Source organism: Terriglobia bacterium (genome assembly GCA_020073205.1).
Classification (GTDB): domain Bacteria; phylum Acidobacteriota; class Polarisedimenticolia; order Polarisedimenticolales; family JAIQFR01; genus JAIQFR01.
On the sequence record JAIQFR010000037.1, the window covers coordinates 1 to 52,210 of the forward strand.

A 52,210-nucleotide genomic window follows, 5' to 3' on the forward strand; every position below is an offset into this window, starting at 1 on the left:
GAGGCCCAGGCTGAAAAGCCTGGATGTGCCATCGAACCCTAAGGTCACTGTGATCGTCACGGGAGTCGGACTGAGGGCCACGGCGAAAGGCGTGGAGCACCCACCGGACCCTACCGCGATCCGCGAAGCCCCTGGCGGCAGGAACGGCTCGACCGGTACGCCTCGGCCTTTCCGAACGGGGCTTACCACGGCGAAGGGTGGCCCGCGGGATTCCTCCCCGAGGACCGGCGGGTGGACCTTTACCGGCGCACGAGGATCGGTCCCAACTTCCACAACTCGACCGGCCCCGTCAACTTCCGGACGTTCGCCCTACCCGCCAACGGCGTCCTCCTCCTCTGCGACAACAAGCGGCATCTGGGCCTCGTCTTCGACGTCGGGCGGGAAGCGATCGGCTTCGAGGAGGTCGGGGAGGCGATCGAGCTGACCCGGCACTACCTGGCGCACGACGACGACCGCCGCACGATCGCCGCGGCGGGATGGGAGCGCTGTCTTCGGGACTACGGCGAGGCGGCGGTCTTCCGCAGGTTGATCGCGAGCGTCGAGGAGGTTCGCGGCGCGGCCGCCGCCCCTCGGCGCGACCCCGTTCCCTTCCTGAGGCTTCACCGCCGGCGAACGGGGGTCGCTCGCCTCGTCCACCACCTGCGCGCGGCTCCGAGACGCGCGGCGAGAGTACTCCGGCGGCTCGCCGGATCCTCGCGCTAGCGAGGCCGCGCCAGCAGCTCGCGGTCGCGGTTCGTCGCCTCGGCCCGCTCGCGACGCCTGAGCGGCGCGAGCGCGGGCCGAAGCGCCCACGCGGCCCGGAACCCCCGGACGAACGCGGGATGGGCCGCGAGATCCCAGGCCAGCTTGAGGGGGAGGAACGCCAGGTGCCTTCGCATCAGCGCCGAATCGCCGAGGTTCTTCCAGGTGAAGATCAGGCGGTTCCGCTCGTAGATCCCGACGACGCTCCTCGGCTCGAACCGGGCACCGATGGTGCGGCCGTGATCGTGTTCCACGCGGGCGCCGTCCACGAGGACGATGCGGCGCCCCCGCTTCCTCGCGCGGTACGAGAGGTCCACGTCCTCCCAATAGAACGGGGCGAACAGGGGATCGAAGCCGCCCAGCGCCAGGAACTCGGCCCGGCGGAACGCCATGGCGCCGCCGCAGGCGTACGCCGGATCCACGGCGAGCCCTCCCCCGACCGAGGTGGAGACGACGCCCCACCTGAACCGGATCCGAGTGCGGGCCTCGTCCTCCCCGCTCTCGCGACGGACGATGGACGGGACCGCCGCGAAGGCCTCGGGCGCGGCTTCGAGGGCCTCCGCGAGGCGCTCGAACGTTCCCGGGGGGACCGCGACGTCGTTGTTGAGGAGAATCACGAGCCGGCCGCTCGCGGCGGCGACTCCGTCGTTCGCCGCCGGTCCGAAGCCCCCGTTCCGGTCGCGGCGCGCGGCCCGAACACGCGGGAACCGGCGGGCGATCGCTTCGATGGTTCCGTCGGTCGAGCCGTCGTCGGAGACGATCACCTCCGACCCGGAGATCCCCGCCGCGCCTTCGACGACCGAGGCGAGGTGCTCCTCGAGCAGAGCCTTCCCGTTCCAGCTCGGGATGACGAGGGAGATCTCGGGTCCGCTCACGCCCGTCCTCCCGCAGGATCGTCGAAGCACCCCTGGAAGTACCGGATGTCCCGGGCGACGTGGTACCCGAAGTGGACCGCGCGCTCGAGCCCCGCTCGCTCGCCCGCGGCGAGGAGCCGCAGGATCGCGCCGAACCCCGGGCGGGAGCCGAGGAGCCGCCGCAGGGGCCGCAGGAGGACGAGTCGGTTCACGAGCCTCAGACCGACGAGCCCGGCGGGACTCGTGCCGAGACCCAGCCGGTCGGGGCCGTCCAGCCGGAGGTACTCGCGGAACGGCCCATCCGGGTAACGGGCGGCCAGTTGGCGCGCGACGAGCCCCGCCTCGCGATGCCGCGCGAGGTAGCGCGTAAGATCGGTCATGTGCGCCCGGTGGACCGAGACGGCCTCGGGAAGGTACGCGATGCGGATCCCCGCCTCGTGCAGGCGGAAGCCGAGATCGATGTCCTCGAACCCGTAACGCCCGATGCTCGCGTCGAACCCTCCCGCCGCGACCAGGACCTCCCGCGCCGCGGAGAAATGGCCGGTGAGGCACATCGGGAACGGGACGTCGTCCCGTTGCCGGAGGAGGGCGGTTTCGCGGAACGCCTCCTCGCGCTCGAGAAACCGCCTGAAACAGGAATCCGCGGGCCCGGGCGCCAGCTCGATCCGGCCGATCGCCGCTCCCCGCGCGAGGCGCGCGTGGAAGGCTCGGTGTGCCTCGACCGCGCCGCTTTTCAAGGTCATGTCGTCGTCGAGCACCAGGATCACGGGGGCGCGCGCCGCGCCGATCGCTTCGTTGCAGGCGTCGGCGCGCCCTCGCCCGGGTTCTCGCCGTAGCACCAACGGCGGGCCCCAAGGCAGCTCCACACGGGCCGCGGCGTCCTTCGTCCCATCCGAAGATCCGTCGTCCACGACGACGACCTCGAGCCCGCAGGACACGTTCTGCCGCGCGATCGAGGCCAACGTTTCGGGAAGCCTGGCGACACCGTTGCGGCTCGGGATCACGACGGACAGGCCGGGCGCGCTCATCGGCGCCCATCGTAACCGCGTTCCTTCCCCTGAGGAACCGCCGGGCACGGTTGATTCGCGAGGGGGAATCAAACTAGCCTGATCACCGGCTCCGGCCGCGGGAGCCGAGGGGAGCGAACGGGTGGACGATCCGCGCGATGGACGGGGGACGGACATGCGCATCCTCGTCGATCTCCGTTGCCTAGAGACCCCGAGCGGGGGCCGCGGGGTCGGCAGGTACTCCCGTGAATTGGCGCGCGCGCTCCCGGACGCCGCGCCGCCGGGGTGGCAGTTCGCGGCCCTGTCCTGGAACGGCGTCGGAGCGGAACTCGGGCTTCGTGACGTCCGCTATCCCGGGCCCCGCCGCGGAATCGGCATCGCGGACCGGTACCTGATTCCGCCGCTGCTTCGGCGGGAGCGGATCGGGCTCTACCACGCTCCCGCGTACGCCCTTCCGTCCGCGGGCGCGGGGGACACCGCGCTCGTTCTCACCGTCCACGACCTCGTGGCGAGGCTCTTTCCGGAGGCGCTCTCGTGGCGTCACCGCCAGGCCTTCCGGAGGACGTTCCGCAGCGCGTTCGCCGCCCACCGGGTCATCGCCGTGTCGGAGACGACGCGCCGCGACCTCCTCGCCCACTACCCCCTCGAGGCCTCGCGCGTGGTCGCCGTGCCGAACGGCGTCGCGGAGCGCCTCGGCGCGTCCTCGACCCCGAGCGCCGCCGTGGCCGGACTTAGGAGGCCGTTCGTTCTCTACGCGGGGGGACTCGACCCGCTGAAGAACGTTCCGTTCCTCCTCCGGGTGTTGGCCCGGTGCCGGGACGGCGGGCAGGGATTGCATCTCGTCGTGCTCGGCGAGGAGGGGGCGCGTCGGGAGGAGTTCCTCCGCGGCGCGCGCTCGCTCGGGCTCAGAGGCTCGGTCTCGGCGTTGGGGCACGTGGACGACGCGACCCTTGGCGCCGCGTACCGGGAGGCGTTCGCCTTCCTGTTCCCGAGCCGCTACGAGGGCTTCGGCTTCCCGCCGCTGGAAGCGCTGGCCGCCGGCTGCCCCGTGGTCTCGTCCCCCGCGGGCGCGCTGGCCGAGGTGCTGGGCGACGCCGCGATCCTCGCGGGTCCCGACGATGTCGAAGCGTGGGCGGCGGCGCTCGGTCGCCTGGGGGGCGACCCCTCAGCCCGCGCCCTGCGAATCTCACGGGGGAGGGAGCGCGCGCGAGCCTACACCTGGGCGAGGACCGCGCGGGAAACCATCGAGGTCTATCGGCAGGCGCTTGAGGAGGCGGGACGGGGATGACGGACCCGGGCAGGCACCGCGACGATCCGGGCGAGGTCGCGGGGGAGCTTCGCACCAGGTACCTCGTCGCGTCGGAGAACGCGTGAGAGTCGGGGTCGACGCCAGCGTGCTCGCCGGGACGCCGACCGGCGTGGCGCGCTACCTCTCGGCGCTGATCGAGCACCTGCCGACTTCCCTGAAACGGAAAGACGCGCTGGAACTGTTTACCGACCGGCCGCTTCCGTCCGGCATCGCTACGACCGTGCTGCGCTGGCCGCTGCCAGGCGGCGACCCGGCATGGCGTCAGTTCCGGCTCGGGGCGCACCTCGTCCGTCGGCGTGTCGACGTGCTGTTCTGCCCCTTCTATACGATCCCCCTCGTGGCCCGCGTCCCGACGGTCGTCGTGATCCACGATGTCTCCTTCGCCGCCCATCCCGAGTGGTTCTCGGCGAAGTCGCGCGTCGCGTTCGCGCTCGCGGGGCCGTCCGCCAGGAAGGCGCGTCGCGTCGTCACGGTGAGCGAATTCTCGGCCGGCGAGATCGCTCGTCACCTCGGCGTGCGACGTGAGCGGATCGACGTGATCCCGCCGGGCCTCGACCCGAGCTGGCGGAGGCCGGTCGAGGCGACGGAGCGTCGCGCGGCGCGGGAGTGGCTCGGCTTCGCCGGGCCCTACGCGTTGCACCTCGGTGCCGTGACGGCGCGGCGCAACCTCGATCTGGTCGTCCGCGCCTTCTCCCGCGTCACGATCGAGGCGCGCCTGGTCGTCGTGGGCCCCTCGGTTCCGCCCGCCCCCGACGTCGACGACCTGGCCCGGGAGGGCGGGATCGCGGACCGGGTGATCCGCCGCGCGTGGGCACCCGAGCCGATCCTGCGCGGACTCCTCGGCGAGGCTGCCGCGCTCGTTTACCTTTCGGAGTATGAAGGCTTCGGCCTGCCGGTGCTCGAGGCGCTGGCGGTCGGCACGCCGGTCCTCGCGCTGCGTCGCGCGAGCCTTCCGGAGGTTCTCGGCGACGTTGCCGCGTGGGTCGAGACCGATGACCCCCGTGAAATCGGCGCGCAGCTCGAGGGGCTGATGCGTGGCGGGCGAATTGCCGTGAGGCTCGCACGCGACGGGCCGGGGCGCGCCGCGCGGTTCGACCCGGACGTGGCAGCGGAGCGGACGTGGCGCGTCGTGCTGGACGCAGCCCATTGACGCGCCGTGCAACGCGATCGAAGCATCGCGAGACGGGAGGAGTCGTGGCCGGACTCGCGGGTGGGGATTCGAGGCCCTGGCCCCACTCTCCTTCGCGGGTCAGCCGCTTCGACCGCCGCCTGCTCGGCCCCGGACGGAGCCCGCGAGAAGGTGTCGCTGCGCAGCCGGTGGACTTGACAGGTCGTTCCATACAGAATCGCGGCGTGAAGTGTTCTCACGTCCGGCGCGAGCGCGTCCCGTGGGCGCGATGAAGAGCGCACTGCGAAGGTGGCTCCCGGCCCCGATCCAGTCGCTCGCGAGACGGATCTACTACCGGCCGTCCGTTCGGAAGATCGTCTTCCTCCCGGCGGATCTCGTCGATTGGCTCAGGGGAAAGCGGAGGGATGGCCTTCCCCCCAGGAGCGTCGCGTTCGTGGGGGATGGCGATTTCGAGGCGATCGGCGAGGAGTTCTTCCGTTACTTCGTGAATCTCTGCGGCCTCGAGCCGAACCAGCGGGTCCTCGACGTGGGATGTGGCGCCGGCCGGATGGCGCTGCCCCTCACCCGGTACCTTCGGGACGGCGGATCCTACGAAGGGTTCGACCTCCTCGAGGAACACATAAGATGGTGCTGCGACCACATCGCGGCGAGGCACCCGCGGTTCCGCTTCGTCCACGCCGACGTGAGGAGCCCGATGTACAACCCGAAGGGGAGATTCGCCCCGTCGGGGTACCGATTCCCTTTCGAGAGCGAATCATTCGACTTCGCGTTCCTGACGTCGGTCGTGACGCACATGCTCCCCGCCGGGACCGACCGCTACCTTTCCGAGGTCGCCCGGGTCCTGCGCCCGGGCGCGCGGTGCCTGATCACCTGGTTCCTGCTGGACGCCGAGGCCGAGCGGAGGATTCGGTTGGGGACGAGCCCGACTCGGTTCGCGCACGAACTCGGGGGGTGCCGGGTCGTGGACGCGGGGGTTCCCGAGTCCGCGGTGGCGTACCTCGAGAACGACGTCCGCGAACTGTACGACAGAAACCGCCTCGAGATCGTGGAACCCATCCGCTGGGGCGGCTGGTCGGGCCGCGCCGAGCACCTCTCCTCCCAGGACATCGTCATCGCGGTCCGGCGGTAGAGCGATGAGCGCGATGAGCGAGGACGCGGGGGCCATAGGAGCCGCGGACCGGTCCCCGGTCGCGGTGGTGATCGTGACGTGGAATGCCGCGGCGTGGATCGCCGACTGCCTGAGGAGTCTCCTCCGGCTGACGAGGCCCCCCGCCGAGATCGTCGTGGTGGACAACGGCTCCACGGACGGAACCGTCTCGATGGTTCGCGACGGCTACCCTGGCCTGGCGCTGATCGAGTGTGGGACCAATCTCGGGTTCTGCCGCGCGAACAACCTCGGATTCGCCCGGACCGTGAGCCCGTTCGTGCTGGTGCTGAACCCCGACGCGCGGCTGGGCCCCGGGTTCCTCGAGGCTCTCCTGCCGGCGTTCGAGGACGAGGCGGTGGGGATCGCGGCGGGAAAGCTCCTCCGTCCCGACGGACGGACGATCGACTCGGCGGGGCAGATGCTCGCGCGCTCCCGGCAGCCTGTGGACCGCGGGTACGGCGAGCCGGACGAGGGGCAGTTCGACCGCGACGGCGAGGTGTTCGGGGCCTGCGGCGCGGCGGCGCTCTACCGCCGCGCCATGCTCGAGGAGGTCGCCGACCCGGACGGCGAGGTGTTCGACTCGCGGTTCTTCGCTTTCTACGAGGACCTGGACCTGGCCTGGAGGGCCCATCGCCTCGGGTGGACGGCGGCATACCGCCACGAGGCGATCGGAGTCCACGCGCGCGGCGCCACGGCCTCCGGCGCGTCGGTCCGGCGGAGGGGTTGGGCCCTCCTGCACCGGAGCCCGGAGGTTCGTTTCCACGTCGCCAAGAACCGGTACCTGACGATCCTCCGCAACGACACGCTCCGCGCGTACCTCCGGGATCTCCCGTTCATCCTCGGCCGCGACGTCGGTCTCGCCGCGCTGCTGCTCGTGGCGTCTCCCGGCGTGCTCCTGAGGCTCTGGCGGGAGAGGGAGGTCTTCCGCGGCGCCGTCGAACGGCGGCGGCTGGACTCGGCCCGGCCGAAGCGCCAAACTCTCCACGGAGGGTCGCCCGCTTGATCCGCGCCCTGGTCCACGCCTCGACGTTCCTCCTCGCGCTGGGGCTCTCGGCCTGGCTCACTCCGGTCATGCGGGAGGCTGCGCTCAGGTTCGGGATCGTGGACCGTCCCGACGGCCGCCTCAAGGGCCATCGGGAACCCGTGCCCTATCTCGGTGGGCTCGCGATCTTCCTCTCCTTCCTCCTGGCGATCGCCTTCACGCTGCGATTCCGCGACGAGGTCCTGGGGATGCTCCTGGCCGGGTCCATCGTGGTGATCCTGGGCCTCGTGGACGATCTCGGTCAGATCGGCCCGTGGACGAAGCTGCTCGGTGAGGCCGTGGCGGTGATGGTCCTGGTCAAGTCCGGGATCTACATCAAGCTGACCTTCCTCCCGACGTGGGCGGCGCTGCCGCTGTCCGTCCTCTGGCTCCTCGCGGCCACGAACGCGTTCAACCTGATCGACATCATGGACGGCCTGTCCGCGGGTACGGCGGCGGTCGCCGCGGCGGCGCTCTTCGCCGTGGCGGTCGTCAACGGGCGCCACGAGTCCGCGACCCTCCTCGCGGGCCTCTGCGGAGCCTGTCTCGGGTTCCTCCGGCTCAACCTCGAGCCGGCCCGGATCTACATGGGGGACACCGGGAGCCTGCTGCTCGGCCTCCTGCTCGGCGCCCTGGCGATGAACAACGGGTACACCGAGAACAGCCGGATCGCCGCGGTGGCGCCGGGGCTGATCCTCGGGGTCCCGCTGTTCGACATGTTGTTCGTGATGTACGTGCGGTGGCGGCGCGGACTGCCGGTGATGCTCGGGAGCCCCGACCACGTCGCGCTGAGGCTTCGAAAGTGGCGGCTCACGACCCGGCAGACCGTGATGGCGTCGTACGCGGCCACGGCGGTCCTCGGCGGCGCGGCGATCGGCATGAAGTTCGTCGGGGCCGCCGGGGCCACGGCGATCCTCGCCGGGACGGTCCTCGCGGCGCTTGCTCTCGGATGGCTGCTCCGGCGCGTCGACATGAGCCTGTGAGGCCATCATGATCCTGATCCTCGGGGGGGGGCTCGCGGGGCTGAGCGCGGCCCATCATCTCCGGGGGGTTCCTCACCTCGTCCTCGAGGCGGAGGCCTCTCCGGGGGGATTGTGCCGGACCCGTGAGGTGGGCGGCTTCTCGTTCGACTACACCGGCCACCTCCTGCACTTGCGCGATCCGAGGGCGATCGCGCTCGTGGACCGCATCCTCCCCGGTGCGTTCGAGACGATCCGGCGGAGGGCGTTCATCAGGACGCGCGGCGCGACGCTCCCGTTCCCGTTCCAGGCGAACCTCCACGGCCTCCCCGTGGGGGTCGTCGCCGATTGCGTCGCCGGGTTCGTGGAGAGCCTGGGATCCGAGGTGCCGGAAGGCACCGAGGCGTCCTTCCGGGACTGGTCGCTCGCGGTCTTCGGGCGGGGGATCAGCGAGGCGTTCCTGTTTCCGTACAACGCGAAGTTGTTCCGCCGGGATCCGGTCGACATGACGGCGGACTGGGTCTCGTGGTCGATCCCCAGGCCCACGCTCCGAGAGGTCGTCCGGGGCGCCCTCGGCCTCGGTAACGAGGGGATGGGGTACAACCCGACGTTCCGATACCCGAGGGTCGGCGGGATCGGGATCGTGCCCGAAGCGCTCGCGCGCGGGATCCCGACCGTGAGGTGCGGCGCGCGCGTGGGGTCGGTGGACCTCGACCGGCGGACGCTCACGCTCGAGAACGGCGAGCGGATCGGGTGGGACCGGCTCCTCGTCACGATCCCTCTCCCGGGGTTCCTCACGATGACCGGGGACGCGGGCCTGAGTGAGGCGGCGGGCCGGCTCGACTGGTCGTCGGTCGCCTGCCTCAATCTGGGAGTGGATCGGGAGGGCGTCGGCGACGGAGCGCACTGGATCTACTTCCCCGACGCCGGGGTGCCGTTCTACCGGGTCGGATTCCCCACCGCGTTCGCTCGCGGCGTCGCCCCGGAGGGGACCTCCTCGATGTACGTCGAGATCGCCTTCGCGAACGGCGATCGCCCCGACCTCGACTCCGTCGAGGCGACGACCCTCGACGCGCTCCGCGCGGAGGGCGTTCTCCGGGGTTCGGACCGCATCCTGGTCAAGGACTGGACGATCATCGAGCCCGGCTACGTGGTCTTCGACCGGCGCCGGAGCGAGGTGCTGGCGGCCGTCGTCCCCCGCCTCGAGGCGCGGGGAGTCCAGCTCGCCGGGCGCTACGGCGCGTGGACCTACGCCTACATGGAGCGCGCGATGCTCGACGGCCTCGAGGCCGCGCGCCGCCTCGCCGGATAGGGTCGCGGGATGTGCGGGATCTGCGGCAGCGTGGCGCTCGCGTCGGGGCCTCCCGGCGCCGAGGGGGTCCGCGCGATGCTCGCCGAGCTTACGCACCGCGGTCCCGACTCCGAAGGTCTCCTCGAGACGCCGAGGGTCGCCGCCGGAATCAGGCGCCTCCGCGTGATCGACCTCAGGACGGGCGACCAGCCGATCGAGAGCGAGGACGGATCGGTCCAGGTCGTGTTCAACGGCGAGATCTACAACTACCGCGAGCTGCGGAGCGAGCTCGAGGGGGCGGGACACCGCTTCGGCACGCGATCCGACACCGAGGTGCTCGTCCACCTCTGGGAGGACGACGGTCCCGGGATGCTGGGGAGGCTCGACGGGATGTTCGCGTTCTGCCTCCACGACCGGAAGACCGACGAGGTGTTCCTCGCGCGGGACCGGCTGGGGGTCAAGCCGCTCTTCTATCGCGAAAGCGGCGGCCGGCTCGACTTCGCTTCGGAGATCCGCGCGCTCCTCCACGCGCCGGGCGCTCCCCCCGACCTCGACGAGCAGGCCCTCGTGGAGCTGTTCTGCCTCCAGTACGTCCCGGGCGAGCGCACCCCGTACCGGGGAGTGCGGAAGCTCCTCCCGGGCCGATACCTCCACGTCCGGGAAGGAAGGCTCGAGGGGAGGATCTGGTGGGAGGTCCCGGGTGGAGGCGAGGACTCGGGACTCGACGAGGAACGCGTCCGCGGAGAGCTCCCGGCGCTCCTCGCGGCCGCCGTGCGGAAGCAGACCGTCTCGGACGTCCCGCTCGGCATGTTCCTCTCGGGCGGGATCGACTCGACCGTGCTGCTGCATCTCCTGTCGGACGGTGCGGCGCGGCCCGTGTCGACGTTCTCGGTGGGTTTCGAGGGGGAGAGCGGAGACGCGGACGCCTCTCACGCTCGCCTCGTCGCCGCGCGCTACGGGACCCGGCACCACGAGCTGCGCGTCCGGGCGGGGGAAGCAGCGGATTGGCTTCCCCGCCTCGTGGACCACCTGGCGATGCCGGTCACCGATCCCGCGCTGATCCCCACCGCGCTCCTGTCCGAGTTCGCGCGCCGGGAGGTCACGGTCGCGCTCACCGGGGAGGGAGCGGACGAGATCTTCGGGGGCTACCGCCGCTATCTCCTCCAGGCCCGGCTCTCCTGGCTCGGCCGCATCCCGGGGCTGAGGCACGCCGCGCGGCTCCGGCCGCTCTGGGCGCTCCTCCCGTCGCGCGCCGGACAGGCTCTCGATGCCCTGGCGGAGCGGGATCCCGCTCGCAATCACTTCCTCTGGTCGGCGACGGTGGACCTCGGGACGGCCCGGGCACTGTTCGAGGACGCCGCCGTGGCAGCGGCGGAGCGTTCCGCCGTCGAGGCGTTCCGCGGGCGCCTCGGCGCGGGTGCGGGCACCTCGGCGCGCCTGGCCACCGACCTCTCCGAATGGCTGCCGCACGATCTCCTGGCCAAGGTGGATCTCGCCTCGATGGCGCACTCGCTCGAGGCCCGGGTGCCTTACCTCGATCCCGCCGTGGTGTCGTGGGCCGCGAGGCTTCCGCAGCGGCTCCGGTTCGCGAGGGGCGCGACCAAGGTGGCGCTCCGTGAGGCGTTCGCCGGCTCGATCCCCGCCGAGGTCCTGAGGCGTCCGAAGCGGGGGTTCGACCTGCCGCTCGCGGCCTGGATCCGCGGCCCGCTCCGCTCCATGGCCGGCGATCTCCTCACGGGACGGGCGGAGGATCGCCTGCCGTCGCTCCGCCGAGGCCGAGCGGCCGCAATGCTGGACCTCCACCTCCGCGGGGAACGGGACCTCGGCTTCCCGCTGTTCCTGCTGATGTCGATCCTCCTCTTCCTGGACCGGCGGGGGCGAGCGTGAAGGCCCGAGTGGTTCACGCGATCACCCGCCTCGAGCTGGGCGGCGCGCAGCAGAACACCCTGTACTGCGTCGCGCACCACGACCGGTCGCGCTTCGATGTGAGCCTCGTCGCCGGGACGGGAGGCGTCCTGGACGACGACGCGCGGGCGATCGCGGACGCGCGCGTCCTGATCGTTCCCTGGCTCCGCCACCCCATCCACCCCTTCTGGGACGCAGTGGCCGTCGCCCGGCTCGCGGCCCACTTCAGGCGCCGGCGCGTTCACCTCGTGCACACGCACTCGTCGAAGGCCGGCATCCTCGGACGCCTCGCCGCGCGATTCGCGGGGGTCCCCGCGCTGGTGCACACGGTCCACGGATGGAGCTTCAACGACGCGCAGCGCCCCGGGGTCCGGCGGCTCTTCACCGCGCTCGAGCGCGCGGTGGGCTCGTTCACGGACCGAATCCTCGTCGTCGCGGAGTCCGATCGGCGGAAGGGGCTCGCCCGCGGGATCGGCCGCGAGGAGCGGTACCGGCTCGTACGGAGCGGGATCGACCCGACGATCTACGAGCGGCCCTCCTCGTCCCGAGAATCGACTCGCGCGGCCATGGGCTTCGCCCCCGAGCACCTCGTAATCGGAATGATCGCCTGTCTCAAGCCCCAGAAGGCGCCGCTCGATTTCGTGGAGACCGCCGCTGCGGTGCACGCGCGGCATCCCGCCGCTCGTTTCTTCATCGCCGGGGACGGCGACCTGAGGGCCGCGGTCGAGGCGAGGATCCGCGAACGCGGACTCGACGGGATCGTCCGAGTCCTGGGATGGCGCCGGGACGTCCCCGCCCTGCTCCACGCCATGGACCTGTTTCTCCTGACCTCCCGGTTCGAGGGTCTCCCCAGGACCGTGCTCCAGGCGATGGCCGCCGGCGTGCCCGTCGTGGCGACCGCGGTGGACGGCACGCCCGAGGTGGTCCGGGACGGGGAGACCGGCGTCCTCGTCCCGCCGGGCGACCCGTCCGCCGCTGCGGTGCGGATCCTGGCCCTCGCCGCCGATTCAGTAGCCTGCGCGGGGCTCGCCGCGCGCGCCAGGGACGCTCTCTCCGGGTCCTTCGACATCCGGCGGATGGTCGAGCAGCTCGAGGAGATCTACGTCGAGACCCTTGCCTCGAAACCGGGCTGGGTTAGATTGGTGTCCGATGACGTCTGATGGCGGCGGCAACCTCTCCGCGCTCCGACTCGAAGGTCTGAGGAAGTCCTTCCACGGGCATCTCGGCATCGGCCGGACGGTCGCGGTGGAGGGCGTGGACCTCGACGTCGCGCCGGGGCAGATCTTCGGCCTGCTCGGCCCGAACGGCGCCGGGAAGACCACCACCCTCAAGATGATCCTGGGGCTGATCCGGCCCGACCGCGGGAGCGTGCACCTCTTCGGCCGGCCGCCGTCCGATCCGGCGGGGCGCGCGCGGGTCGGCTTCCTCCCCGAGAGCCCGCGTTTCTACGATTACCTCACCGCGGAGGAGTTCCTCGACTTCTACGGGCGGCTCCACGGGATTTCCGGCGCCGCGAGACGGGATCGCGTGGCGGAGCTGCTGGTGAAGGTCGGCCTCGACGGGTGCGCGAGGACGCCGCTCAGGAAGTTCTCGAAGGGCATGACGCAACGGATCGGTCTGGCCCAGGCGATCCTTCACGAGCCGGATCTCCTGATCCTCGACGAGCCGATGTCCGGGCTCGACCCCATGGGGCGCCGCGAGGTGCGCGATCTCATCCTGGCTCAGCGCGCCGCAGGAAGGACCGTGTTCTTCTCGAGCCACATCCTCCAGGACGCGGAGTCGATCTGCGACCGGGTCGCCATCCTCGTGAAGGGGCGGGTTCGGTTCGAGGGCTCGCTGGGGGATGTCGTGTCCCGGAACGTGCTCTGGTACGAGGTCGCCGTGGAAGGCGTGCCGCCGGCCGACCTACCCGGCGAGGTGCTCTCGTCGGCCGGAGCCGAATCGCTCGTCAGGGTGCGGGACGTCGAGACGCTCGCGCGGCTCCTGGAGTCGGCGAAGGCGTCCCGGGGACAGGTGACCTCCATCTGGCCGCGGCGGGAGACGCTGGAGGACCTCTTCCTGCGGGAGGTGGCCACCGGCCGCGGACGGGAGGAGGGAAGATGACGTCCCCCCGGACCCAGGAGCCGCCGCGGCCCCGAGCGCTCGACGCGATCTTCGCCATTGCGGTGAACACGTTCCGCGAGGGGATCCGCGATCGGATCCTCTATCTGCTCCTTGCGTTCGCTCTCCTTCTGATCGCGGCGTCGCGCTTCCTGTCCCTCCTGACGGTCGGCGACGAGAGCAAGATCATCAAGGACCTCGGACTGTCCGCGATCTCGGTGTTCGGGCTCCTGACCTCGATGTTCGTCGGGGTGTCGCTCGTGTTCAAGGAGATCGAGCGGCGCACCGTCTACACGCTCCTGGCGAAGCCGGTGTCGCGCTGGCAGTTCGTCGCGGGAAAATACGCGGGGCTGCTGGCGGTCCTGGCGATGAACGTGCTGCTGATGTCCGCGGTGCTCGCGGCGATCCTGCTGTTCCGCGGCGAATCGCCCGTCCCCCTCTTGCCGGCGGAGCTCCTGATCCTCGTGGAGCTGGCCATCGTCACCGCGTTCGCGATCCTCTTCTCGAGCTTCACGAACCCGATCCTGTCCGCGGTCGGCACCGCCGCCGTGTACGTGACGGGGCACCTGTCCTGGAGCTTCGACCTCCTGAGCAGGAGGCTCCCCCCGGGCGCGGGTCGGACGCTGTGCGACCTCCTCCACGCCGTGCTCCCCAATCTCGACCGCCTCGACCTCAAGACCGCCGCGGTCCACGCGCTGCCGATCCCGCCGGGGGAGCCTCTGTGGGGGGCGCTGTACGGCGCCGGGTACATCGTCGCGGTGCTGATCCTGGCCGCGTGGCTGTTCTCGCGGAGGGACTTCCCGTGAACCCGGACGCGCGGTACCGGACGTGAGGAGGCTCCTGACCCTCGCGCTACTCGTCGCGGCCGCCTTGCTGGCCGCGGCCTCTCGCGGCCGCCTCGTCACCCTCCAGTCGGGGTCCCGGGGAAGCGACGTTTCCCTGCTCTACCTCCCGAACGGCGAGCACCTCCGGGCGATGAGCCTGGGGCATGCGTCCCTCGCGGCCGATCTCGTCTACGTGTGGGCCATCCAGCACTACTCGGACTACGAGCGCAAGGACCGGTTCCGATTCGTCGAGCACGTCTTCGGGAGCGTGATCGCGGACCTCGATCCGCACTACGTGGATCCGTACTGGCTCGGCGCGATGATCCTGATCGCCGAGGCCGCGGACCTCGAGGCGGGCCTCCGGGTGCTCGACAAGGGGTTCCACAACAACCCGACCGCCTGGGTCCTCCCGTACCTCGCGGGGTTCGAGTGCTACCGGGCGCGACAGTACGAGCGAGCCGCGGACTACTTCGACCGCTCGAGCCGGTCGCCCGGCGCACCGGCGCTCCCGCTCCGGATGAAGGCGGGGATCATCGCGAAGAAGGGGGACCTGCGCGAGTCCATCCGTCTGTGGGACGAGGTCCTGCGCGATCCTCGAGGAGACGCGGCCTCGAGGGGGATCGCCGAGCGACAGATCCGCGGCCTCACGATCCGGGCGGACCTCGCCGATCTCGCCTCGGCGGTCGCGGCATTCCGCGTGCGGGAGGGGCGCCTCCCACGGAAGATCGAGGACGTCGTTCGCACCGGCTTCCTCCGAGCGGAACCGCGTGACCCGGATGGCCACGCCTACCTCTACGATCCCGCGACGGGCCTTGTCGCGTCCCGCACCGGCGGGGTCCTCGAGGCGAGGTGATGGCCCTCGTTCCGGAGACCGCCGCCGCGGCCCTCGTGCTCGCGGTGGGGCTCGTGATCGGCTCGTTCCTGAACGTGTGCATCCACCGCCTCCCCCTCGGCGAGAGCGTGGCGTTCCCGGGTTCCCGCTGCCCGCGCTGCGGGACGCCCATCCGCTGGTTTCAGAACGTCCCGATCCTGTCCTGGATCGCGCTCAGGGGGAGATGCGCCGCGTGCCGGGAGAGAATCTCGTGGCGGTACCCGCTGGTCGAGGCCCTCGGCGGCGGACTGCTCCTCGGTCTTTGGCTCGCCTACGGTCCGGGGGCGGCGTGGGCGGTGTCCGCGCTCCTCGGATGGATGCTCATCGTGCTCTTCTTCACCGACCTCGATCGCGGCCTGCTTCCCGACGCGGTGACGCTCACCGGCACCGCGCTCGGGGTCGGCCTCGCCTGGCTCAATCCGTTCCTCGGAGGCTGCGGATTCGGCCGGATCCTGCTCTCCCTCGGCGGCGCAGCCCTCGGATCCGCGCTGCTCTGGGTGATCGGCGCCGTTTACGGCCGGCTCCGGGGCGTCGAGGCGATGGGAATGGGCGACGTCAAGATGATGGCGCTGGTCGGCGCCTTCTCGGGGCCCCGGGGCGTCCTGTTCACGCTCCTCGCCGCCTCGGTGGCTGGAGCCGCGGTTGGGCTCGCGGCGATCCCGCTTCGCGGCCGGTCGCTTCGCGACACGTTGCCGTTCGGCTGTTTCCTCGCTCCGGCGGCCTTCGCCGCCCTTCTCGCCTCGGGACGCGCCACCGAGACCTACCTGCGCCTCCTCGGGCTGGGGCCCTGACGTGCCTCGCGGTCCGCTGGGGGGGCGCTTCGCGTTCCAGGTCCGGATGGTCCTGCTCCTGCTCGTGTTGTTCCTGGCGGCGCTCAACCTGGTGAACCTGGTGCTCCTGACGCAGGCGCGCGGCGCCATGGCGGGCGCGGCGCGCGAGCGCGCTCGGGCGCTGGCATCCGTCGCCGTGCGCGAACTCGGCGTCGACGCGCTCGTCGAGCGCGCGTCGGCGAGGCAGCCGCTGCCCCAGAGCCCCGCGCTGAGGAGGGCCGTTCTCGAGGGGGGATTCCGCGCCTTCAGCTTGCTCGACCCGGTCGGGCGCGAGATCGGAGCCAAGGGGACCGCCGCCCCGTCGCGCTCGCCGCGTTTCGACGCCCTCGGTGAGGACGACCGCGCCGCCCTGGTCTCGGGACGCGCGGTCATAGGCTCGATGGAGCCGGCACGCGGGGGCGAGGACGCGGACCTGCCGACGTTCGTCCCCTTGATCGACGCCTCCGGGAAGCTCGTGGGGATCGTGGAGGCGGTGTCTCCCGTCCCCGATCTCGGAAGGCTCGAGGCCAGCTTCCGCCTGGTCCTCGCGATCCAGGTGGCGGGGGTTCTGCTGATCGCCGCCCTCTCCGTGCTGTTCGCCAACTGGGTCAGCCGGCCGTACCGCAGGCTCGCGGCGGCCGCCGGCGAGGTGGGGCTCACCGACCGCTCGACCGGCTCTCCGCCCGATCCCGACGACCTGGCATCGGCGTTCAGGGCGGTCATGGCGAAGCTCCGCGAGCAGGAGGAGGCGCTCGGCACCCTGGGTCGCGAGAGCGGAGGCCTCGGCGACCTCGTCCGATTCGCGTCGGGAGCCGCGCGACCCATGACAACCGGCGTCCTGGTCGTGGATCGGCAAGGTCGGGTCGCCGCGACGAACCCGTCGGCCCGCGTTCACCTCGGATGGGGCGAAGGCGAGGTGCGGGGTCTCGAACTCGCTCGCCTCGGCGCGGGGGTCGAGGGGCTCGCCGGGCTCGTGCGCGTGTCCCTCGATCAAGGGAAGGGAGCGACGCGGGAGGTTCTTCCGTTCCGCGGTGAGGACGGCCGGACCGGCCACCTGGGCGTCGCGGTGACCCCCGCGACCGGTTGGAAGGGGGAGACGGTCGGCGCGCTGGTGCTCACCACGGACTTGACGGAAATCCGCCAGCTCCAGGAACAGGCTCGGCTCCGGGAGAACCTCGCGGCGGTCGGCGAGCTCTCCGCGGGAATCGCGCACGAGTTCCGGAACGCGCTGGGCACGATCCTGGGGTACGCGCGGATGCTCGAGAAGCGCGAGGACCCTCGCGTTCGGGGCCCCGCGCAGGAGATCCTCCGGGAAGTCGACGCGGTGAGAGCGGCGGTGGACGAGTTCCTCCTCTACGCGCGTCCGCCCGAGCCGGCCCGCCTGCCGGTGGACCTGGAGTCGCTGTTGCGCTCCGCGGCGGCGGTGGCCCCGGAGACGGTGGAGATCGAGGTCGCCGGGGAGTTCGGACGGGTGGTCGGCGATGAAGGGCTTCTCCGCCGGGTGTTCGGCAACCTGATCCAGAACGCTGCCGACGCGGTGGCGGACGACGGGCGCAAGGTCCGCGTCCGGATCGAAGGGCGGCGAGCCGCCGGAGGCCGGATGCTCCAGGTCGAGGTGGACGACGACGGGCCGGGGATCCCCCCCGACCGCAGGGCGCGGGTGTTCGTGCCGTTCTTCACCACCCGTGCGAGGGGCACCGGCCTCGGGCTCGCGCTCGTCCAGCGGACGGTGGTCGACATGGGGGGCACGGTCGAGGTCGCGGAAGGCCCGCGCGGGGGAGCGCTCTTCAGGCTGCGTCTTCCCGCATTGTAACGAAAAGTTACATATTCTCCCGGCCCGCGGATAACCTCCTGCCTCGGGCCGAGGACCGCCCTATTCAACTCGCTGAAGGGACGGCGGTTGCCGACGCCGGTCGCCGCGTCACCGGCGGCACGGCTCCTGCTCATTGGATGCCCCGCGGCTCGGCGCCCAGCGTACGACCGCACAACCGCAGGGGGAGCAAGCCCATGGAAACGAAACGGTCCGCACCGAGGGGATTCAGCCTGGCGGAGATGCTCGTGGTCCTCGCGATCCTCGGACTCGCCATCGCGGTCGGCATCCCCCTTGTCTCGGAGCAGGTGCGGCTCGCGAAGGTCCGGGGCGTCGCGGACCAGCTCGCCATCGATCTCAAGGCGGCACGGATGATCGCGGTGTCGAAGCGCGTGATGCCCTCCCTGGACTTCGACGTCTTTCCGCACCCCACGAACCGGTACCAGTATCCGGGGACGAACGGCCTGCCGCGCTCCATCCAGCTCCCGGACGGCGTCCGGATCACCTCTCCGTCGGCGGAAACGCACATCTACTTCCTGCCGAACGGCTCGCTCGCCTCCGCCGCGACGTTGGTCCTCGAGGCGGACGTCTCGGGCGGGGTGAAGGAGCAGTGGACCATCACGACCAGCGTCATGGGGGTCTCGAGCACGACCCACCAGCGCGTCGCGTCGTAGGGAAGGGGGAGCACGATGCATCGCAACGCGGAGCGAGGCTTCAGCCTGGTCGAGGTCGTGATCGCGCTCGGTCTCCTGGCCGGCGTGTTGATCTCGATCTCGGGGCTGTTCGTGATCGGCGCCAAACAGGTCCAAAGCGGGAAGACCAGCAGCGAGGCCGTGGCGATCGGCCGCACGATCCTGGAGGAGATGAACCGATGGTCGCTCCACCAGTCCTACCAGGTGTTCGGCTACGACGGGACGGCGACCAGCTACAGCGTCGACACGCGGACGAACACCACCGCCGAGGCGGTAAGGTGGCAGGCCGCCGTCGCTCCGAGCCTGGTCAACGGCTACGCCATGGTTCAGCTGCAGTCCCTTGGCCCCGGCGGCACGCCCCCCGCCATGAACGCGTCGCGCGCCATTCGCGTGCTGGTCACCGTGAACTGGGACGAGGGGCCGAGGCACCGTACGGTCCAGGTCGGCACGGTGAGGATGTGAGCGGCCCCGGACGTGGAGGATACGCCATGAGAAGCCGCAGCAGGTCGCAGGCCCGGCAGGTCGGCATGTCGATGATCGAAGTGCTGGTGGCGATCACCATCCTGGCCGTCGCCTTCGTCATCGCGCTCTCGCTCTACGACGCCGCCCGCAAGTCCTTCAAGAAGGGGGAGAACGTCAGCGAGCAGCAGCAGGCGGTGAGGATCGCCTCCGACAAGCTGAACGCCGACCTCCGCATGGCGGGGTACAACTACAATCCGGACGGCGACATCGCCCGGCCCGACGAGCAGATCGAGGGGGCGTTCGACACCGCGGTCACGATCCGCGCCGACTACGACGCGGAGGACCCGACGGCGTCGGTCACGCCGGAGACGACGCTCGCGACCGGCGGCGCGTTCTCGACGGTCTCCACCGGCAACGACGAGATCGTGACCTACGTGCTCGCCAAGCCCGACGGCTCGAGCCCCGACACGCTCACCTTCTACGCCGACCTCCACAGCCCGAGGACCGGCGTCGTGCAGCAGGTAGACATCCCGCACGTGGCGCTGACCCAGGACAACCCGCCGTACACGCTGTACCGGGTCACGCTGAGCAACACCGACGGGAGCCCGGTCAAGACCCCGCTGGTCGAGAACATCCGCTCCATGACCTACACCTACTACGCGCAAGACGGCACGCAGGTGGCCAGCGCCGGGGGCAGCGAGACGGCCACGTCCAAGGCGGCGCGGGCGAGCATCCGCCGCGTGACGCTGGATCTCGTCGGCCTGACGCGGGAGCCCGACGTGGGTTGGACGGACACGACGGACACCCACGCCAGCACCCGGGCGTATCGGAAGTTCGATCTGACCTCGGACGTGGCTCCCAGGAATCTCGGAATGAAGGGCGTGCGCGACATCATGTCCGACGTCGTCCCTCCCTCGAAGCCCGGCGCGCCGACCCTCTACACGGGGCATTGCGGCGGGCTGTACGTCACCTGGCCGGCCAATCCGTCGGCGGACGCGGTCGTCGGCTACCGCGTGAACTTCGGCACGGTCTCGAGCAGTCCGACCGGCTTGCGGAGCGCCGCGGAGACCTCCGCGTACGTCGGCGGCTTGAGCGCCGCCACGATGTACTACGTCACCATCCAGGCGCTGGACGCCGCGGGGAACGTCAGCGTCAACTCCGACGAGCGGAGCGCCACGACGACCAACACGACCACGCCGAAGGTCCCGACGAGCCTCACCGCCACGACCAATCTCACGAGCTCGGTGCGGCTGAGCTGGGCGGCTGTCACCGAGAACACGTCGAGCGTCAGCGGCGATCCTCACTCCCCGATGATCCGGGACCTCGGCGGCTATCGCGTCTACCGCGGCGCGACCGGCTCGTTCACCCCCGCGACGGGGAACAAGATCGGCGACGAGACCACGGTTCTCCCCCTGGACTCCCCGCTCTTCCTCGACGTGACGGCGGTCAACTGCCGGCCCTACTACTACAAGGTCACCGCGGTGGACACCCCCTGCGGCCTCGAGAGCGCCGCGACCGCAGGGGCCGCCGGCCAGGCGACGAGCGCGGTGAAGCCGCAGCCCCCGGCGAACGTTCAGGCGTACTTGCTTTACGGCAACAATGTCCGTGTGGTGTGGCAGGCTGTCACCCAGGACGTCAACGGCGGCCAGATCGCGATCGACACGTACAAGGTCTGGCGCGCGGGACCCGTGCCCGTGGCGACCGACCCGGGGACCCTCGACTACAGCTACATCGGCAACGTGGTCGGCTCCCTGGATTACATCGACACGCACGCACCCTCGACCCCGGCGGACCAACAGATCTACTACCGCGTGAGCGCCATCGACGACTGCCCGAACGAGTCGGACCTGTCCAGCTCCGCATATCCCACCTGTTCCTTCACGGGATCCGTCCAGTTCACGACGCCCACCGAGGGCCAGCCTGTCGCGGGAGTCGTCACGGTCACGGCGACCGTCGCCGGAGGGACCGACACCTACACGCAGGCGACGTTCACCTACACCCACGTGAGCCAGGGGGTGACCCGTACCCAGGTGGTCGCGGGAGCGGGGCCGAGCTGGAGCGACAGCTGGCTCGCCAATCCTCCGGGGCAGTATCGACTGGACGTGACCGTGCAGAACTCCACCGGGTGCACGAGGTCCGCCACGGTCCACGTCGTCTACGCTCAGTCGAACGTCGGCTGCTGCCTCTCCCCCCCGAATCCCACGCAGAACCCGGTGACGATGACCTGCAGCTCGGGCGCGCCGGGGTGCAAGGAGGTCTCGTACCAGATGATCAACAACGGCTGCCTCACGGCGGTCGCGATCAACTCCATGACCGTCACTTGGGTGGACGAGGTGGCCAACGGCGCCAAGGCCGCGGGGGTGAAGTTCGACGGCAGCACGATCTGGAGCGTGCTGCCGAACTCGACGTCTCCCGCCACCAACGCGGCGTTCAGCACCCCAAAGCCGCAGATCGCGGTGAACCGGAACAGCTCGAACCCGGTCAACGTGACCTACGTCTTCGACAAGGTCGCGAGCGCGGGGGTGAAGGTCAAGGGGAAGTGGACCTACTACCAGGACACCATGACCACGACCTACGGCTTCGTGCTGCTGGATTCGGCGGGAGCCGAGACCGCGGTCACCGGGACGTGCGGTCCTTCCCAGGGGATGTTCCAGAACTTCATCGTCGAGCAGCACCAGTGAGCGCGGAGGGGACGATGCGCGACACCGCTGTGGAGAACCGGAAACGCGAGGCGGGATCGGCCATGGTCATTGCCATCCTCGTGGTGGTGATCCTGACTCTCCTCGGCGTCTCCTTCCTGCTGATGGCCGACACCGAGAACCGGATCGCGGAGAACGAGAAGCTCTCCGCGCAGGCCCTTTACTTCGGGGAGTCCGGGGTCAGGATGGTGAAGCGCTGGTTCGACAGCCCCGGCTCCTCGTCGAACCTCCTGAACCCCTCGATCTCCGTGATCGACCGGACCCTCCGCAAGATCGACGACGACGGCGACCCGTTGACGGCATGGCACCTCCAAGACGGAGCCACGTGGCCCCGCTACAAGCAGGGGGTCGACCTGAACGCCGACGGGGTGGACGACGTCTTCGACAAGCCGTTTCGCGGCGGGGCGACCAGCGCCCTGCGACTCAAGAACACGCTGCTCGGAACGAAAGACGGTCCGGACATGCGCATCACCGAGGGGTACTCGACGGCCGCCAAGACGTTCCTGGGCAACCTCTCGACCGCCCTGATCGGGAACTTCCCCGCGGCCACCGCGGGGGTGAAGGCGCGCATCTCGACCATCGACGTCTACGGACCGCCGTACGTCAACGTCGGCGGCACCTGGACCCGGTTCGGGATGGCGACGGTCGAGGTGACCGCGCGGATCTACAAGACCGTGGGCGGGGTGGATCAGATCCTCGCCGAGCGCCTGATCAAGGCGGTCATCAACGAGACGCCGTACCCGGGACCCATGGGCCCGCTCCATTCCTGCTTCGACATCAACTACAACGGCAGCTTCAACGTCCACTGGGGGCCCGCGATCGCGGTCGGACCGTCCGACGTCCCGAACAACTTCAGCAACAAGATGGCCCACAGCATTCCACGCGACGTCCCGCCGAGCCCGCGGCTCGATCTTCTTTACGGCTGGAACAGCCCGAGCCAGGACGCGATCTGGACCGCGCTCAAGACGAACCTCGAGGCGGGCGTGACCATCGAGGACCCCTGGTTCCGGTACCTCGGCGGGGGCGCGGTGGCCGACTGGCAGCCGCCCAACGGCGCTCATCCGAACCAGGTCTACCTACCGATCACGACCGGGCAGGACCAGTCGAACCTGTTCCAGGGCCTGGGCAGCATCATCGGCTGCCCCGACTTCGACTACGACTTCTGGAAGGAGATCGCGGTCGCCGGCGGCGACAACATCCACTATTACACGTGGGTCAGCGGGACGACCTTCAGGGAGAACGGCGTCGGGAGCGCCGTGGACTTCACGTCCATCGGCGGGCAAACCGGTCTGTTCTTCTTCGACACGAAGGACGGAAATCGTCCGAGCACGACGCTGATCGGTACGCCCCCCTTGCCGGACAACCTCACCCCCGGGGTCCACATCACCGGGAGCAGCTTCGGCGTGCACGGGTTCCTGTACCTGAACATGACCGATTTCAGGACGACCGGCAGCCCGGGCGTTTCCACGCAATTTACCATGCCGGGGGAGCCGTTCCGGGATGTCAACCAGAACGGGACGTGGGATGCCGGCGAGGGCTGGATCAACTTGAATTACACCAGCCTCGGGTCCCTGACGGACACGATCCGGGGGAGCGCCGCGGACAACTTCGGAGGCGGGGCGGTCTACAACGCCGCGGGACCGACCTTCACCGCGGATGCGGTCGTGGACGGGGTCCTCTACACGAACGGGGCTTTCGCGTCGGAGGGCACCCCGAGGTACTACGGCAGCGTGATCTCCAAGGGCGGGGTGCCGGGATCGGCGGGAACCGCCGACATCTACTGGAACGACAGCCTAAGGACCAATTTCCCGCCGGCCAGCTGGAATCTGCCCCGGGTCATGATCACCCGCTGGGAAACGGACATGTAGTAACTTGAAGGGGTGGGGTTCGGGGGAGCACGTCGATGAGAGCAATCCGGATGGCCGCAGGTGTCCTGGTGATCGCGTGGGCGACTCTTGCGGGGATCGCGGCCCTCGCAGAAGCGCCCGAGAAGCAACCGTCCTCGAAAGCCGAGAAGAAGCCCGGGACACCTGTCGCGCCCGCGAAGGAGTCGCCTGCACCGTCCGTTCCCGAGGGGGCGGCCGTTTCGGACGAGCCGGGACACGTCTACACCAACGACGACCTCGATCGCCTGCCCCAAGACCCCGCGGAGCGGCGCCGCGCGCCGGTCCCGGCGGCTCCGCCGGCCGGGAAGGGCGCCGAGAAACCCGCGAGCGCGCCACCGGATCCGCTCAAGCAATTGGAAGACGACCAGGCGCGTGCCGCGGGGCTCAAGGCGCAGATCGGCGCGGCGGAGAAGCGGGTCGCGGCGGCGGAAGCGCGAGTTCGCGACCTCGAGAAGCAAGCGCTCGAGATCAAGAACCCGTATCTGCCGCGGCCGGAGATTCCACCCGAGCAGGCCGACGCGTGGAAGCGGATGACGAACGGGGAGCGCCTCAAGGCCACCGAGGACGAGATCGCCTCCGCCCGGAAGGCGGTGGAGGACGCGAAGGCGGACCTCGAGAAGCTGCGCTCCGCCGCCGGGGTCCATTGACAACCTCAGGAAGCGCCTCCTAGACTTCGCCGCGGCATGCCTCCCGTCCTGCTGGTCGAAGACCGCGACAGCCTCAGGGTCATGCTGCGCTCGGCGCTGGAGGCCGAGGGGTTCTCCGTCGAGGAGGCCGCCGACGGGACCCGTGCGGTCAAGGCCCTCGGCGCCGGCCGCTACCTCGCGGTCATCACCGACCTCAAGCTCCCTGGCGCCGACGGCCACAAGGTGCTCGCCGCCGCGCGGGAGGCCGATCCCAACCTCCCGGTGATCGTCATGACCGCGTATGGGACCATCGAGGACGCGGTCGGGGCCATCAAGGGCGGGGCGTTCGATTTCCTGCCCAAGCCGGTGGATCCGGACCACCTCGTCCTCCTCCTGAGGCGGGCCGCGGAGAGGAAGGCGCTCCTCGAGGAGAACCTCCTGCTCAAGGAGGAGTTCGCCGAGCGGCTCGGCTTCCCTCGGATCATCGGCGAGTCGCCGTCCCTCGTGGAGGTCTCGCGGCAGATCCAGAAAGCGGCCCCGACCGACGCGACGATCCTGATCGAGGGGGAGTCGGGGACCGGGAAGGAGCTGTTCGCCCGCGCGATCCACCACCTGAGTCCGCGGAAGGACGCGCCGTTCGTCGCGATCAACTGCGCCGCGATCCCCGAGACGTTGATCGAGAACGAGCTGTTCGGGCACGAGAAGGGGGCGTACACCGGGGCGGCCACCGCGAGAGCGGGGCGGGTGGAGCTCGCCGACCGCGGGACGCTGTTCCTCGACGAGATCGGCGAGCTGGGGCAGGGCGTCCAGGCGAAGATCCTGAGGGTGCTCCAGGAGCGGACCTTCGAGCGCGTCGGCGGGAATCGAACGCTCTCGGTCAACGTGCGAATCGTCGCGGCGACCAACCGCGACTTGAAGCGCGCGATGGCGCGAGGCGCGTTCCGGGAGGACCTCTACTTCCGCCTCGCGGTGGTCACGCTCACGGTCCCGCCGCTCCGCGAGCGTCGAGGGGACGTTCCGGCGCTCGCGGCCCACTTCCTGGAGCGGTATCGCCGGGAGCTGGGGCGCGAGGGGCTCCGGTTCTCCGACGCCGCGAACGAGGCGCTCCGCGCCCACGACTGGCCGGGGAACGTGCGAGAGCTCGCCAACTGCATCGAGCGGGCCGCCATCCTCACCGATGGCGAGAAGATCGAGCCGCGCCACCTCGGCCTCCAGGCCGCGGTTCCGGCGGGGGACGAGATCGAGGACCTGTGCCGCGCGGTGACCGCGGAGGGCCCCCTCGATGCGGTGTCGGCCAGGGCCCGCGACCTCGCCGAGACGGTCGCGATCCGGCGGGCCCTTGGCCGCGCGGGAGGCAACAAGGCTCGCGCCGCCCAGCTGCTGGAGGTCAACTACAAGCGCCTCCTGACGCGCATTCGAGAGCTGGCGCTCGAGGACGAGCCGACGTCTTGACCGCCCCGTTCCCTCTGCTATAGTACGCGTTCGGTCCGCCGGGCCAACGCCACGGCCCGCGGGTGACGGGGAACCCCCGCGGAGACGCCCGTAAAGCAGGTTGGCCAGCCGTAGCGACACGGATGGGTGCGGACCGGTCCGGCCCCCGCCCCGGCCCGGATACCCGGGAGGGATTGGGAGGCACCGCCGGGGGCGCGCGGGCGGCCCTGGGGCTCACGGTTCCCCGAGGAGCGCGTGCGCTCCCGATGCCGCACGGAGGCTGGCCATGATGGCGCGCAAGGTCCTCATCCTCGGAGCTGCCGGAAGGGACTTCCACAACTTCAACGTGTTCTACCGCGACGACCCCGCCCATCGGGTGGTGGCCTTCACGGCGACGCAGATCCCCGACATCGCCGGGCGGCGCTACCCGTCGGAGCTGGCGGGCCGGCTGTACCCGTCGGGGATCCCGATCCGCGCCGAGGACGAGATGGAGTCGCTGATCGGCGATCTCGCGGTGGACGACGTGGTGTTCTCCTACTCGGACGTCGCTCACGAGGCCGTCATGCACCTGGCCTCGCGCGCGGTCGCGGCCGGCGCGAACTTCCACCTGCTGGGCGCGGTCGCCACGATGATCCCCTCCAGCGTCCCCGTCGTGTCGGTCTGCGCGGTGCGGACCGGGAGCGGCAAGAGCCAGACCACCCGGAAGGTCGCCGAGATCCTCCATGCCGGCGGCAAGCGCGTCGTCGCCGTCCGCCACCCGATGCCGTACGGCGACCTGGTCCGCCAGAAGGTGCAGCGCTTCGCGGCGTACGAGGACCTCGACCGCCACGAGTGCACCATCGAGGAGCGGGAGGAGTACGAGCCCCACATCGACCGCGGCACCGTCGTGTACGCCGGCGTCGACTACGGCGCCATCCTCGCGGAGGCCGAGAAGGAGGCCGACGTCGTGCTCTGGGACGGCGGGAACAACGATCTGCCCTTCTACCTCCCCGACATCGAGATCGTCGTCGCCGATCCGCACCGCGCGGGGCACGAGCTTCGATACTACCCGGGCGAGGCCAACCTCAGGCGGGCCGACGTCGTGGTGATCAACAAGATGTCCAGCGCGACGGCCGAGGGGCTCGACGTCGTGCGGCGGAGCATCGCCGCGGTCAATCCGGGCGCGACGGTGATCGAGGCGGACTCTCCCGTCACCGTGTCGGAGCCGGAGAAGGTCAAGGGGAAGAGGGTCCTCGTGATCGAGGACGGTCCCACGCTGACCCACGGCGAGATGACGTACGGCGCCGGGGTGGTCGCCGCGAGGCAGCACGGCGCCGCGGAGATCGTGGACCCGCGCCCCTATGCGGTGGGGAAGCTGGCCGAGACCTTCCGCAAGTACCCGAAGACGGGGCCCGTGCTTCCCGCGATGGGATACGGCGAGGAGCAAACGCGCGACCTCGAGGCGACGGTCAAGGCGACGCCCTGCGACCTCGTCGTCATCGGGACGCCGATCGACCTCCGGCGTATCATCTCGTTCGACAAGCCGACGGTCCGGGTGACCTACGATCTCGCGGAGAGGGGGAAGCCCGATCTCGCCGACGTGCTGGCCCCGATCCTGGCCCGGTGACATCCGATCGAGGAGGGAGCGGACGTGAACGTCGAGAGCCTGGCCGGACGTGACCTGATCTCGCTTTTGGACTGGACCTCCGAGGAGGTCGCCGCGGTCCTGACGCTCGCCGCCGAGGTCAAGGCGAACCCGGCGCACTACGCGAAGGCCCTCCAGGGCAAGACGCTGTTCATGTACTTCGAGAAGCCTTCCCTGAGGACGCGCGTCACGTTCGAGGCGGGGATGACCCAGCTCGGGGGGCACGCGATCTACTACTCGTCGGCCGACGGGAAGATCGGCGTGAGGGAGGGGGTCGAGGACGTGGCGCGAAACCTCGAGCGCTGGGTGGACGGCGCCATGTGCCGGACCTTCAGCCACTCGATGGTGGAGGACCTGGCGCGGCTCTCGGGGATCCCGGTGATCAACGGCCTGACCGACCGCCTCCACCCCTGCCAGGCGCTGGCCGACTTCATGAGCCTGGGCGAGGTCGAGGAGGAGCTCAGGGGGAAGCGGCTCGTGTACGTCGGGGACGGGAACAACGTCGCGCACTCGCTCATGGAGACCGGGGCGCGCCTCGGAGTCGACGTCACCGTGCTGACCCCGGAGGGGTACGGACCGTCGCCGGAGGTGATTGCGGCCTGCGTCGAGGCGGCGGCGTCGACGGGGGCGACGATCACGGTCGGCACCGACCTCGCCCTCGTCGCGGGGGCGAACGCGGTCTACACCGACGTCTGGGCGTCGATGGGCCAAGAGTCGGAAGCGGAAGAGCGCCGCCGGGTCTTCCTGCCGTACCAGGTGAACGCGGCGCTGATGGCCCGCGCCGGCGGAGACGCCGTGTTCATGCACTGCCTGCCCGCGCATCGCGGCGACGAGGTCACCGACGAGGTCGCCGACTCTCCGCAGTCGCTGATCTTCGAGCAGGCGGAGAATCGCCTGCATGCCCAGAAGGCCGTGATGCTGGCGCTGATGGGCGGGGTGTAGCCGCTAGGCTCCCTTGATCGCGGTGTGAACGCACACGATCCCGCCCGTCAGGGGGGTCCAGCCCGCGGCGGCGAATCCCGCTTCCCGCAGGACTCCGGCGAACTCCGGCGGATCGGGGAACTCCGCGATGGTGCGCGCGAGGTATCCGTACGGTCCCTGCTGTCCGGAGACCCGGTCGCCGAGACCGGGCAGCACCCGGTTCAGGTACAGCCCGTAGATTCCGGAAAGCGCCCGCGAGGTCGGCCTGCTGAACTCCAGGACGACGAGCCGGCCCCCCGGCCGGAGCACGCGCAGGATCTCCCTCAGGCCGGCCCCGAGGTCCGCAAGATTTCGGACCCCGAACGCCACCGCCACCGCGGCGAAGGCGCCGTCGCGGAAGGGCAGGCTGAGCGCATCCGCTTCGAGGAGCAGGCACCGCGAGACGAGACCGCGCCGCTCGAGCTTCGCGCGCGCCCGGACCAGCATGGGGCGGGCGAAGTCGGCGCACACCACGAGGGCGTCCTTGCGGGACCCCGCGAGCTCGGCCGCCAGGTCGCCGGTTCCCGAGCAGAGGTCGAGGATGGCTCCGCCGGACCCGCCGGCGGCCTCCGCCGCGGCGACCCGGCGCCACCCGACGTCGCGGCCGAGGCTCAGCACGCGATTCAGGAGGTCGTAGCGGCGCGCGATGGCGCCGAACATCGTCCGGACTCGGGCGGGATCGCGGCTCTCCGCGGCGGGCAAAGGGCACCTCCCGGGCCGAGTATAGCAACCGGCGGGGGAAGCCCGGCCGTGGGAAGGCACCGCGGTTCTTGACAATACCCCGGCCGGATGGTAGAAAGTCGTTTTCGCCTGGGGGGTTTCTGCGCGCTCGAGCGCGCCGGAAGGAACAGGAAGAGGAAGGCCGGATGCGGACGTACGTGCCCAAGGCAGCGGAGATCAAGCGGGTGTGGTGGGTGGTGAATGCCGACGGCCTGACCCTCGGTCGCCTCTCCACCGCGGTCGCCGACCGGCTCACGGGGAAGCACAAGCCGTCGTACACGCCGTTCCTCGACACGGGCGACCACGTCGTGGTGGTGAACGCGGCGAAGGTCCGGCTCACGGGGCGCAAGCTGAAAGACAAGATCTACCGGCATCACTCGGGCTACCCGGGCGGCCTCAAGGAGATCCCCGCCGGGAAGCTCCTCGCGAAGCACCCCGAGCGGTTGATCGAGCTCGCCGTGAAGGGAATGCTGCCGAAAGGGCCGATGGGACGGCAGATGGCCCGGAAGCTCAAGGTGTACCCAGGGGACCGGCATCCCCACGAGGCGCAGCAGCCGCAGCCGCTCCCGATCCCCGACGCGGCGCGGGCTCGATAGCCCACCGAGAGGAGAGGACGGATCTTGAGAGAGGGCGCGATTCAGTATTACGGGACCGGCCGGCGCAAGACCTCCGCGGCGAGGGTGTACCTTCGCCCCGGCTCCGGCACCATCCGGGTGAACGACAAGCCGTTCGACGATTACTTCCCGAACGAGATGCTCAAGATGATCATCCGGCAGCCGCTGGTGATCACCGAGACCGCGGACAAGTTCGACCTCCACGTGAGGGTGGGCGGCGGCGGGTACGCCGGCCAGGCCGGAGCGCTTCGCCACGGCATCGCGCGCGCCCTCGTGTCCTACAACCCGGAGCTCAGGGGCCGCCTCAAGGAGGCCGGGTTCCTGACGCGGGACCCGCGAAAGGTGGAGCGGAAGAAGTACGGCCGGCCCGGCGCCCGCAAGCGGTTCCAGTTCTCGAAGCGCTGACGGGGGCGGACCCGAATCCAGAAAGGGAGGCACGCTGTTGGTTTCCGTGACGATGAAGGACCTCTTGGAGGCCGGCGTCCATTTCGGCCACCAGACGCGGCGCTGGAATCCGAAGATGAAGGAGTACATCTTCGGCGCGCGGAACGGCATCTACATCATCGACCTGCAGAAGACCGTGCGGAAGCTGCGCGAGGCCCTCGCCTTCGTGCACGAGCTGGCGGCCTCGGGCGGGACGGTGCTCTTCGTGGGAACCAAGCGGCAGGCGCAGGAGGTCGTCGCCGAGGAGGCGGCCCGTTGCGGCCTGTACCACGTGAACCAGCGCTGGCTCGGCGGGACGCTGACGAACTTCGCGACGATCCGCAAGAGCCTGACCCGCCTCCGCGAGCTCGAGGAGATGGCGGGCGGCGAGCGGGTGGCCCACCTGACCAAGAAGGAGGCCGCCCGTCTCGAGAAGGAGCGGGAGCGGCTCGACAAGGCCCTCATGGGCATCAAGACCATGGAAGGGTTGCCGCAGGCCCTGTTCGTCGTGGACCCGCAGAAGGAGAAGATCGCCGTCGCCGAGGCCAACAAGCTGGGAATCCCCGTGATCGCCATCGTGGACACCAACTGCGATCCCGAGCCGATCCAGTTCCCGATCCCCGGCAACGACGACGCGATCCGGGCGATCAAGCTGTTCGCCGGAAAGTTCGCCGACGCGATCCTCGAGGGGCGCGGACTCTGGGAGGCCGTGCGGCGGGAGCGCGAGGCCGAGGCGGAGAAGCGCGCGGCGGCGGGAGTGCAGAACATCGCCGAGCGCGTCCGTGCCCGCGAGGCCCGTCGCGAAAAGCTGCGGGCCCAGGCCCAAGCGGCACGAGGCGGGCGCGGCCGGGGTCCGGGCCCGTCCCGCGGCCCGAGGCAGGGCGGCGAGGGTGGCTCGGAGGCGCCCGTCGTCGCGGCGGACGAGCCCAGCGCGGCGGAGTAGGCCCCGGAACGGATTCTTCCGAGCCCCGTCGCGGCACGACCCGCGCCGGGGCTTTTTGATGCCGGGTGCCCCGCGCGGGAGCCGGCGCCCTTATGGAGTGATCACGAGATGGATATCAACGCGGCCGTGGTCAAGCAGCTTCGCGAGAGGACCGGCGTGGGGATGATGGAGTGCAAGAGCGCGCTCCTCGAGGCCAAGGGGGACGTGGCCGAGGCGGAGAAGGTCCTGAGGAAGCGGGGGGTCTCCGCCGCGGCGAAGAAGGCCGGCCGGGCCACCGGCGAGGGGGCCGTCGCCTCGTACATCCACACCGGCGGGAAGATCGGGGTCCTGCTGGAGGTCAACTGCGAGACGGACTTCGCCGCGCGCAGCGCCGACTTCCAATCGCTCGTGCACGACGTCGCGATGCACGTCGCCGCGGCGGCGCCCCGCTTCGTCCGCCGCGAGGAGGTCGACGAGAAGGTCGTGGCCGAGGAGCGGGAGATCGCGCGGGACCAGGCCGCGAAATCCGGCAAGCCGGCGCAGGTCGTGGAGAAGATCGTCGAGGGGAAGGTGGAGAAGTTCTTCGCGGAGACCTGCCTCCTCGAGCAGCCCTTCGTGAAGGACCAGGACAAGACCGTGGGCCAGCTGATTACGGAGGCCGTCTCGCGGATCGGCGAGAACATCAAGGTGCGGCGCTTCGCCCGGTTCGTGCTCGGGGAGAACGTCTAACCCATCCGGCCGCGCGCCTCGAAAAGGCGCGCGCGCGGCGCGGGGGCGCGCGGTGGCCGTCAAGGATCAACCGCTACGTTACCGCAGGATCCTCCTGAAGCTCTCCGGCGAAGCCCTGCTCGGAGATCGCGCGCACGGCATCGACGCCAACGTGGTCGGAAGGCTCTCCGACGAGATCCGAGAGATCCACGGAATGGGGGTCGAGCTGGCCCTCGTGGTCGGCGGCGGGAACATCTTCCGCGGAGGCGAGGCGGCGTCGGCGGGGATGGACCGCGTCACCGCCGATCACATGGGGATGCTGGCGACGCTGATGAACTCCCTCGCGCTCCAGGACGCCCTGGAGAAGCGCGCGGTCACGACCCGAGTGCTTTCCGCCCTGGAAATCCGCCAGGTGGCGGAGCCGTTCCTCAGGCGGCGGGCGCTCCGGCACCTCGAGAAGGGGCGCGTGGTGATCCTGGCCGCGGGCACCGGCAACCCCTATTTCACCACCGACAGCGCTGCGGCTCTGCGCGCGATGGAGGTCAAGGCCGAGGTCCTCCTCAAGGCCACGAAGGTGGACGGCGTCTACACGCGGGACCCGGTCAAGGACAATACGGCGGAGCTTCTGAAGCGGGTCGGGTACCTGGAGGTGCTGGATCGCGGCCTGAAGGTCATGGACAGCACGGCGATCTCGCTCTGCATGGACAACCGGCTGCCCATCGTCGTGTTCAACATCCGCGTCCCCGGCAACATCCGGCGGATCGTGCTCGGAGAGGACATCGGCTCGATCGTTGCCGGGTGAGGCCGGAGCGGGACCGGGCGGGAAGGGCCGTCAGGAGGCGCCGCCGGCAGGCACGGCCTGCGCGGTGAGCGAGCCGGAGGCGAACGCATCATGGCGATGAAGACGATCCTGGACCAGGCGGACAAGAAGATGGCGGCGACCCTGGCCGATGCCCGGCACAAGCTCGCCGCCGTCCGGACCGGACGCGCGTCGCTCGCGCTTTTCGACGGCGTGATGGTGGACTACTACGGGACGTCGACCCCGCTCAATCAGGTGGCGAAGCTCTCGATCCCCGAGCCCACCCTGATCGTCGCTCAGCCTTTCGACCCGTCGACGCTCGGCGCGATCGAGAAGGCGATCCAGTCCTCGGACCTCGGGCTCAACCCGGCCAACGACGGGAAGCTCATCCGCATCCCGATCCCGCCCCTGACCGAGGAGCGCCGGAAGCAGCTCGTGAAGAAGGTCCACGCGCTCGGCGAGGACGCGAAGACCGCGATAAGGCAGATCCGGCGCGAGGCGAACGAGGAGATCAAGAGGATCGAAAAGGCGGGGGAGGTCTCGGAGGACGACGGCCGCCGCGGCCTCGATGAGGTCCAGAAGAAGACCGACCGGTTCGCGGCCGACGTCGACGCGCTCTGCAAGAACAAGGAAAAGGACCTGATGGAGGTCTAGCGTCCGGCCTCACGTCTTCTCGAGGAGCAGCGGTGCGGGAGATCGTCGGGGTCGTGGTCGCGGCGGGGCGAGGGGTCCGTCTGGGCGGAGCGACCCCCAAGCAGTTCGCCAGGATCGGCGGCCGCACGCTGATCGAGCGCGCGGTGAGCGCGCTCGCGTCGCGCGACGGCGTGTCCGGCGTCGTGGTCGTCCTTCCCGCGGATCTCCTCGGCGTCCCCGCGGCCGACGACGCGCGCCGCCTTCGGGGGGTGCTCGCGGTCGTTCCCGGAGGCGAGACGCGCGCGGCCTCGGTCCGGCTCGGCGTCGCGGCCGCCCAGCCGTGCCGTCACGTCCTCGTCCACGACGCCGCGCGGCCGCTGGTTCCGGCCGGGGTGGTGGACGCGGTCGTCGAGGCCACCCTCCGTCACGGCGCGGCGATCCCCGTCGTCCGCGTAAGGGACACGGTCAAGGAGGACGACGGGAACGGCTTCTCCGCGCGAACTCTCGACCGGTCGCTCCTGCGCCTGGCCCAGACCCCACAGGGATCGCGCACCGACTGGCTCGTGGACGCGCTCGAACGCGCCTCGCGCGCGGGAGTCGAGCCGACCGACGAAGCCCAGGTGCTCGAGCTGGCGGGGCGACGCGTGGCCCTCGTTCCCGGCGACCCGGGTAACGTCAAGATCACCGAGCCCGCCGACCTCGAAGCGGCACGCCGCCATCTCGAGGGAGAGGCGACCTCGCTCAGGGTGGGGACCGGCTTCGACGTCCACCGTTTCGACGAGGGGAGGGCGCTCGTGCTCGGCGGCGTGGCGTTTCCGGACGAGCGTGGTCTCTCCGGGCACTCCGACGCCGACGTGGTGCTGCACGCCGCCATGGACGCCGTGCTCGGCGCCGCGGCGCTCGGCGACATCGGCGCCCACTTCCCTCCCGGGGATCCCCGGTACGCCGGTGCACCGAGTACGGGCCTCGCGCGGGAGGTGGCTCGGATGCTCCGCGAGAGCGGGTTCGAGGTGGTCAACCTCGACCTGACGCTGTTGGCCGAGCGACCCCGTGTCCGGGACCGGGCCGCCGCCATGCGGGAGGCCATCGCCGGCTGCTTCGGGATCGACATCGGCCGGGTCGGCCTGAAGGCGACGACTCTCGAGGGACTCGGCGCCCTCGGCCGAGGGGAGGGCATCGCTTGCCAGGCGGTGGCGCTCGTGTCCCGCGGAGGGGAGCCGCCGTGAACCGGCGACCGCGCCCCGGCTCGCCGCCGCGGACGGGGCCGAGGGAGATTGCCGCACGCGGCCGGACCAACGAATCGGAGCCGGGAGAAGTCCTGTACGGCGTCCACCCCGTTCTCGAGGCCCTCGAGGCGGGTCGGCGGACGATCGATCGGATCCTGGTGGCGCGCGACAGCACTCAAGGGCTCGGCCGCGCTCTGCGAAAGGCGAGAGAAGAGGGCGTTCCCGTCGCGCACCTCCCGCGAGAGGTCATCGCGCGCAAGGTCGGGCGGCGCGCGGTTCATCAGGGGATCGTGGCCCTGGTATCGGCGGTCGCCTACGCCGACCCTGACGAGATCTGCCGGGACGCCACCGGGCGCGCGGACGGCCTGATCCTCGTCCTCGACGGGATCGAGGATCCGAGGAATCTGGGTGCGGCGGTGCGCTCGGCTGCCGGGGCGGGGGCTTCGGGGATCCTCCTCGGGCTCGAGGGCACGGTCGGCTTGACCGCAGCGGCGGCGAAGTCGTCCGCCGGAGCGGCCGAGAGGATTCCCGTGGCTCGGGAGCCCCGGTTACCGGAGAGGCTTCTGGCGCTTCGGACGGCCGGGTTTCGCGTGCTCGGTCTCGACGCGCGGGGCGAGCGGGCATGGGACGCGCTCGATCTCTCCGGCCGCAACGTGATCGTGGCGGGGGGCGAGGGGCGCGGACTCCGGAAGCGGCTAGCGGACGCCTGCGACCATCGGGTCTTCGTCCCGCTGGAGCGCGGCGTCGAGTCGTTGAACGTGTCGGTGGCGGTGGCGGTGGTGCTTTTCGAGGCGGTCCGCCAGCGCCGCCGGATGAAGAGGGACGGCACGTCGGAGTGAAAAACCGTGCCAGCCCCTTGAAAGCCGGGAGGACCGCTGGTAACATCTGCCGTTTGTCAAGGCGGCTGGCGTAGCTCAGGGGTAGAGCAGCGGTTTTGTAAACCGCCGGTCAGGGGTTCGAATCCCTTCGCCAGCTCCAGGGGCGTCGGCGACGGGATGGGCCGACGGTTCCGGGAGCGTGCGGAAGGACGGGAAGAACGGGAGACCGGCGCGGCGTCGACGGCGCGGTGCGGAGAGGTTCCCGAGCGGTCAAAGGGAGCAGACTGTAAATCTGCCGGCCTAAGGCCTTCGGAGGTTCGAATCCTCCCCTCTCCACCATGACTCGGGCCGGCACGGAAAATGGAGGGATCGTCGGGCGGGAATAGCTCAGCTGGTAGAGCATCAGCCTTCCAAGCTGAGGGTCGCGGGTTCGAGTCCCGTTTCCCGCTCCAAAGTTTCGAGCAGGTGCGGTCGCGCACGGCCCGGGCGCGGGAAGGCGGTTCGCCGGGCCCATGTAGCTCAGTCGGTAGAGCACTTCCTTGGTAAGGAAGAGGTCACCGGTTCGAATCCGGTCATGGGCTCCACCTGTCCCGGCGACGTGACGCGGCGCGATCGAGCAGCCTGGCGGGAGCGAGCGGGCGCCGGCGCCAACGCGCCGGAGCGCTCGGGGGGACGAATCAGCCGTCTTCGCCTCGGGAGGCCGGGACGGCGGAGAGGGAGTGCCGATGGGCAAGGAGAAGTTCGAGCGTACGAAGCCGCACGTGAACGTGGGGACGATCGGGCACGTGGACCACGGGAAGACGACGCTGACGTCGGCGATCACGATGGCGCTGGCGAAGCTGAACCCGAAGATCCAGGTACGGTCGTTCGACTCGATCGACAACGCGCCGGAGGAGAAGGCGCGGGGGATCACGATCGCGACGGCGCACGTGGAGTACGAGACGCCGAATCGGCACTACGCGCACGTGGACTGCCCCGGCCACGCGGACTACATCAAGAACATGATCACGGGGGCGGCGCAGATGGACGGGGCGATCCTGGTGGTGTCGGCGGCGGACGGCCCGATGCCTCAGACGCGGGAGCACATCCTGCTGGCGCGGCAGGTGGGGGTGCCGGCGATCGTGGTGGCGCTGAACAAGGTGGACATGGTGGACGACCCGGAGCTCCTGGATCTGGTGGAGCTGGAGGTTCGGGAGCTGTTGACGAAGTACGAGTTTCCCGGGGAGCAGATTCCGATCGTGCGCCTGTCGGCGCTGAAGGCGATGCAGGGCGACGAGGCGTCGTGGAAGGACGTCTACAAGCTGATGGAGTCGGTGGACAGCTACATTCCGATGCCGCAGCGACCGATCGACAAGCCGTTCCTGATGCCGATCGAGGACATTTTCTCGATATCGGGGCGGGGGACGGTGGTGACGGGACGGGTGGAGCAGGGGCAGGTGAAGGTGGGGGAGGAGATCGAGATCGTGGGGATCCGTCCCACGGTGAAGCGGGTGGTGACCGGGGTGGAGATGTTCAAGAAGCTCCTGGACTTCGCCCAGGCGGGGGACAACGTGGGGCTGTTGCTTCGCGGGACGGAGCGGGACGAGGTGGAGCGGGGTCAGGTGATCGCGAAGCCGGGGTCGATCACGCCGCACACGAAATTCCAGTGCGAGGTGTACGTGCTGTCGAAGGAGGAAGGGGGTCGCCACACGCCGTTCTTCACGGGGTACCGTCCGCAGTTCTACTTCAGGACGACGGACGTGACGGGGGTGGCGAAGCTGCCGGAGGGCGTCGAGATGGTGATGCCCGGGGACAACGTGCGGATGGAGATCGAGCTGATCACGCCGATCGCGATGGACAAGGGGCTCAGGTTCGCGATCCGGGAGGGTGGCCGGACGGTGGGCGCCGGCACGGTCACGGAGATCATCCAGTAGTCGGCTGGTACCAGCGGTTGAGGACGTTCCTGGTCGAGGTCTGGGCCGAGCTGCAGAAGACCTCCTGGCCCGCACGGCGCGAGGTCTACGGGACGACGGTGGTGGTGATCATCGCCGTCGTGATCTGCGCGGTGTACCTCTACGTGGTGGACACCGCGCTGAATTCCGGCATCCAGTTCCTGTTCAAGACGGTGGGGCGGTGATGGCCGCCGAGGCAGCCATGGCCAAGCAGTGGTACATCGTCCACACCTACTCCGGCTTCGAGGGGAAGGTGAAGGAGAGCCTGCGCCAGCGCGCCGACGCCATGGGAATGTCGGACGTGATCGAGGACATCCTGATCCCCACCGAGGAGGTCGTCGAGGTCCGGGACGGGAAGAAGACGCGCTCGACCCGGAAGTTCTTCCCGGGGTACGTGCTCGTGAAGATGGAGATGTCCGACGCGGCCTGGCACGTGGTCAAGAATACCCCGAAGGTCACGGGGTTCGTGGGCACGGGGAGCAAGCCCGTGCCGCTCAGCGACGCCGAGGTGGAGCGGATCGTCAATCAGGTCGCGGTGTCGGCGGACCGGCCGAAACCCAAGCTGGAGTACCGGACCGGCGAGCCGGTGAGGATCGTGGACGGACCGTTCAGCAACTTTACCGGCCAGGTCGAGGAGGTCAACGAGGACCGCTCGACGCTGAAGGTCATGGTGACGATCTTCGGGCGGGCGACGCCGGTGGAGCTGGGGTTCCTGCAGGTGGAGAAGGTCTGACGGGGCCCCGCGGAGGGCCGGCGACGACGGGAAGGCGAACGCACGCTCGATCGAGCGAGCCGGGCGCCGGGGCCGAGCGTCGGGATTAGGAAGGCAAAATGGCGAAGAAGGTCATCGCGATGATCAAGTTGCACATCCCCGCGGGGAAGGCCACGCCCGCTCCGCCGGTCGGTCCGGCCCTGGGCCAGCAGGGTGTGAACATCATGGACTTCTGCAAGAACTTCAACGCCCGCACCGCGAAGGGGGAAGGGATCCTCACGCCGGTGGTCGTCACCGTCTATCAGGACCACTCCTACAGCTTCGTGACCAAGACGCCGCCCGCGTCGGTGCTGCTGGCGAAGGCCGCGGGAATCCCGAAGGGTTCCGGCACGCCGAACAAGCAGAAGGTGGGCAAGGTCACCCGCGCGCAGATCGAGGACATCGCGAAAACGAAGCTGCAGGACCTGAACTGCGACACCTTGGAGGCGGCCGTCCGCGTGGTGGAGGGCAGCGCCCGCTCCATGGGAGTGGAGATCGTCGGCTGACAGGAGGCCCCATGTCCAGACACGGCAAGAAGTACGCATCCGCCCTCAGCAAGGTGCCGGCCGGCGTCCACGACGTCCCGGCCGCCGTCGGTGTGGTGCGGAGCTCCTCGTTCGCCAAGTTCGACGAGTCGCTCGAGCTGGCGATGCGCCTCGGCGTCGACCCGAAGCACGCCGATCAGATGGTCCGCGGGACCGTCGTGCTCCCTCATGGCACCGGGAAGAGCAAGCGGGTTCTCGTGATCGCCGGCGGGGAGAAGGTGAAGGAGGCCGAGGCGGCGGGCGCCGACTGGGTCGGCGGGGCGAACATGGTGGCGAAGATCCAGGAGGGATGGACGGACTTCGACGCGGTGATCGCCACCCCCGACATGATGAAGGACGTCGGGAGGCTCGGGAAGATCCTTGGACCCCGCGGCCTGATGCCGAATCCCAAGACCGGCACCGTGACCTTCGACGTCGCGAAGGCGCTGACCGAGATCAAGGCGGGCAAGGTCGAGTTCCGCGTGGACAAGACCGCGATCATCCACGTCCCCGTCGGGAAGCTGTCGTTCCCGGATCAGAAGCTGGTGGAGAACGCGCAGGCCGTGATCCAGGCGGTGATGAAAGCGAGGCCCGCCGCCGCCAAGGGGCGGTACCTGAAGTCGATCTACCTTTCCTCGACCATGGGCCCATCCGTGAAAGTGGACGCCGGCCTGATCGAGGCCGCGCAGGCGTGAGGTGAACCTTGAACCGCACTGAGAAGAACGACGCCATCCAGGCGATGGCCGAACAGTTCCAAAAGGTACCCCACGTCATCGTCACGGACTTCAGGGGGCTGACCGCGAACCAGTCGTCCGACCTCAGGCGGAGGATCCGGGCGGCCGGCGGCTCGTATCAGGTGGTGAAGAACCGTCTGGCGAAGCGCGCCAGCGCCGGGTCCGCGACGGGGCAGCTCGCGAGCCACCTGGTGGGGCCTTGCGGGCTCGCCTCCCACGCCTCGGACCCGGTGGCCCTGGCGAAAGTCCTGACCGATTTCAACAAGGACAACCCGCAGCTCCGCCTGGTCGCGGGGGTGGTGGACGGCCGCGACCTGGTGGACGCCGAGGGGATCAAGACGCTGTCCAGGCTCCCCGGGCTCCAGGAGATCCGGGCGCAGATCCTGGCCCTGGTGCAGACGCCCGCCACCATGCTCGTGCGCCTCCTCTCGACCCCGGGAACCGAGTTGGCCCGCGCGCTGGACGCGCGGCGCGAGAAGCTCGAGGGCGGCGGTTCGGAATGATCGCAGTCGAGGCTCCGGCGCCCGGCGCCGGTGGGAATTCTGAAGACGTTTCGTCAGCCGACGCGCCGCGGTGATTCCCGGCGCCGGGAAGACGAGAGGAAACACGGAGGATCGTTGAGATGGCCGACCTTCAGGCAATTGCAGAGAACCTGAGTTCGCTGACCGTGATCGAGGCCGCGCACCTGGTCAAGATGCTCGAGGAGAAGTGGGGCGTGTCCGCCGCCGCTCCCGTGGCGATCGCCGCCGCGGGCGCCATGCCGGCCGCCGCCGCCGTCGAGGAGAAGACCGAGTTCGACGTGGTCTTGAAGGAGGTCGGCGAGAAGAAGATCAACGTCATCAAGGTCGTCCGGGAAGTCACGAGCCTGGGCCTCAAAGAGGCCAAGGACCTCGTCGACGGCGCCCCCAAGACCGTGAAAGAGGGGGTCTCGAAGGACGAGGCCGAGACGATCAAGAAGAAGTTCGAGGCCGAGGGGGCGAAGGTCGAGATCAAGTAGGAGGCTCGTGTGCCGTTTCCGCAGCCGGCTCCGCGGCCCCCAGGGGGCGAGGGGGTCGGAGAGGTGGATTCCAGGCAGATGGGACTCGTGTGCCTTCTCGCGTCGCGGCCCGGAGCCCGGGCACGCCGACAGGGGGTATGAACCGCGATGTCCGAGACCCCGAATCTCGTGGCGACGAAGCAAGTCAGCTTCTCCAAAATCCGGACGGCGATCCCGATCCCGAACCTCATCGAGGTCCAGAAGCGCTCGTACGAGCGCTTCCTCCAGATGCGGCTCGCCCCGGCGGACCGAGAGAACGCCGGCCTCCAGGCGGTGTTCAAGTCCGTGTTCCCGATACGGGACTTCCGGCAGACCTGTTCCCTGGAATTCGTGGAGTACACGATCGGGAACTGGGAATGCAAGTGCGGCGAGCTGCAGGGGATCGAGCACCTGAGGAGCGAGTGCCAGTCCTGCGGGCACCGCCTGATCGCGCCCGAGACCCGCGGGGAGGAGGTCGTCTGCCAGTCGTGCGGCAACCTCACCGCCGTGGCCATAAGGGAGTGTGAGCAGTGCGGCGACCCGGTGGGTCTCAAGTTCAAGTACGACGTCGAGGAGTGCCAGGGAAGGGGGCAGACGTTCACGGTCCCGCTCAAGGTCACGATCCAGCTCGTGGTCTACGACAAGGATCCCGACACCGACGTTCGGAGCATCCGGGACATCAAGGAGCAGGAGGTCTACTTCGGTGAGATCCCGATGCTCACGGAGAACGGCACCTTCATCGTGAATGGCACCGAGCGCGTGATCGTGAGCCAGCTGCACCGGAGCCCCGGGGTGTTCTTCCAGGCGGACGCCGCGAAGATCGTCTACATGGGCAAGGTGATCCCGTACCGCGGCTCCTGGGTGGAGTTCGAGTATGACCAGAAGAACGTCCTCTACGTCCGGATCGACCGGAAGCGAAAGTTCCCCGCCACCGTCTTCCTCCGGGCCCTCGGCCTCGAGGACGACCCGTCGATCCTCCGGGCGTTCTACTCGCCGGTTCGGGTCAAGGTCGAGGAGGGCCACTTCGCGCTTCGGGCGGGCCCCGGCCTCGAGGGGCGCAAGGCGCGCGCCTCGGTGAGCCATCCGAAGTCCGGCGAGGAGATCCTCAAGAAGGGTCGGCGCATCCGCGCGGAGCAGGTCGACGCTCTGGCGAAGGCGGGCATCGAGTGGGTGGCGGTGGACGAGGCGGAGCTCGAGGGCGCCCACGCGATCCAGGACCTCGTCGATCCGGCCACCGGAGAGGTGATGGCGGAGTCCGGGCGCCCGATCGTTCCGGAGACCCTCGAGGCGCTGGCCGGCCAGGCCGGGTCCGACTTCGAGGTCGTTTTCCCGGATCGGGAGGACGTCGGGACGATCCTCGTCGAGACGCTGGCGAAGGACTCGGTCAAGAGCCAGAACGAGGCCCTGCTCGAGATCTACCGCCGCCTCCGTCCGGGCGACCCCCCGACCCTCGAATCCTCGAGGAACCTGTTCAACAGCATGTTCTTCGACCCCACCCGCTACGACTTCTCCCGGGTCGGCCGTCTCAAGTTCAACACGAAGCTCTACGGGGTCTCCCAGAGCCAGTGGCCCACCGGCGTCCGCGAACGGTGGGAGAAGGCGGAGGACCGCACGCCGTCCCGCGACGACTTCATCGAGGTCCTGCGGTACATGCTGAAGCTGCGGAAGGGCGTGGGCGAGCTGGACGACATCGACCACCTGGGCAACCGCCGCGTGCGGAGCGTGGGGGAGCTGCTGGAGAACCAGTTCCGGATCGGCCTGGTCCGCATGGAGCGGGCGATCAAGGAGAAGATGTCGGTCTACCAGGAGATGACCACGGCGATGCCGAACGACCTGATCAACGCCAAGCCGGTGATGGCGGCGATCCAGGAGTTCTTCGGCTCGAGCCAGCTCTCCCAGTTCATGGACCAGACCAACCCGCTCTCCGAGGTGACGCACAAGCGCCGCTTGAGCGCCTTGGGCCCCGGCGGGCTCTCGCGGGAGCGCGCCGGCTTCGAGGTCCGCGACGTGCACCCGACCCACTACGGTCGGATCTGCCCCATCGAGACCCCGGAGGGGCCGAACATCGGCCTCATCTCGTCGCTGTCCTGCTACGCCCGGATCAACGACTACGGGTTCATCGAGTCGCCCTACCGGAAGGTCGAGAAGGGGCGGGTGGTCGACTACGTGGCGATCGTCCGCACGGGACAGGGCTCGTACAAGCTGCACGAGGTGGTGGCCGCCGAGGAGTTCGAGCGGGAGCGCAAGCGGCTGGAGAAGGCGGGCAAGGTCCCCCCGCAGGCGGAGCCGCACTCCTTCTACCTGACCGCCTGGGAGGAGGATCGCGGGGTGGTGGCGCAGGCGAACGCGCCGCTCCTTCCGGACGGCAGCTTCGAGCAGGACCGGGTCAACGCCCGGGTCGCGGGCGAGTTCAAGCTGGTCCCGCGGGACGAGGTGGACTACATCGACGTGTCGCCCAAGCAGCTCGTCTCCGTGGCGGCATCCCTTGTGCCGTTCCTCGAGAACGACGACGCGAACCGGGCGCTCATGGGCTCGAACATGCAGCGCCAGGCCGTGCCGCTCCTGCGTCCCCGGGCGCCGTTCGTCGGGACCGGCATGGAGTCCATCACCGCACGCGACTCGGGCGCGGTGGTGATCTGCCGTCGCGCGGGGGTCGTGGACCTCGTGGACTCGAGGCGCATCATCGTCCGGGTCGGCGCCGAGGGGCGCGAGGATTTCGGCGCGGACATCTACAGTCTCATCAAGTTCCGCCGCTCGAACCAGAACACGTGCATCAACCAGAAGCCGATCGTCCGCAAGGGGCAGCGGGTGGGGAAGGGCCAGGTGCTCGCCGACGGGCCGTGCACCGACCTGGGCGAGCTGGCGCTGGGACGGAACGTGCTGGTGGCGTTCATGCCCTGGCGGGGGTACAACTTCGAGGACGCCATCCTGGTCTCCGAGCGGCTCGTCCGCGAGGACTCCTTCACCTCGATCCACATCGAGGAGTTCGAGATCGAGGCGAGGGACACCAAGCTCGGACCCGAGGAGATCACCCGCGACATCCCCAACGTCGCGGAGGAGTTCCTCAAGGACCTGGACGAGTCCGGCGTGATCCGGATCGGCGCCAACGTGAAGCCGGGCGACATCCTGGTGGGGAAGGTCACCCCGAAAGGGGAGACGCAGCTCACCCCGGAGGAGAAGCTCCTCCGCGCGATCTTCGGGGAGAAGTCCGGCGACGTCAGAGACGCGTCGCTCACCACACCGCCCGGGATCGAGGGGACGGTGGTGGACGTGAAGATCTTCTGCCGGAAGGGGGTCGAGAAGGACCTCAGGGCGCAGGAGATCGAGAACGCCGACATCGAGCGGATGCGCAAGGACATGGAGGACCAGCGGCGGATCCTGCTCGAAGAGGACCGCGAGCGGCTCATCGAGCTACTGGAGCGCGAGAAGGTGGTCGCCCCGCTGAAGTCCCGCAAGACCCGGCAGACGATCCTCGAGGAGGGCGCGACGCTGACCCGCGAGGTGATGGCGGAGATCGACACGGAGGACCTGAGGCGCTGCGAGATCCGTCCGGTCCGTGCCGAGAAGCTCAGCGAGATCCGGCGGATCGAGGAGAGGACGAGAAAGCGCATCGAGATCCTGAAGAAGCTCAACGAGGACAAGATCGCCCAGCTGCAGAAGGGCGACGAGCTGGCGCCGGGCGTCATCAAGATGGTCAAGGTGTACGTGGCCATGAAGCGCAAGCTGTCGGTGGGCGACAAGATGGCGGGCCGGCACGGCAACAAGGGCGTCATCGCCCGCATCCTCCCCGAGGAGGACATGCCGTGGCTCCCGGACGGCCAGTATGTGGACGTGGTGCTGAACCCGCTGGGCGTCCCGTCGCGCATGAACGTCGGCCAGATCCTGGAGACGCACCTCGGGTGGGCCGCGGCCCAGCACGGGGTCGCCCTCGAGCGCGCGCTCGCGACCGAGCGGGCCGCCGCCGCCGTTGAGATCCGCCGGTACCTCCTGTCGGCGCTCCCCCCGGGGGCCGTCCGAGAGGACGTGGAGGCGGCCGACGACGACGGCATCCTCGAGATGGGGCGGACGATGGTCGACGGCGCGCGCTTCGCCTCCCCGGTGTTCGACGGGGCGACCGAGGCGGACATCAAGCAGCAGCTGCGCTCCGCTGAGCTCCCCGACTCCGGGAAGATCCAGCTCCGGGACGGGCGGACCGGGGTTCCCTTCGAGCAGCCGGTCACGGTGGGGTTCATCTACCTGATGAAGCTGTCCCACCTCGTGGACGACAAGATCCACGCCCGGTCGATCGGTCCCTACTCCCTCATCACCCAGCAGCCGCTGGGCGGCAAGGCGCAGTTCGGCGGACAGCGGTTCGGCGAGATGGAGGTCTGGGCCCTCGAAGCGTACGGGGCCGCGCACATCCTGCAGGAGCTTTTGACCGTCAAGTCCGACGACGTGTACGGTCGGACGAAGATCTACGAGTCCCTCGTGAAGGGGGAGCCCACCGTGGAGCCGGGGCTTCCCGAGTCGTTCAACGTATTGGTCCGAGAGCTCCAGAGTCTCTGCCTCGACGTCGAGCTCCTGAGCGACCGACCGGACGCCAGGGGCCCCTCGACGATCTGACCGGGCGGGAGGGAAAGTGAACAAGCCGTCGTTCCTCTTCGACAAGGCGAGGACGATCAACGACTTCAACGCCATTCGCATCAGCCTGGCGAGCCCGGAGAAGATCCGGTCCTGGTCGTACGGCGAGGTCACGAAGCCGGAGACGATCAACTACCGGACCTTCAAGCCGGAGCGGGACGGGCTGTTCTGCGCGAAGATCTTCGGGCCCGTCACCGACTGGGAGTGCCTCTGCGGAAAGTTCAAGAGGATGAAGCACCGGGGCGTCGTGTGCGACAAGTGCGGCGTCGAGGTGACCCAGAGCAAGGTGCGCCGGGAGCGGATGGGCCACATCGAGCTGGCGAGCCCCGTGAGCCACGTCTGGTTCTTCAAGGGGCTGCCCAGCCGGATCGGCCATCTCCTCGACATGTCCCTCAGGGAGCTGGAGCGGGTGCTGTACTTCGAGGCGTACGTGGTGGTGGATCCGGGGGAGGTCCCCGGTCTCCAGGAGCGGGAGATCCTCACGGAGGACCGCTACCGCGAGCTGCAGGAGCAGTACGTCGACGACTTCCAGGCCGGCATGGGTGCCGAGACCATCAAGGAGCTCCTGGCACGCGTGGACGTCGAGTCGCTCGCCCGCGAGCTGCGCGAAAAGATGCGCAACGAGACGTCCCAGCAGAAGCGGCTCAAGTTCGCGAAGCGCCTCAAGGTCGTCGACGCCTTCAGGAAGTCCGGGAACCGGCCGGAGTGGATGATCCTGGACGTGATCCCGGTGATTCCGCCGGAGCTGCGGCCACTGGTCCCGCTGGACGGCGGGCGGTTCGCGACGTCGGACCTCAACGACCTCTACCGCCGGGTGATCAACCGGAACAACCGGCTCAAGAAGCTCCTGGACCTCAAGGCGCCCGACGTCATCGTCCGCAACGAGAAGCGGATGCTCCAGGAGGCCGTGGACGCGCTGTTCGACAACGGGAGGCGAGGTCGGGTGCTGCGAGGGAGCAACAACCGGCCGCTCAAGTCGCTCTCGGACACCCTGAAGGGGAAGCAGGGCCGGTTCCGGCAGAACCTGCTGGGGAAGCGCGTGGACTACTCCGGCCGCTCGGTCATCGTGGTCGGGCCGGATCTGAAGCTCCACCAGTGCGGACTTCCGAAGAAGATGGCCCTCGAGCTGTTCAAGCCGTTCATCTACAACAAGCTGGAGAAGGAAGGGCTCGTCTCCACCATCAAGGCCGCCAAGGAGATGGTGGAGCTCGAATGGCCGCAGGTCTGGGACTACCTCGAAGAGGTCATCCAGGAGCACCCGGTCCTCCTGAACCGCGCCCCCACGCTCCACCGCCTCGGGATCCAGGCGTTCGAGCCGGTTCTGGTCGAGGGGAAGGCGATCAAGATCCACCCGCTGGTGTGCACGGCGTTCAACGCCGACTTCGACGGTGACCAGATGGCGGTCCACATCCCGCTATCGGCCCGGGCGCAGATCGAGGCGCAGGTCCTGCTCCTGTCGACGCAGAACATCCTGAGCCCGGCCAACGGACTCCCCACCGTGAACCCCAGCCAGGACATCGTGCTGGGGATCTACTACCTGACCCAGGAGAAGCGGGGGGCCAAGGGAGAGGGGCGTGTGTTCGGGACGCCCGACGAGGTGCTCCTGGCGCTCCAGGCCGGCGAGGTGGAGACCCTGAGCCGGATCGTCATGCGGTACTCGGGGCTGCTGGCGGACCTGACGACGCTCCCCGAAAAGGAGCGCGAGAACGTGGTCCGCGCCCCGGTCCAGGAGGTCGAAGGGTACCGCCTGCCGACGACCGTCGGCCGGGTGATCTTCAACGAGAACCTCCCGGAGGGGATTCCCTACATCAACGGGCTCCTCAAGAAGAAGGGGCTCCAGTCGCTGGTGCAGTACTGCCACCTGAGGCACGGTGCGACCAAGACCGTGGAGCTCGTGGACACCTTGAAGGACCTCGGGTTCCTTTACGCGACCCGGGCCGGGGTGTCCATCGGGATCGACGACATGGTGGTCCCGCCGGACAAGCCCCAGGTGGTCGAGAAGGCGCGGCGCGAGCAGATCGAGGTCGAGCAGCAGTACCTCGACGGACACATCACCAACGGCGAGCGGAAGAACAAGGTCATCAACATCTGGGACAAGGCCACCAAGGAGGTCTCGGAGGCGATGTTCCGGGAGATGACCCGCGTCGAGAGCGAGCGCAACGAGTTCAACCCGATCCTGATGATGGCTGACTCGGGCGCCCGGGGCAGCAAGCAGCAGATGGCGCAGCTCGCGGGGATGCGCGGACCGATGGCGAAGCCTTCGGGCGAGATCATCGAGACGCCGATCACCGCGAACTTCCGCGAAGGCCTGAACGTGCTGCAGTACTTCATCTCGACCCACGGCGCGCGCAAGGGGCTCGCGGACACCGCGCTCAAGACGGCGAACTCGGGCTACCTGACCCGGCGGCTCGTGGACGTCGCCCAGGACGTGATCATCACCGAGGAGGACTGCGGGACCATCGAGGGGATCGAGGTGGCCCGGATCGAGGAGGACGGCGAGATCATCGAGGACCTCCGCGACCGGATCGTGGGCCGCGTGGCCCTCGAGGACGTGAAGGACCCGCTCACCGGCAAGCTCCTGGTCCCGCGCAACGTGCTCATCGACGAGGACCTGGCCACCGACGTCCAGGACGCGGGGGTCGAGGCGGTGAAGATCCGCTCGGTGCTCACCTGCGAATGCCGGCGCGGCGTCTGCATTCGTTGCTACGGCAGGAACCTGGCCTCGGGCCGGCACGTGGAGCAGGGAGAGGCCGTCGGGGTCATCGCGGCGCAGTCCATCGGCGAGCCCGGCACGCAGCTCACGATGCGGACCTTCCACATCGGGGGGACCGCGCGCATCGAGGAGCAGAGCAGCATCGAGTCGGCGGGGGCCGGAACGGTCCGCTACCACAACATCAAGTTCGTGGAGAACCGCCACGGTAAGCCGGTCGCCATCAACCGGAACGGCGCCATCGTGATCCAGGACCGCGAGGGACGGGAGCGCGAGCGCTACACGGTGGTCTACGGCGCGGTGCTCGAGGTCCGGAACGGCGAGGTCGTCGAGGGAGGGCGCAAGCTGGCGGAGTGGGATCCGTACACCTACGCGATCTTGACCGACGTCCACGGGACGGTCCGGTTCTCCGACATCGAGCCGGGCGTCACGATGAAGGAAGAGGTCGACGAGCTCACCGGCTTCTCCCGGCAGATCATCGTCCAGAGCCAGGACGAGAAGCGGCACCCGCAGCTCATGGTGCTCGACGAGGGCGGAACCGCCCTTCGCAAGATCCTGATGCCGGTGAACGCCATTCTGATGGTCCAGGACGGGGAGAAGGTGCTGCAGGGGGACATCCTCTCGAAGATCCCGCGCGCCACCACGAAGACGAAGGACATCACCGGCGGCCTGCCGCGCGTCGTGGACCTCTTCGAGGCGAGGCACCCCAAGGACCCGGCGGTCATGGCCGAGGTCGAGGGGACGGTGCACTACGGCGAGATCGTGAAGGGCTCGCGGAAGATCATCGTGAGGACCGACGACGGCGAGGAGCGCGAGTACAGCATCCCGCGTGGGCTGCACGTGAACGTCCAGGAGGGGGAGCGGGTGCGTGCGGGCGACGCGTTCACCGACGGTCCCAAGGACCCGCACAAGATCCTGGAGATCCTCGGGGAGCGCGAGCTCCAGAAGTACCTGCTGGACGGGATCCAGGAGGTCTACCGCCTCCAGGGCGTGAACATCAACGACAAGCACATCGAGACGATCATCCGGCAGATGATGCGGTGGATCAAGGTGGAGGACGTCGGCGACACGGAGTTCATCGTCGACGAGCAGGTGGACAAGTTCCGGTTCGTCGAGGAGAACGAGCGGGTGCTCGCAGCGGGAGGCGCACCCGCCCGGGGCCGGCCGCTCCTCTTGGGGATCACCAAGGCGTCGCTCAGCACCGACTCGTTCATCTCCGCGGCGAGCTTCCAGGAGACCACGCGGGTCCTGACCGAGGCCTCCATCTCGGGAAAGGTGGATTACCTGCGCGGCCTCAAGGAGAACGTGATCATGGGCCGGCTCATCCCGGCGGGGACCGGCATGGAGTCGTACCACGGGCTCCAGATCGCGCCCGACGGGCCGCCTCCGCCCGAGGACATCGAGGAGGAGATCCCGGAGGAGGTGGCGGAGCCCGAGGTCGACCTGGACACCGACCGCTTCGCCGAGATGCTCCGCGCCGCCGCCGCCGCGGCCGCCGGGGGCGAGCCGGGGGGGAAATCGGCCTGACGCGCGGCCGCGAAGGCAAGACGCGGCGCGCTCGGGGCTTGACCGGGCTCCGGGGGGTCTGCTAGACTCACCGGGTTTTGCACGCGATCGTGTCGCGCGGGGTCGTGTCGCTCGCGGGACGGAGGAGAGTGAGAACGGTGCCGACGATCAGCCAGCTGGTTCGCATCGGGCGGGAGACGGTCAAGAACCGCACCAAGAGCCCGGCCCTCGTGTCGTGCCCGCAACGGCGCGGGGTCTGCACCCGGGTGTACACGTCGACCCCCAAGAAGCCGAACTCCGCCCTCCGAAAGGTCGCGCGGGTCCGACTCACGAACGGCATCGAGGTCACGACCTACATCCCCGGGGTGGGGCACAATCTCCAGGAGCACTCCATCGTGATGATCCGCGGCGGCCGCGTGAAGGACCTGCCGGGAGTGCGCTACCACGTCATCCGCGGCACGCTGGACGCCATGGGCGTCGAGGGACGGCGGAAGAGCCGGTCGAAGTACGGCGCGAAGCGGCCGAAGTCCTAGGGGAGAGCGGGAATGCCCAGACGAGGGTACGTGGCGAAGCGGGAGGTGCTCCCGGATCCCGTGTTCCAGTCGCCGCTGGTGACCAAGTTCATCAGCTGCCTGATGCACGACGGCAAGAAGGCCGTGGCGGAGGGGATCTTCTACGGTGCGATGGACATCGTCCAGGAGCGCACGAAGGAAGACCCGGTCAAGATCTTCCGCAAGGCTCTCGACAACGTGAAGCCGGTCCTCGAGGTGAAGTCGCGGCGCGTGGGCGGGTCGAACTACCAGGTCCCCGTGGAGGTCCGGCCGGAGCGCCGGACCGCACTGGCGATCCGCTGGCTGATCGGGTATTCCCGCGATCGCGGCGAGAAGTCCATGCAGGAGAAGCTCGCCAATGAAGTGCTGGACGCCTCGGCGCTCCGAGGCGGCGCGTTCAAGAAGAAGGAAGACACCCACAAAATGGCGGAGGCGAACAAGGCGTTCGCGCACTATCGCTGGTAGGTCGTTTCGGGCAAGGCGCTCCCGCGCGGCGGGAGCGGACGGTTCTTTGACATGGCGCGGCAGACACCCCTCGAGAGGATCCGGAATATCGGCATCATGGCTCACATCGATGCCGGTAAGACCACGACCACCGAGCGGGTCCTCTTCTACACGGGGATCACCTACAAGCTCGGAGAGGTCCACGAGGGGACCGCGACCATGGACTGGATGGTCCAGGAGCAGGAGCGGGGAATCACCATCACCTCCGCCGCGACCACCTGCTTCTGGAACGACCACCGCATCAACATCATCGATACCCCCGGGCACGTGGACTTCACCGCCGAGGTCGAGCGCTCCCTCAGGGTGCTGGACGGCGCGGTGGCGGTCTTCTGTGCCGTCGGCGGGGTGGAGCCGCAGTCCGAGGCGGTCTGGCGGCAGGCGGACAAGTACCGGGTTCCGCGCATCGCGTTCGTCAACAAGATGGACCGGGCCGGCGCCGATTTCGACCGCGTGTCCAGGATGATGACCGAGCGCCTCCACGCGCGGCCGGTCGCCGTGCAGATTCCGTGGGGCGCGGCGGAGACGTTCCGCGGCGCGATCGACGTGGTCGAAATGCGCGCGATGCTCTGGGAGGACGACTCTCCGCGCTCGGGGTTCACGCTCGCCGACATTCCCGAGGAGATGAGCGCCGCCGCCTCGGCGGCCCACGAGAAGGTCGTCGAAGCGGCCTGCGAGATGGACGACGTCGTGCTGGCGAAGTACCTCGCCGGCGAGCCCCTCGCTCCCGCCGAGATCCGCGCCGCGCTCCGGAAGGGGACCTGCGCCCTCAAGATCACGCCGGTGACCTGCGGCGCCGCGTTCCGGAACAAGGGAGTCCAGCCGCTGCTCGACGCGGTCGTGGACTATCTCCCGTCCCCCCTGGACATCCCGCCGGTCGAGGGGACGAACCCGAAGGACGGCTCGCCGGTCCTGCTCTCGGCCGACGACGGCAAGCCGTTCGCCGGCCTCGTGTTCAAGATCATGAGCGACCCGTACGTCGGGCACCTCTCCTTCGTGCGGGTCTACTCCGGTTCCCTCGCCACGGGCCACCCGGTCTGGAACACCGCGCGCCGGACCTCGGAGCGGATCGGCCGCCTCCTCAAGATGCACGCGAACAAGCGGGAGGAGATCAAGGAGGTCTGGGCGGGCGACATCGCCGCGATCGTCGGCCTGAGGAACGCGACCACCGGCGACACGATCTGCGACCCGAAGTTCCCCGTGCTGCTCGAGTCCATGGAGTTCCCGGAGCCGGTGATCCGGCTCGCCATCGAGCCGAAGACGAAGGCCGACCAGGAGAAGCTGGGCGCCGGGATGGCCAAGCTGCTCCAGGAGGATCCGACGTTCCGCGTGCAGACCGACCCCGAGACCGGCCAGACGCTGATCGCGGGGATGGGAGAGCTTCACCTCGAGATCCTCGTGGACCGGCTCCTTCGGGAGCACGGCGTGGCCGCGAGCGTCGGGCAGCCGCAGGTCGCCTACCGCGAGACGATCCGCGGCGCCGCGGACGCCGAAGGACGCTACGTGCGCCAGACCGGCGGCCGCGGCCAGTACGGTCACGTGAAGATCCGCATCGAGCCGGCCGGGCGCGACGGCGGGTTCGTGTTCGAGAACTCCATCGTCGGCGGGTCGATCCCGCGGGAGTTCATCCCGGCCGTCGAGTCCGGGGCCCGCGAAGCGATGGAGGGGGGCGTCCTCGCCGGCTACGCGATGACCGACGTCAAGGTGGAGCTCTACGACGGCTCGTACCACGAGGTGGACTCTTCGGAGATGGCGTTCAAGATCGCCGCCTCCATGGCCTTCAAGGAGGCCTGCCGCAGGGCCGGCGTCGCGCTCCTCGAGCCGGTGATGCGGCTCGAGGTGGTGGTCCCGGACGAGTACATGGGCGAGGTGATCGGGGACCTCAACTCGCGGCGCGGCAGGATCCAGAGCCTCGAGTCCCGACCGGGCCTCCAGGCGATCCGGACGGTGGTGCCGCTGGCGCAGATCTTCGGCTACGCCACCGATCTGCGCTCCATGACCCAGGGGCGTGGGAACTACACGATGCATTTCTCCCACTACGAAGAGGTTCCCAAGGCGATCAGCGAGGAAGTGGTGGCCCGGGTGACGGGAACGGCGCGGCGCTAGACGGCGCAACGCGCTGGAGGGACGGGAGCGATGGGCAAGGAGAAGTTCGAGCGTACGAAGCCGCACGTGAACGTGGGGACGATCGGGCACGTGGACCACGGGAAGACGACGCTGACGTCGGCGATCACGATGGCGCTGGCGAAGCTGAACCCGAAGATCCAGGTACGGTCGTTCGACTCGATCGACAACGCGCCGGAGGAGAAGGCGCGGGGGATCACGATCGCGACGGCGCACGTGGAGT

The 52,210-nt window shown here is 69.5% G+C and carries 46 protein-coding genes and 4 tRNA genes; 47 read left to right on the forward strand and 3 right to left on the reverse strand.

From position 1 onward, the window contains the following. The first annotated feature begins 231 nt into the window (after positions 1 to 231). Positions 232 to 702, forward strand: coding sequence for a glycosyltransferase (locus LAO51_09615; protein ID MBZ5638997.1), 471 nt, complete (start codon positions 232 to 234; stop codon positions 700 to 702). On the opposite strand, the gene LAO51_09620 is transcribed toward LAO51_09615, so the two are convergent. Both LAO51_09620 and LAO51_09625 read right to left on the reverse strand, forming a co-directional pair. Beyond that, positions 699 to 1,616 carry a glycosyltransferase family 2 protein gene (locus tag LAO51_09620; protein MBZ5638998.1) on the reverse strand — a complete coding sequence of 306 codons (918 nt, stop codon included), beginning with the start codon at positions 1,614 to 1,616 and terminating at the stop codon, positions 699 to 701. The two genes, LAO51_09615 and LAO51_09620, sit on opposite strands and share 4 nt — an antisense overlap. Further along, entirely contained in the window at positions 1,613 to 2,623 is a 1,011-nt protein-coding gene (locus LAO51_09625) for a glycosyltransferase family 2 protein (protein MBZ5638999.1), read from the reverse strand. Before LAO51_09625 ends, LAO51_09620 begins: the two co-directional genes overlap by 4 nt. A 121-nt stretch (positions 2,624 to 2,744) precedes the next feature. Here LAO51_09625 and LAO51_09630 point away from each other — a divergent pair, with 121 nt between their 5' ends. From LAO51_09630 to argF, 21 genes are all read left to right on the forward strand, one after another. After that, positions 2,745 to 3,890, forward strand: a complete 1,146-nt coding sequence (locus LAO51_09630) for a glycosyltransferase family 4 protein (GenBank protein ID MBZ5639000.1) — start codon at positions 2,745 to 2,747, stop codon at positions 3,888 to 3,890. 82 nt (positions 3,891 to 3,972) lie between these two features. Then, the gene (locus LAO51_09635; GenBank protein MBZ5639001.1) at positions 3,973 to 5,061 is read left to right on the forward strand and encodes a glycosyltransferase family 4 protein; all 1,089 of its coding nucleotides are present in this window, start codon (positions 3,973 to 3,975) and stop codon (positions 5,059 to 5,061) included. Positions 5,062 to 5,308: 247 nt separating this feature from the next. Then, a complete protein-coding gene (locus tag LAO51_09640; protein ID MBZ5639002.1) occupies positions 5,309 to 6,169 on the forward strand; it encodes a methyltransferase domain-containing protein in 861 nt (286 codons plus the stop codon). Positions 6,170 to 6,182: 13 nt separating this feature from the next. Beyond that, positions 6,183 to 7,190 carry a glycosyltransferase family 2 protein gene (locus tag LAO51_09645; GenBank protein MBZ5639003.1) on the forward strand — a complete coding sequence of 336 codons (1,008 nt, stop codon included), beginning with the start codon at positions 6,183 to 6,185 and terminating at the stop codon, positions 7,188 to 7,190. Further along, positions 7,187 to 8,191, forward strand: coding sequence for an undecaprenyl/decaprenyl-phosphate alpha-N-acetylglucosaminyl 1-phosphate transferase (locus LAO51_09650; GenBank protein ID MBZ5639004.1), 1,005 nt, complete (start codon positions 7,187 to 7,189; stop codon positions 8,189 to 8,191). The genes LAO51_09645 and LAO51_09650 overlap by 4 nt, the downstream gene beginning before the upstream one ends. Before the next feature lie 7 nt (positions 8,192 to 8,198). Continuing rightward, positions 8,199 to 9,479: an FAD-dependent oxidoreductase gene (locus LAO51_09655; GenBank protein MBZ5639005.1), complete on the forward strand. Its 1,281-nt coding sequence runs from the start codon at positions 8,199 to 8,201 to the stop codon at positions 9,477 to 9,479. Between the two features lie 9 nt (positions 9,480 to 9,488). Beyond that, entirely contained in the window at positions 9,489 to 11,345 is a 1,857-nt protein-coding gene (gene asnB / locus LAO51_09660) for an asparagine synthase (glutamine-hydrolyzing) (GenBank protein ID MBZ5639006.1), read from the forward strand. Then, complete coding sequence (locus tag LAO51_09665; GenBank protein ID MBZ5639007.1) at positions 11,342 to 12,523, forward strand: glycosyltransferase family 4 protein; 1,182 nt, start codon at positions 11,342 to 11,344, stop codon at positions 12,521 to 12,523. The genes asnB and LAO51_09665 overlap by 4 nt, the downstream gene beginning before the upstream one ends. Further along, positions 12,513 to 13,466, forward strand: a complete 954-nt coding sequence (locus LAO51_09670; GenBank protein ID MBZ5639008.1) for an ABC transporter ATP-binding protein — start codon at positions 12,513 to 12,515, stop codon at positions 13,464 to 13,466. Before LAO51_09665 ends, LAO51_09670 begins: the two co-directional genes overlap by 11 nt. Beyond that, complete coding sequence (locus LAO51_09675; GenBank protein MBZ5639009.1) at positions 13,463 to 14,269, forward strand: ABC transporter permease; 807 nt, start codon at positions 13,463 to 13,465, stop codon at positions 14,267 to 14,269. Before LAO51_09670 ends, LAO51_09675 begins: the two co-directional genes overlap by 4 nt. Before the next feature lie 22 nt (positions 14,270 to 14,291). Further along, positions 14,292 to 15,140 (forward strand): hypothetical protein, encoded by an 849-nt coding sequence (locus tag LAO51_09680; protein ID MBZ5639010.1) that lies wholly within the window; start codon positions 14,292 to 14,294, stop codon positions 15,138 to 15,140. Beyond that, positions 15,140 to 15,949: a prepilin peptidase gene (locus LAO51_09685; GenBank protein MBZ5639011.1), complete on the forward strand. Its 810-nt coding sequence runs from the start codon at positions 15,140 to 15,142 to the stop codon at positions 15,947 to 15,949. Before LAO51_09680 ends, LAO51_09685 begins: the two co-directional genes overlap by 1 nt. 1 nt (position 15,950) lies before the next feature. Then, entirely contained in the window at positions 15,951 to 17,780 is a 1,830-nt protein-coding gene (locus LAO51_09690) for a PAS domain-containing protein (protein ID MBZ5639012.1), read from the forward strand. A 194-nt stretch (positions 17,781 to 17,974) separates the two neighbouring features. Continuing rightward, the gene (locus tag LAO51_09695; protein MBZ5639013.1) at positions 17,975 to 18,451 is read left to right on the forward strand and encodes a prepilin-type N-terminal cleavage/methylation domain-containing protein; all 477 of its coding nucleotides are present in this window, start codon (positions 17,975 to 17,977) and stop codon (positions 18,449 to 18,451) included. A gap of 15 nt (positions 18,452 to 18,466) precedes the next feature. Further along, entirely contained in the window at positions 18,467 to 18,931 is a 465-nt protein-coding gene (locus LAO51_09700; GenBank protein MBZ5639014.1) for a hypothetical protein, read from the forward strand. 26 nt (positions 18,932 to 18,957) lie between these two features. Further along, complete coding sequence (locus LAO51_09705) at positions 18,958 to 21,612, forward strand: prepilin-type N-terminal cleavage/methylation domain-containing protein (GenBank protein ID MBZ5639015.1); 2,655 nt, start codon at positions 18,958 to 18,960, stop codon at positions 21,610 to 21,612. A gap of 14 nt (positions 21,613 to 21,626) precedes the next feature. Next, entirely contained in the window at positions 21,627 to 23,498 is a 1,872-nt protein-coding gene (locus LAO51_09710; GenBank protein MBZ5639016.1) for a pilus assembly PilX N-terminal domain-containing protein, read from the forward strand. Between the two features lie 35 nt (positions 23,499 to 23,533). Further along, complete coding sequence (locus tag LAO51_09715; protein ID MBZ5639017.1) at positions 23,534 to 24,163, forward strand: hypothetical protein; 630 nt, start codon at positions 23,534 to 23,536, stop codon at positions 24,161 to 24,163. Between the two features lie 36 nt (positions 24,164 to 24,199). Next, positions 24,200 to 25,594: a sigma-54 dependent transcriptional regulator gene (locus LAO51_09720; GenBank protein MBZ5639018.1), complete on the forward strand. Its 1,395-nt coding sequence runs from the start codon at positions 24,200 to 24,202 to the stop codon at positions 25,592 to 25,594. Between the two features lie 268 nt (positions 25,595 to 25,862). Beyond that, positions 25,863 to 27,179, forward strand: coding sequence for a cyclic 2,3-diphosphoglycerate synthase (locus tag LAO51_09725; protein ID MBZ5639019.1), 1,317 nt, complete (start codon positions 25,863 to 25,865; stop codon positions 27,177 to 27,179). A 39-nt stretch (positions 27,180 to 27,218) separates the two neighbouring features. Then, a complete protein-coding gene (gene argF, locus LAO51_09730; protein MBZ5639020.1) occupies positions 27,219 to 28,139 on the forward strand; it encodes an ornithine carbamoyltransferase in 921 nt (306 codons plus the stop codon). A 3-nt stretch (positions 28,140 to 28,142) separates the two neighbouring features. Here the strand turns inward: argF and LAO51_09735 are convergent, their stop codons facing one another. Further along, a complete protein-coding gene (locus LAO51_09735) occupies positions 28,143 to 28,817 on the reverse strand; it encodes a ubiquinone/menaquinone biosynthesis methyltransferase (GenBank protein MBZ5639021.1) in 675 nt (224 codons plus the stop codon). 206 nt (positions 28,818 to 29,023) lie between these two features. Between LAO51_09735 and rplM the strand changes: the two genes are divergently transcribed. From rplM to tuf (LAO51_09860), 25 genes are all read left to right on the forward strand, one after another. Further along, the gene (gene rplM / locus LAO51_09740; protein MBZ5639022.1) at positions 29,024 to 29,473 is read left to right on the forward strand and encodes a 50S ribosomal protein L13; all 450 of its coding nucleotides are present in this window, start codon (positions 29,024 to 29,026) and stop codon (positions 29,471 to 29,473) included. Between the two features lie 21 nt (positions 29,474 to 29,494). Next, on the forward strand, positions 29,495 to 29,896 hold the full coding sequence (gene rpsI / locus LAO51_09745; protein ID MBZ5639023.1) for a 30S ribosomal protein S9: 402 nt from the start codon (positions 29,495 to 29,497) through the stop codon (positions 29,894 to 29,896). A gap of 37 nt (positions 29,897 to 29,933) precedes the next feature. Further along, positions 29,934 to 30,857 carry a 30S ribosomal protein S2 gene (gene rpsB / locus LAO51_09750; GenBank protein ID MBZ5639024.1) on the forward strand — a complete coding sequence of 308 codons (924 nt, stop codon included), beginning with the start codon at positions 29,934 to 29,936 and terminating at the stop codon, positions 30,855 to 30,857. Positions 30,858 to 30,965: 108 nt separating this feature from the next. Then, positions 30,966 to 31,565 (forward strand): translation elongation factor Ts, encoded by a 600-nt coding sequence (gene tsf, locus LAO51_09755; GenBank protein MBZ5639025.1) that lies wholly within the window; start codon positions 30,966 to 30,968, stop codon positions 31,563 to 31,565. Positions 31,566 to 31,617: 52 nt separating this feature from the next. Further along, positions 31,618 to 32,346: a UMP kinase gene (gene pyrH / locus LAO51_09760; GenBank protein ID MBZ5639026.1), complete on the forward strand. Its 729-nt coding sequence runs from the start codon at positions 31,618 to 31,620 to the stop codon at positions 32,344 to 32,346. 90 nt (positions 32,347 to 32,436) lie between these two features. Beyond that, positions 32,437 to 32,997, forward strand: coding sequence for a ribosome recycling factor (gene frr, locus LAO51_09765; protein MBZ5639027.1), 561 nt, complete (start codon positions 32,437 to 32,439; stop codon positions 32,995 to 32,997). Positions 32,998 to 33,038: 41 nt separating this feature from the next. Beyond that, positions 33,039 to 34,202, forward strand: a complete 1,164-nt coding sequence (gene ispD, locus LAO51_09770) for a 2-C-methyl-D-erythritol 4-phosphate cytidylyltransferase (GenBank protein ID MBZ5639028.1) — start codon at positions 33,039 to 33,041, stop codon at positions 34,200 to 34,202. Then, on the forward strand, positions 34,199 to 35,041 hold the full coding sequence (locus LAO51_09775) for an RNA methyltransferase (GenBank protein MBZ5639029.1): 843 nt from the start codon (positions 34,199 to 34,201) through the stop codon (positions 35,039 to 35,041). Before ispD ends, LAO51_09775 begins: the two co-directional genes overlap by 4 nt. 64 nt (positions 35,042 to 35,105) lie before the next feature. Further along, positions 35,106 to 35,180, forward strand: a tRNA-Thr gene (locus LAO51_09780). A gap of 92 nt (positions 35,181 to 35,272) precedes the next feature. After that, a tRNA-Tyr gene (locus LAO51_09785) sits at positions 35,273 to 35,359 on the forward strand. A 37-nt stretch (positions 35,360 to 35,396) separates the two neighbouring features. Then, positions 35,397 to 35,472, forward strand: a tRNA-Gly gene (locus LAO51_09790). Positions 35,473 to 35,528: 56 nt separating this feature from the next. After that, positions 35,529 to 35,604, forward strand: a tRNA-Thr gene (locus tag LAO51_09795). 141 nt (positions 35,605 to 35,745) lie between these two features. Next, positions 35,746 to 36,933 (forward strand): elongation factor Tu, encoded by a 1,188-nt coding sequence (tuf, locus tag LAO51_09800; GenBank protein ID MBZ5639030.1) that lies wholly within the window; start codon positions 35,746 to 35,748, stop codon positions 36,931 to 36,933. 17 nt (positions 36,934 to 36,950) lie between these two features. After that, a complete protein-coding gene (gene secE, locus LAO51_09805) occupies positions 36,951 to 37,136 on the forward strand; it encodes a preprotein translocase subunit SecE (GenBank protein MBZ5639031.1) in 186 nt (61 codons plus the stop codon). A gap of 17 nt (positions 37,137 to 37,153) precedes the next feature. After that, positions 37,154 to 37,684, forward strand: a complete 531-nt coding sequence (gene nusG / locus LAO51_09810) for a transcription termination/antitermination protein NusG (protein MBZ5639032.1) — start codon at positions 37,154 to 37,156, stop codon at positions 37,682 to 37,684. Between the two features lie 98 nt (positions 37,685 to 37,782). Further along, the gene (gene rplK, locus LAO51_09815; GenBank protein ID MBZ5639033.1) at positions 37,783 to 38,208 is read left to right on the forward strand and encodes a 50S ribosomal protein L11; all 426 of its coding nucleotides are present in this window, start codon (positions 37,783 to 37,785) and stop codon (positions 38,206 to 38,208) included. Between the two features lie 11 nt (positions 38,209 to 38,219). After that, entirely contained in the window at positions 38,220 to 38,921 is a 702-nt protein-coding gene (gene rplA, locus LAO51_09820; GenBank protein MBZ5639034.1) for a 50S ribosomal protein L1, read from the forward strand. Positions 38,922 to 38,929: 8 nt separating this feature from the next. Next, entirely contained in the window at positions 38,930 to 39,463 is a 534-nt protein-coding gene (rplJ, locus tag LAO51_09825) for a 50S ribosomal protein L10 (protein MBZ5639035.1), read from the forward strand. Between the two features lie 119 nt (positions 39,464 to 39,582). Next, on the forward strand, positions 39,583 to 39,957 hold the full coding sequence (rplL, locus tag LAO51_09830; protein ID MBZ5639036.1) for a 50S ribosomal protein L7/L12: 375 nt from the start codon (positions 39,583 to 39,585) through the stop codon (positions 39,955 to 39,957). Between the two features lie 147 nt (positions 39,958 to 40,104). Continuing rightward, positions 40,105 to 44,577 carry a DNA-directed RNA polymerase subunit beta gene (rpoB, locus tag LAO51_09835; GenBank protein ID MBZ5639037.1) on the forward strand — a complete coding sequence of 1,491 codons (4,473 nt, stop codon included), beginning with the start codon at positions 40,105 to 40,107 and terminating at the stop codon, positions 44,575 to 44,577. Positions 44,578 to 44,593: 16 nt separating this feature from the next. After that, the gene (gene rpoC / locus LAO51_09840) at positions 44,594 to 48,832 is read left to right on the forward strand and encodes a DNA-directed RNA polymerase subunit beta' (GenBank protein MBZ5639038.1); all 4,239 of its coding nucleotides are present in this window, start codon (positions 44,594 to 44,596) and stop codon (positions 48,830 to 48,832) included. A 137-nt stretch (positions 48,833 to 48,969) separates the two neighbouring features. After that, a complete protein-coding gene (gene rpsL, locus LAO51_09845; protein ID MBZ5639039.1) occupies positions 48,970 to 49,344 on the forward strand; it encodes a 30S ribosomal protein S12 in 375 nt (124 codons plus the stop codon). 12 nt (positions 49,345 to 49,356) lie between these two features. Continuing rightward, positions 49,357 to 49,827, forward strand: coding sequence for a 30S ribosomal protein S7 (gene rpsG, locus LAO51_09850; protein ID MBZ5639040.1), 471 nt, complete (start codon positions 49,357 to 49,359; stop codon positions 49,825 to 49,827). A 51-nt stretch (positions 49,828 to 49,878) separates the two neighbouring features. Next, positions 49,879 to 51,969: an elongation factor G gene (fusA, locus tag LAO51_09855; protein MBZ5639041.1), complete on the forward strand. Its 2,091-nt coding sequence runs from the start codon at positions 49,879 to 49,881 to the stop codon at positions 51,967 to 51,969. 30 nt (positions 51,970 to 51,999) lie between these two features. Next, the coding region (gene tuf / locus LAO51_09860; protein MBZ5639042.1) for an elongation factor Tu at positions 52,000 to 52,210 on the forward strand (211 nt) is incomplete at its 3' end.

Coding starts and splice junctions, on each gene's coding strand:
- LAO51_09695 (MBZ5639013.1), top strand. CDS start 17,975: ATGGAAACGAAACGGTCCGCACCGAGGGGATTCAGCCTGGCGGAGATG.
- LAO51_09640 (MBZ5639002.1), top strand. CDS start 5,309: ATGAAGAGCGCACTGCGAAGGTGGCTCCCGGCCCCGATCCAGTCGCTC.
- tuf (MBZ5639030.1), top strand. CDS start 35,746: ATGGGCAAGGAGAAGTTCGAGCGTACGAAGCCGCACGTGAACGTGGGG.
- rplA (MBZ5639034.1), top strand. CDS start 38,220: ATGTCCAGACACGGCAAGAAGTACGCATCCGCCCTCAGCAAGGTGCCG.
- LAO51_09735 (MBZ5639021.1), bottom strand. CDS start 28,817: ATGTTCGGCGCCATCGCGCGCCGCTACGACCTCCTGAATCGCGTGCTG.
- LAO51_09625 (MBZ5638999.1), bottom strand. CDS start 2,623: ATGAGCGCGCCCGGCCTGTCCGTCGTGATCCCGAGCCGCAACGGTGTC.
- rpsG (MBZ5639040.1), top strand. CDS start 49,357: ATGCCCAGACGAGGGTACGTGGCGAAGCGGGAGGTGCTCCCGGATCCC.
- LAO51_09705 (MBZ5639015.1), top strand. CDS start 18,958: ATGAGAAGCCGCAGCAGGTCGCAGGCCCGGCAGGTCGGCATGTCGATG.
- rplK (MBZ5639033.1), top strand. CDS start 37,783: ATGGCGAAGAAGGTCATCGCGATGATCAAGTTGCACATCCCCGCGGGG.
- LAO51_09720 (MBZ5639018.1), top strand. CDS start 24,200: ATGCCTCCCGTCCTGCTGGTCGAAGACCGCGACAGCCTCAGGGTCATG.
- asnB (MBZ5639006.1), top strand. CDS start 9,489: ATGTGCGGGATCTGCGGCAGCGTGGCGCTCGCGTCGGGGCCTCCCGGC.
- rpoB (MBZ5639037.1), top strand. CDS start 40,105: ATGTCCGAGACCCCGAATCTCGTGGCGACGAAGCAAGTCAGCTTCTCC.
- rplL (MBZ5639036.1), top strand. CDS start 39,583: ATGGCCGACCTTCAGGCAATTGCAGAGAACCTGAGTTCGCTGACCGTG.
- LAO51_09710 (MBZ5639016.1), top strand. CDS start 21,627: ATGCGCGACACCGCTGTGGAGAACCGGAAACGCGAGGCGGGATCGGCC.
- nusG (MBZ5639032.1), top strand. CDS start 37,154: ATGGCCAAGCAGTGGTACATCGTCCACACCTACTCCGGCTTCGAGGGG.
- LAO51_09725 (MBZ5639019.1), top strand. CDS start 25,863: ATGGCGCGCAAGGTCCTCATCCTCGGAGCTGCCGGAAGGGACTTCCAC.
- LAO51_09670 (MBZ5639008.1), top strand. CDS start 12,513: ATGACGTCTGATGGCGGCGGCAACCTCTCCGCGCTCCGACTCGAAGGT.
- frr (MBZ5639027.1), top strand. CDS start 32,437: ATGGCGATGAAGACGATCCTGGACCAGGCGGACAAGAAGATGGCGGCG.
- LAO51_09715 (MBZ5639017.1), top strand. CDS start 23,534: ATGAGAGCAATCCGGATGGCCGCAGGTGTCCTGGTGATCGCGTGGGCG.
- LAO51_09675 (MBZ5639009.1), top strand. CDS start 13,463: ATGACGTCCCCCCGGACCCAGGAGCCGCCGCGGCCCCGAGCGCTCGAC.
- tsf (MBZ5639025.1), top strand. CDS start 30,966: ATGGATATCAACGCGGCCGTGGTCAAGCAGCTTCGCGAGAGGACCGGC.
- LAO51_09655 (MBZ5639005.1), top strand. CDS start 8,199: ATGATCCTGATCCTCGGGGGGGGGCTCGCGGGGCTGAGCGCGGCCCAT.
- LAO51_09700 (MBZ5639014.1), top strand. CDS start 18,467: ATGCATCGCAACGCGGAGCGAGGCTTCAGCCTGGTCGAGGTCGTGATC.
- LAO51_09645 (MBZ5639003.1), top strand. CDS start 6,183: ATGAGCGAGGACGCGGGGGCCATAGGAGCCGCGGACCGGTCCCCGGTC.
- LAO51_09685 (MBZ5639011.1), top strand. CDS start 15,140: ATGGCCCTCGTTCCGGAGACCGCCGCCGCGGCCCTCGTGCTCGCGGTG.
- fusA (MBZ5639041.1), top strand. CDS start 49,879: ATGGCGCGGCAGACACCCCTCGAGAGGATCCGGAATATCGGCATCATG.
- rplM (MBZ5639022.1), top strand. CDS start 29,024: ATGCGGACGTACGTGCCCAAGGCAGCGGAGATCAAGCGGGTGTGGTGG.